The sequence below is a fragment of the Microbacterium esteraromaticum genome (genome assembly GCF_017303215.1).
Lineage (GTDB): Bacteria > Actinomycetota > Actinomycetes > Actinomycetales > Microbacteriaceae > Microbacterium > Microbacterium esteraromaticum_C.
The window spans coordinates 1-56,594 of sequence record NZ_JAEMWU010000002.1; the positions used below are offsets into that span (position 1 = coordinate 1).

Sequence of the window (56,594 nt, forward strand, 5' to 3'; positions counted from 1 at the left end):
TTCGCGGGGTGAAACGGTCGAAGAAGGTCTTCACCACGAAGTCCGACCCGTTGCACGAGAAGCCGAGGGATCTCGTGCAACGCAGGTTCACCGCCGACGCGCCCCGCAGGCTCTGGGTCGCGGACGTGACCTATGTCGCGACGTGGTCCGGGTTCGCTTACGTCGCGTTTGTCACCGATGTGTTCTCCCGCCGCATTGTCGGATGGAACGTCGCCGCGACGCTCAAAGCCGACATCCTGCCGCTCCAAGCGTTGAACATGGCGGCGTGGGCCGCGGACGGGAACCTCCACGGACTTGTCCATCACGCTGACCACGGGTCGAACTACCTCGCCGTGGTCTACACGGATCGCATCGAGGAGCTCGGCGCGACGCCGTCGACCGGAACCGTCGGCGACAGTTGCGACAACGCGATGGCCGAGGCCATCAACGGGCTCTACAAGACCGAGTTGATCCGTCGCCGCGGCCCGTGGCGCACGGTCGAGCAGGTCGAACTCGCGACACTCGAGTACGTGTGGTGGTGGAACAACCAGCGCCTCCACGGAGAACTCGACATGCGTACCCCCGCCGAGGTCGAAGCCGACTACTACGCTGGCCTCGACAGACCCTTGGGAACACCCGTCTCCCAAGCCGCCCGATAGGAACGAAACTCAGGGCGAATCACAACAGCATCTTCGCGGGGGGCACCGGCGTGGTACGACCACAGCTCAACGCCGGGAAGGGCGTGAAGCCCAGAACAATCGTCCGGCGTCATGAGGTAGTAGATCCCCGTCGATTGCTCATCCCGCCATGTCTGGGCGTATAGTCCGCCTTCGATGGGCACCGGCGCCATGCCAAGCATCTCGCCAATGCCATCTGCTGTCAGCACTGGGCTCTCCGTTGAAATCGAATGAACGCTCATTCGTGTGACGTTCCTTCCTGCCGACGCGACTCGTCGACTGTTGATCCTGCCAACGATAGGTTTCGCGCTCCGCGGGATCTGTGCCAGATCGTCCGAACTGGCTCGCGGGACTGTCGCGGGTGACGGGCGACGGAGGCTCTCGCTCTTCTCGGGGCGTGACGATGCCGGCGGATGTCGGCCCGACCCGTCATCCGTTACCCGGGCGTTGCCGAAGTGCAGTACTACTGGACAACGCCATGACTACGATCGAGCAGCCGCGTGACGCACGAGCCCCCGAGACGATGCAGCGCCGACTCTTGCCGTTGCTCGCCGTGACACATGCGACGTGGATGCTCACCGCGGGCGTCTCCGGCGTGCTCGTGCCGGCGATCATCGCCGACATCGATGAGAGCCAGAAGGTCGCTGCGTACGGCCTGATCACAGCGATCGCCGCTGTGGTCGCACTGCTGTCCAACATCGTCTTCGGCGCGGCCTCGGACCGCACCCGGTGGCGGTGGGGGCGCCGGCGCCCGTGGATCATCGGTGGGGCCATCATCGGAGCGCTGGGGCTCGGAATCGCGGCGTCGAGCACAGATCTCCCGTCGATCGCGGCGGGGTATCTGGTGTTCCAAGCGGCACTGAACGCGTTCCTGGCGCCACTGGTCGCGATCGTCCCTGACCGCGTGCCTGCGAAACGCCGGGGAGCGGCATCGTCGGCGGTCGCCTTCGGTGCGCTGGCGGGCCAGGGGTTGGGGGCTGTCGTGGGTGGCCTGCTCATCGAGCATGCGCGCACCGCGCTGGCTGCGGTGCCGTGGATCTGGGTACTGGCAGCGCTGGTCATCGCACTGATGACGCGCGACACCCGTTCCGAATCCTCGCCTCGGGCATCCTCGGGGCTGCGCCGCGCTTGGGCCTTCGCCCGTTCGTTGACGATCCCGCGCGACCGCGACTTCCTGCTCGCGCTGACATCGCGACTGATGATGATGACGGGAATGTACGCCGTCACGATGTACCAGCTGTACATCCTCACCGACTACATCGGCGCCGACCCGGTCACCGCGGGGGCGCTGATCGCGACCTTCGGGCTCATCCAACTGGCGCTCGGCGCGACCAGCGCCGCGCTGGCCGGCCCGATCTCGGATCGCCTGGGAAGGCGGCGGATCATCGTGGCGGGGGCATCGGTGCTGCTGGCGGCGGCCATGATCCCGATGGCGTTCGTCGCCCAGGTGCCCGTGCTGCTGGGATTCGTCGCCGCCGCGAGCATCGCCTACGGGGCGTATCAGGCCGTGGACACCGCGCTGATGACCGAAGTGCTTCCCAACCCCGACAACGCTGCCAAGGACATGGGAATCCTCAACATCTCGAACACCGCCGCGCATGTGCTCGGCCCGGTGATCGCATCGTCACTCATCGCCTCGGGGCTGGGGTACCCGGCACTGTTCCTCGTGGGCGCCGCCCTCATCGGGTCGTCGGCGATCCTGGTGTTGATGATTCGACGCGTCGCCTGAGCGGCACGCGGCATCCGCGGTGGAGCGGGGCGCGGCCCGGCATCACACCGGGATGTCGGCTGACCCGTCGGTATGGTGCCAGTGCACCACACCCTGCTGGTTAGCGAGAGCCACAGCCTGAGCCCGATTGCTGGCCCCGAGCTTGCGATAGATCCGTTTGATGTGAGTCTTGACGGTGTTCTCCGACGTGAAGTCCGCCTTCGCGATCTGGGCGGCATTCAGACCGTCGACCAGGTGCTGCAGCACCGTGCGCTCGCGTTCCGTGAGCGAGGCCACCTCGATCGCGGCGGGCTCGGTGCGCGAGCTGTCGGTCACGTACTCGAGACCCGCGAGGGCGTACAGGTCCTCGACGTCCTGCCTGCGCTGACGGGCGAGAACCGTCGGAAGCGCGGCCGGGCGCCCCGCCAGCACGAGGTGGAGCGATCGCCGAGCGGACTCGGTCTCACCGAGTCGCATCCGGGCGATCGCGTGGACGATCGTCGCCTCCCACACGTCGCGTATCGGCATGAGCACTCGACGCATCGCACGAGCGGCGACGCGCGCCGCGGCGATGTCGTCGCCGGCCATCAGATGCGTACGCGCGAGCGGAACGAGTGACCGGAGCGGATGCCCCAGATCCTTCGCCAGGCGGACGACGAGTCCGCCCTCACCTGCGGCGACCAGTGTGTCGAGATAAGCGCGGAACACGATGTGGTCGGCAATCGGCTCGACGGCGATGTTGATGCCGCGTTCGAACCCGATCTGCCGAAACCGCTGGTAGGCGGTGACGGGATCATGCCGGGCCAGGTCGTACTGCGTGAGCGCGTACAGCTGGTGGGGCCACAGCTCCAGACGGTCCCCGGCCTGTGACAGCCGCGCGGCGTGCGGCTCTGCCGATTCCACGTCCCCGGCATCGGTCGCGAGCAGCGTCGAGCCGATCGTCGCGCCCACGGTGAGCAGATCCCGGCACCATGCGGGCAGGGCGTCGACGTCGCCGACGCGACTCAGCCACTTTCTCGCCGTCTCGTCGTGCCCATCGATCGCCGAGAGCATCGCCGCATTGGCGGCGGCGTTGACCCGCGCGAAGTGCCGGAAAGGGGGCTCCCCGCCATCTCGATAGGCCGCAGTGAACAGCTGCATCGCGGTATCGGTCCGACCGGCCAACAGCATCGTCAGTCCGCGCTGGAGCGCGACGTACCCCGGGCGATCCCCTTCATGTCGAGGGTCGCGAAAGATCGACTGGCGGATACTGCCGTGCCGCTCCACCTGTTCGAGTTCGTCGCACAGGCGGAGTGCTTCGTCGAACCGGCCCTCCCAGCGTGCGCCGATCATCGACATCACCACCCAGTGCGACGACCGCGGGCCATCGTCGGCACCGCCGCGTGCGGTGGCTGCGGACCCGAGGTGACGCAGGTGCTCGAGAATCTCGGCACGATCCCCTCCCGCGGGGTGAGCCCGGCTGCTGACCAGATCGCTGGCGATGACGGCGCCGGTCATCAGATGCGGTCGTTGCCACAGTTCTTCGTCAGACAGGGAGCCCACCCGGGCCAGGATCTCTCGTGCGTGGTGCTTGTCGATGTCGTACCAGCGCTCGAACAGCATCTCTTCGACGGGATCCGTCGCGACGACCGGCCTCGCGGTGCCGTCTGGCTCGCTCGGCGCGGGCGCGAGACGATGCACGGCGCGATGGACCTGGCTCACGAATTCGACTCCCCTTTTCGCCGGGGGGTGGGGCCCGCGGGACTGAATCGAAATGCAGTATATCGGTGGGGTCGGACGCGCAGCGGAGTCAGACCACGCGCAGTTCTCCGGCGGTGACGGCCACGGGCAGACGGTTCTCGGGCGGCGGGAACACGCACACGTAGTGGTCTGAGAACGCGCATGGCGGCAGGTAGGCGCGGTTGAGATCGACGACGACGCGGCCATCGGCGTCGGGACGCTCGAGGCGCAGGAAACGGAACGGGTAGCTTGCGGTGCCGCTGGTGGTGTCGGCGAGCGGAGCGAACAACCCGCCGTCGTCGAGCTGTCTGACCAGGAGCGTCAGCGGGGTGCCGTTGTGCTCGAAGGTGACAGCTCCGTCGTAGACCGTCTCAGCACGATGTCCGTCGACGGCTTCGGTCGAGGCGCCCACCGCGGTCGCGGTGAACAGCCCCGTCACGCTCCATGACGGATCGAACGCGGCCCTCTCGATGGCGGAGATGCCCCGGCGCCTCGGCGCTTCGGGATCCCACACGCGCAGCGCGACAGCACCATCGCGGGCGAAGCCGCCCAGCATCCGCTCGCCCACCCGGACCTTCTCGCCCGGTGCCAGACGCAGGCCGGCGGCTGAGGCGGTGCCGACGGCCGCTTCGCCGTCTGTGCTCCATCGTCCGTCCACATCGTCGAACTCCTGCTCGTGGGGCGTGAGCCAGTGCGTCGCGGCCAGTGAAGCGGTCCCGAACGGGCTCCAGGTGAGGTGATCGCGGTCGGCGATCCACTGTCGGTGTGCTGCGGTCATGGCGGGCAGTCCTTCGCGTCGATGCGGTTCTGTGTCAGATTGTCACATCTTGTTACACAATCGAAACTGAAATATGAATAGCATCCTCCTATGGATAGCGAAGAAGCTCCAGACATCGACGCACTGACGCGAACGCTCGATGTGCATTCCCTGCGCATCCTGGTCGCCATCGACCAGGAGGGGTCGATCAGCGCTGCCGCTCGCTCGCTGGGCTTCACCCAGCCGACCATCACCCAGCACGTGCAGCGGCTTGAGGCGCGCCTCGGCGCCACCCTGATCGCCCGCACCGCCCGCTCGGCCGCCCTCACCCCCGTCGGCGCGATCCTCGCGCAGCACGCTCCCCGCATCGACGCCAGCCTGACGGCCGCGGCCACCGAACTCGCCCGCGCGCTGGGACGCCGCGCGGGCACGGTGCGCCTCACCGGCCCCGTCGAGAGCATCGGCCCGGTGATCGCGCCCACCGCGGCCCGGCTCGCGGCGGACAGCCCCGGCGTCGAGGTATCGGTCACCGAAGCCGCCGATACCGTCGATGCACTCGACCGCGTGCGCAGCGGCCGCGCCGACATCGCCGTCACGGTCGACGTCGCCGCCTCCAGCTCGCGGCGCCAGGCGGCGCCACGGCGTCAGGGCGCGCGCTCGACGTTCCTGTTCGCCGAAGAGATCGTCGCCGTCACGGTCGCCGACGCGGATGCCCCGGGCGGGCGGATCGATCCGCTCGTGCTCGCCGAACTGCCCTGGATCGGCGGGCGCGGCACCAGCAGCGACGTCATCGCGCAGGCCATCGGACGCACGCCGGTTCGCGGCGACATCACCACGAGCCGGCCGGATGCCGCCCTGGCATTGGCCGCCAACGGCCTCGGCGTCGCCTTCCTCGCTGAGTCCGACCTGGCGGGGATCGCCCTCGACCCCGGAGCGCGGGCACTGGGCCTCTCGCCCGCGTTCACCCGACGCACGTGGGCGACGACGCTCGTCGAAGCGTCCGGCATCCCGCCCGTCGCGGCCGCCGTCCGCACCCTCGCCGTCCACCGTCCGACCTTCGCCGATGTCGAGGCCAGCCTCGACGCGCGTCGGCGCAGTGAGAGCCACCGGGCTCGATTCCGTACCACCGCACCACTACCCGAGGAGATACCCGCCATGCCGTTCCCGCTCACAAACCGCCTGGCGAAGGCGGCCACCGTCGCCGCCACAGGCGCGCTGCTGCTGACCGCGTGCTCCACTCCGGCGCCGCAACAGACCACCGGCGCCGACACCGGCGCCGAGATCGACCACATCACGGTCGCGCTGCCCGGCTCGCTGTCGAGCCTGTACGTCGGCCAGGAGGCCGGCATCCTGAACTACTACATCGCCTCCATCGCACAGGAGGGCCTCGTCTCGATCGACGCGCAGGGGCGTGTGCAGCCCGGGCTCGCCGAGTCGTGGGAGCAGACCGACGACGTCACGTACGTGTACACGCTCCGCGACGACGCCGTCTTCCAGGACGGCAGCCCCGTCACGGCGGACGACGTCGTGTTCAGCCTGGAACGCGCACGCGATGAGACGAGCTCGCCGGGTCTGGCTTACTACCTCATGAACGTCGACACCATCGCGAAGACGGGCGACAACGAGGTCACCATCACCCTCACCGAGCCCGACGCGGCGTTCGCGTCGAACATGAGCACTGGTGGCGCCGCGTTCATCACCTCGAAGGCGTTCTGGGAAGAGCACGACGGCAAGGTCGGAACCGCCGACTCGCTGTTGCTGGGATCCGGGCCCTACGAGGTGACCGAGTTCTCGCCGGACTCGCACGTGACCTTCGAACGCGTCGACTCGTGGTGGGGCGAACTGCCCAAGGTCAAGGAGATCACGGTCAACTTCGTCTCGGACGAGTCGACGCGTCTGCTCGCGGCGCAGTCCGGCGATGTCGACGTCGCATTCAATGTGCCGCTCGCGCAGTCCCAGCAGTGGGAGAAGCTCGACACCATGCGCGTCGAGTACGTCAACGACCTGTCGTACGTCGGCTTGTACTTCAACATCGGCGTCGCCCCGTTCGATGACCCGAAGGTGCGTGAGGCCTTCGCGCACGCGGTCGATCGCGACGCGTACGTCGAGAAGCTGCTGCGCGGGCACGGTGAGGCCGCGACGGCGATCATGACACCCGAGTCACTGGGCCAGGTCCACGACGCCGATGATGCCAGGGACGCCCTGGCGGGGATCCCGCAGTGGGAGTTCGATCTGGACGCCGCCAAGGCCGCGCTCGCGGCATCGTCGGTGCCCGAGGGCTTCGAGACCGAGCTGCTCACGCCGAACACCGGGCCGCAGCTCGGCACCGCCGCACAGGCGCTGGCCCAGAACCTCGCCGAGATCGGCGTCACGGTCAACGTGCGCGAGGTTCCGATCGAGGAGTGGCTCGCCAGCCTCGATGCCTCGTCCGACCACGGTGTGAACCTCATGTGGTACTTCTCGACGCTCGGCGACCCGGCCGAGGTGCCCAGCTACCTGCTCGGCGCCGGCAACCCCGCCGGCTATGACAACCCCGCCATCGTCGACCTGCTCGCGCAGGCCGGTGCCGAGTCGGATCCCGCCGCGCGCGCCGACCTGCTGATCGAGGCCGAGGCGCTGCAGGCCGCTGATGCGATCAACGTTCCGCTGTGGTGGGGCCAGTCGGCGACCGCGTTCGCCAAGGATCTCGGGATGAACGACTACAGCGCGTTCGCCTTCATCTCGTCGTGGCCGACTCAGCTGTACCGGGCAGGACAGTGAGCCAGCCGCTTCTCATCCGAGCACGCGCACGGCGGTTCCGATCAGTCGGTCGACTGCTCGCCGTGCGCGTGCTCGGCGTGCTCGCCGTGCTGCTGGTGCTGTCGATGGTCATCTTCGCGCTCATGCACCTGGCGCCCGGCGACATCGTCAAGAACCTGCTCGGCAACCGACCGTCCTCGCCCGAGGCCGTCGCCGCGATCCGCGAGCAGTACAACCTCGATGACCCGATGTGGCTGCAGTACCTCAAGTGGCTCGGTGGCCTGCTCACCGGCGACCTCGGGCAGTCGATCCGGCTGCAGATCCCCGTGGCCGATGCCATCGCTCAGCGCGTCGGCATCACGCTCGCCCTCTGCGCGCTCGCCTTCGTGATCGCCCTGGCAGTGGCCGTGCCGCTCGGGGTGCGCAGCGCCGCCCACGCGGGAAGCTGGCTGGATCGCACCGCGAACACGCTCGCGGTGGTCGGCCTCAGCGCCCCCACCTTCGCCGTCGGCCTGCTGCTGCTGTACCTATTCGCCTATTACGTGCGGCTGTTCCCGGTGTACGGCGCGGGTTCCGGCGGGCTCGACACACTGTGGCACCTGGTGCTCCCGGCGATCACCCTCGCACTCGGGCTGGGGGCGATCATCGTCAAGCTGACGCGCACCGCCATGATCCGCGAGCTCGAGTCCGACTACGTCACCTCCGCCCGCGCCCGCGGCATCCCCGAGGCGCAGGTGATGCGCATCGCCCTGCGCAACGCGGCCATCCCGATCGTCACCGGTGCGAGCCTGGTGCTCACCTTTCTCGTCGGCGGCACGGTTCTGGCCGAGACCACCTACGCGCTACCCGGACTGGGAACCCTGCTGCAGGATTCGGTGCTGTTCAAGGACATCGCCGTCGTGCAGTCGCTCACCCTGCTGGTCGCCGTCGTGATCGCGGTGATCGCGCTGCTCGCCGACCTGATCTACCTGCTGCTCGACCCCCGCATCCGTCGAGGAGGGACGCCCGCATGACAACGACACTCGACCTGAGCGGCATCCGCGCCCGCAAGCGACGGAGGTATCCGTCCGCCACCGTCGCGTTCGCGTTCGCGATCCTCGCCGTCACCGCCTTCGCCGCGGCATTCGGCGGTCTGCTGTACCCGGACGCGATGCGCCAGGACATCCTCTCGGGCCTGCTGCCCGCCGGAACCCCCGGGTATCCGCTCGGCACCGACGAACTCGGACGCGACGTCTGGGCGATGACGGTCGCGGGCGCCGCGTCGGCACTGATCGGCCCGATCTGCGTGGCCGTGGGCTCGATGCTGCTGGGCATCTTTCTCGGCACGATCGCCGGGTTCGAGCGCGGCTGGCTCGACGTCGTCATCAGCCGCTGGACCGACCTGCTGCTCGCCCTGCCGGTGCTGCTCGCCGCGATCGTCGTCTCGGGCGTCTTCGGCGGCGGCTACTGGATCACCGTCGCCCTGCTGATCCTGCTGTTCTCGCCATCGGACATCAGAATCGTGCGCGCCGGCGTGCTCGAGCAGACGGCACGGCCCTACATCGAGGCCGCCCGGATGCTCTCCCTCTCGCGATGGCGCATCATGTTCCGCCACATCCTGCCCAATGTCTCCACTCTGGTCCTCACCAACGCCATGCTCAATGTCGCCTTCGCGCTCGTCGCCTTCTCCTCACTGTCCTTCCTCGGGGTGGGGGTGCCGCCGGGGATCGCCGACTGGGGGCGACAGCTCACCGACAACCGCGCGATCATGTTCGACAACCCCGCCGCCGTCATCGTGCCCGCGCTGCTGATCATCCTCGTCGCGTCTGCCGTCAATCTCGTCGGGGACTGGGCGGGCCAGCGGCTCTCACAGGTCGGAGACGCGCTGTGAGCGGGGTGGAGATCGTCGCACTCACCGTCACCGGCCACAACGGCACGGCCGTGCAGCCGATCGACGCCGTCATCGAACCGGGACGCACGCTCGCGATCATCGGCGAGTCGGGGTCGGGCAAGACCCTCACCGCGAAGTCCCTGGTCGGGCTGCTTCCCCGCGGCTTCCGCGCCGAGGGAACGGTGCGCATCGGCGACCGGCACGTTTCTCTGGACGCGGCACAGCAGCAGTGGCGGTCGGTGAGAGGGGGGACGGTCACGCTACTGCTGCAGGACCCGTTCACGAGCCTCTCGCCGGTACACACCTGCGGGGATCAGATCGGTTGGACCCTGGATGCCGCCGCGGGGCGTCGCCTGCCCCGCGCCGAACGGGAGCGCATCGTCGCCGAGCGCCTCGCCGAAGTGAAGCTGCCCGAGCACGTGGCCCGCGCCTTCCCCCACCAGCTGTCGGGCGGCATGCGCCAGAGAGTGGCGATCGCCGCCGCGCTCGCCGCCGGCCCGCAGCTGATCATCGCCGACGAGCCCACCACGGCGCTGGACGCGTCGAACCAGGCCGAGATCCTCGACCTGCTGCGCGCCGTGCAGAGGTCCCGAAACCTGTGCGTCATCCTCATCTCGCACGATCTGGGGCTGGTGCGCGGCCGAACGGACGATGTGCTGGTGATGCGGCAGGGCGAGGTCGTCGAGCGCGGTGCGACCGCGACCGTGCTGGCCGATCCTCAGCATCCATACACGCGTGCGCTCATCGACGCCGACCCGAGCATGTCCGCCGCGGCATCCGCGCCCGCGCCGACGGCGCGCGCCGACGACGGCGAGCCGTTGCTGCGGGCAACCGACGTGGTCAAGCACTTCGGCGACCGGCGTGTGCTCGACGGTGTCGGAATCGACATCGACCCCGGCCAGATCGTCGGTGTGGTCGGCGAGTCCGGGTCGGGCAAATCGACGTTCGCGCGCTGCATCGCGGGTCTCGAGACCGAGGACTCCGGGTCGATCGTCTTCGACGGCGCACCTCTCGCCCCCGGGCGGCGGTCGCGCACACCCGACCAGATGCAGATCGTGTTCCAGGACCCGTACTCGTCGCTGAACCCGATGATGACGATCGGACAGATCCTGCGAGAGGCGCTGCGTGTGGCCGGGAGAGCACCGACCGAGGTCGGTGCGCTGCTGCAGACCGTGGGACTGCCCGCCGATTTCGCACGGAAACGCCCGGCCGAGCTGTCGGGCGGTCAGCGTCAGCGCATCGCCATCGCCCGCGCTCTGGCGCCGCGGCCGCGTCTTCTCATCTGCGACGAGTCGGTTTCGGCGCTCGACGTGTCGGTGCAGGCGCAGATCCTCGCGCTGCTGCGCTCGCTGCGCGACGATCTGGGCATCGCGATCCTGTTCATCTCGCACGATCTCGCCGTCGTGCGCATGCTCGCCGATACGGCGACGGTGCTCTGGGCGGGACGGGTCGTCGAATCCGGGCCGTGCGCCCAGGTGCTCACCGAACCCCGCCATGAGTACACCCGGCTCCTGGTCGCCGCGGCGACGCAGGAGAACACCGCATCCACCCCCATGAAGAAGGACTGAAATGCCCACAGCACTCCGCGCCTGCGCCGTCGCACCGATCGACGTGGCCGCCGAGCTCGTCGACCTCGTGGATCCCGACCGCCTGGAGCGCTGGCGGCACGCGCCCGCCGCGTACCGGCCGTGCGCCTGGATCGTCCGCGACGAGGCCGGGACGATCCAGGCCGCCGCGCTCACCAGCGGCCGTCCCGCCACTTCGGCGATCAAGATCCGTGATGTGTGGTGGACGGACGACGACGCCGCACGCGCGCTGATCGAGGGCGTCTGCGCGCAGAGTGCGACGGACGGCGACGTCGCCGTCAAATGGGAGGTGCCGGCGGGGGAGGGGCTTCCCGCGTTCGCCGACGAGCTGGGCTTCATCGCAATGCGTCGCCCGTGGGCGGCGGTCGGCACCGAGCAGTTCGACGGGTACGTCCGCTGGCTCGTGCCGACGACGCATCAGGAACGGGGCTACTACGCCCAGACCACGCTGTTCACGTGTGGCGCCGTCGCCGCGCTGATCGCTGCCGAAGGAAGCGCCGCCGGCGGCTTCGCGGACGACCAGTCCCACCGGGACGTCGAGGTCGGCTTCTGGCGCCGCGCGAGCAACTATCCGGCATGCGAGCCGATCGGTCTCGCGGTCGCGCTGCACGAGCACCTGCGGGATGCCCGCATCGAGGTCGCGCTCGACACCGAGGGCCCGGCACTGCTGGAGGGCTTCGAAGGATTCGATCACTCCTTCCGCGCCGAGCTGCAGGCGGACTCGCTGCGGCAAGCGGGGGAGAGCGGCATTCCCGTGCGCCGCGACAGGGTGGCCATCGCCGAGATCGTCGAACGCGTCGAGGGCGGTGAACAGGCGCTGCTGCTGATCGACGAAGAGCCGATGCACGGCGAGACGGGCCCGCACTGGATCGTCGCGCATGCGCGCGTCGGCGACGCGCTGGTCGTGGAGGACCCCTGGATCAACGTCGACACGGGGGAGACCTGGGTGGATACGCATGAGCTCCCCGTGCGCCCCGACGACCTCGACCGTCTGGTGCGCTGGAGCGACGAGGCCTACCGGGGCGTCGTCTTCGCCAAGGCGGTTTAGTCGTCGGAGTGCGCGTGGATCGCCCATCGGGGGAACGGGTCGCCGAATGTGGTCCACGTCCGTGCGTCTGAGAGAAGCTCGTCATCATCGAGCAACGCGGAGTCCAAGCCGGCAGTGAGGCGGGGGAAATCCATGTCGATGCCGATGAAGCCCAGGTCCTGTCCGAGGGCGAGGGGAGGAGTGGGAGAGTCGTTGTCGCGAACCAGCGGCGCGAGCGAGATCATCTGGCCGACCTGATCCCAACTGCCGACGATGCCGGGTCGCGTCGCCAGCCGGCAGAAGCCCGCCGAACGGAGGATCGCTCCGTAGCGTCCTTCGCCGAGATCCTCTTCGAGTAGCCGGTTCAAGCGTTCTGGATGGAACGGGCGCAGCCGTTCGTAGCGAAACGCGCTGACCCTGGCATCCCGCATGTGGGGGTCGTGTTCGTCGTTGAGCAGATGCACCCATCCCGGTTGATGGGTCGACTCGGAGTATGCGGGGAATCCGGCAGGAGCGCCCGCGCGATCGAGTCCGATGCGCGCCGCGGGTGCAAGGTGGCTGAGCACCGCGAGCAGCATCGACAGGTCTCGGGTGGCGATGGCCTCCCAGTCGAAGACCAGTACCGTGCTCGCGTGCTCGATGTGCTGAACGAGACGCAGGGCTCGTGCGACGAAGACGGTGACGTCTGCATCGGATGCCGTGATGTAGTCGTCTGCCATGAGGTCTTGCGTGAACGTCCTGGCGTCGACGACGCATACGAGCTCGACCAGTGTCGTCGTCGCATCACCCGCGAGCGCTCCGATGGCCGCCTCGATGCGAGAGTCGGCGGGGATCTCTGCGACCAGCCGCCCTGCGTCGGGCGCCGCGTGGGCGACGTCGACCACATCCTCGATCGAGGATGTGCGGCCCCGTGCCGTCGCAGAGACGTGCGTGCACCGCTGCTCGCGCGCTCGACGCCTGGCGATGGTGGCTCTGCTCTGATCGCGGTGGCCGGTGATCAGTGTGATCTCGATGGGTGACACAGGATGCTCGCTTCTGGCTCGACTGCGGTAACGTCTATTGAGAATGATAACGGTTCTCAATAGTGAGGTGGATATGAAGGTTCGCGCATCGATCAAGTCGCTCAAGAATCAGCCGGGCGCGCAGGTAGTGCGGCGCAGGGGGCGGGTGTACGTGATCAACAAGCTCAATCCCCGTTTCAAGGGGCGCCAAGGCTGACCGCCTGCCGCCGTCAATACCGCGGCGTTGCTGTGTCTACCGCGCTCCGGCGCGCACAACACCGTTCTCGTACGCCCACACGACGACCTGGGCGCGATCGTGCGCGCCGAGTTTCGCCATGATGCGGTTCACATGCGTCTTGGCGGTGTGCGGCGAGATCACCAGATCGGCGGCGATCTCGGCGTTCGACATTCCGCGAGCGACCAGCCGCAGGATCTCGTGCTCGCGCGGTGTGAGCGGCTCATCGAGCACCTGCTGCTCGCCGGGTTCGTGCGTGACGGGCCCGGCGAGGTAGCGCGAGATCAGGCTGCGGGTGGCGGCTGGTGAGAGCAGCGCCTCGCCCGCATGGACGGTGCGCACCGCGTCGGCGATCTCGTCGGGGTCGGCACCCTTGCCGAGAAAGCCGCTCGCTCCGGCTCGGAGTGCGGCGGCGACGTTCTCCTCGTCCTCGAACGTGGTGAGCATGAGCACCCGCGTCGAGCACAAGTCGGGCTCGGCGCAGATGGCACTGGTCGCGGCGATGCCGTCGACACCGGGCATCCGCACGTCCATCAGCACCACGTCGGGACGCATGCTGTGTGCCATCCTGATCGCGGTGCCGCCCTCGGCGGCCTCACCGACCACATCGAGGTCGGCCGCCGCCCCGAGGATCTGCGCCACCGCGCCGCGGATCAACGACTGGTCGTCCACCACGAGCACCCGGATCATGCGCGCACCTGCGCAGCCAGCGGAACGCGCACACTCAACGCGTGCTCGTCGCCAACCCGACCGGCCTCGAGCACCCCGCCTGCCTCCTCCACGCGCTCGCGCATGCCGAGCAGGCCGTAGCTCGCGCCCACGGAGGTGTGTGTCCGGGCTGCGCGGCCCACCCGGTTCCGCACCTTGACGCGCACCTGCTCAGGAGTGACCGTGATGCCCAGCCGCGCGTCGCCATCGCCGTGCTTCATCGCGTTCGTGAGCCCCTCCTGCACCACCCGGTACGCCAGCACGTCGACCGGTGCGGGCAACGCCGCGACATCACCGTCAACGCGCACGTCGACCTCGAGACCCGCCGTTGCGAAGTCGCCGACGAGCTCATCGAGCGATGCCAGTCCGACGACCGTCTGCTCGCGCAGCGAGCCGAGCAGGGCGCCGATGTCGGTCAGCACGGCCCGCGAAGCGGAACGGATCGTCGACAGCGCCTCCTGTGCGGCCTGAGGATTGCTCTCCAGCGTGCTGCTGGCCACGCCGGCGCTCAGGCTCATCACCGAGATTCGGTGCGCCACCGAATCGTGCAGGTCCCGCGCGATGCGCAGTCGGTCCTCGGCGACGGCACGCGCGGCCTCGGCCTCTCGGGTCTGCTCCGCCCGCAGGGCCCGCAGCCTGAGCTCGTCGGTGTATGCGCGCCTCGTGCGCGCGGCATCCGCCAGCGCCATCGCGATGCCGCACACCAGGCCGGACTGCGCCAGTGCCGCACCGAACGAGACATCCTGGCCCACCGATACGGCAACGGCGAGCACGACTGCGCAGCCGGCCGTCAGCATCCATCCGCGCCATCGCGGCACCACCGACGCCGTCGAGAACAGGGCGAACGCGGGAGCGACGATCGTCCCCGCGCCGGAGGGCGGAAGCAGAGTCGCCACGACGCTGAATACGATCACCGCGGCGAGCACGGTGCGCGGATAGCGTCGGCGCACGAACATCAGTGCCGCGGGCGCACTCGTCGCTACGACCCAGGCGGGGCTGATCTCGCCCGGGCGGAAGGCGACGACCGCTGCGTTGAACGCCACGATCAGCACGGATGCAACGACATCGTGCACCCAGGCGGGCACGCGCAGTCCTGGTTCGCGGGTCACACTCACCATTCCAGCATGCCGGTCCTGGCCGCGGCGCTCATGCCCCCAACGCGGCATTCCCGCCTACTGCGATCGCGGTAGACCGATGCCCGCGTTCGGGCGATGTGCGCTTCGGCGGCCGCGGCGAGGGTGGAATACGTCGGCGAAACCGCCGACGCGATACCGAGGAGCAGCAATGACGACACCCGTCCTGTCCGTGCGAGACGTGCGAAAGACGTACGGCCGCGGACCCACCCGTTTCGAGGCGCTGAAGGGCGTCTCGCTCGACATCGCCGAGGGGGAGAGCGTCGCCCTCGTCGGCAAGAGCGGCTCGGGCAAGTCGACGCTCACGCACATTCTCGCGCTCATGGATGCCCCCACCGAGGGAACCGTGATGCTCGACGGTGCGGATGCCGGACGCATGAGCGCGCGTCAGCTGAACCGGGCACGCAACCGGCTCTTCGGCTTCGTGTTCCAGCAGTTCTTCCTCACGCCCAAGCAGTCCGTGCTCGACAATGTCACGATGCCGCTGAAGATCGCGGGTGTGCCGGCGCGGGAGCGCGCGCAGCGCGGCATGGAGGTGCTGCGGCAGGTGCAGCTGGCCGACAAGGCGCGTAACCGCGCCGTCGACCTTTCGGGTGGGCAGAAGCAGCGGGTGGCGATCGCCAGGGCGCTGGTCAACCGGCCGCGCATCCTGCTGGCAGACGAGCCCACCGGCAACCTCGACTCGCGTACGGGGCAGGTGGTCGAAGACATCCTGTTCGGACTCAACCGCGAGCACGGCATCACCCTCGTCGTCGTCACGCACGACGACGAACTGGCCGCACGGTGCGGCCGACAGATCCAGATCCACGACGGCGCGATCGTCACCCCGGAGGTCATCCGATGAGAATCAACGACACGATCGGCACGGCGATCGGCAATACGTTCCGTTCGAAGACCCGAACCCTGCTCACGGTGCTCGCCATCTTCGTCGGAGCCTTCACCCTCACCCTGACCAGCGCGCTCGGCGCGGGCATCAACGGCTACATCACCGAGACGGTCGATGGGTTCGGCGTGCGCGATGTGATGAGCGCGTACAAGGAACAGAACGCGGCCCCGTCGGACGAGCCGCAGGAGTACGAGCCCGCCGACCGGGCGGGGGCAGACGGACGTGGTGCGCAGGTGGCCGCGAGCTACCTGACGCAGGACGACCTCGACGATATCGCTGACATTGAGGGCGTCGAGTCGGTCGAGCCCACGCTGTCGACCACCGTCGACTCCATCGCGCGCGACGGCGGGACGCCGTACTCGATCATGGCCGTGCAGCTCGTGCCCGGCCAGAACCTGCAGCTCGACGAGGGTGAGACCCCCGCGTACGAGTCCGGCCGCGCCGAGGTCGCCATCCCGGCCGCGTTCGTCGACGCCCTCGGCTTCGACGACGCGTCGAGTGCGGTGGGTGAGATGCTCACGCTCGGAGTGTCGGATGCCGATGGTGACCCGCATGCCTTCGACGCCCGCATCACGGGTGTCATCGGCGACGGGTTCGCGATGGGCATGCCGACCAACGTGCTCTCACTCAACCGCTCGGCGGCGGTGACGATCTCGGCGCTGAACCAGCTGGGTATGGCCGATGAACTCACCGACCTGTACACGAACGCGTTCGTGCACTTCGATGCCGCGGCGACGGATGCCGAGATCGAGGCACTGCAGGATCGCCTGGCAGACGCGGGCTTCGCGTCGTCGACCGTACAGCAGCAGCTGGGCATGATCACCTCAGTGGTCGACGGCATCGTGTTCGTGCTGAACGCCTTCGCCATCATCGCGCTGCTCGCCGCCGCCTTCGGCATCGTCAACACGCTGTACATGTCGGTGCAGGAGCGCACCCGTGAGATCGGCCTGATGAAGGCGATCGGGTTGGGTTCCGGTCACGTGTTCGGCCTGTTCTCGATCGAGGCGGTGTTCATCGGGCTGCTGGGCAGCACGATCGGCGTGCTGCTCGCCGTGCTCGCAGCGCTCGGCGTGAGTGCGGGAATGGCCGGGTCGTTCCTGGCCGACTTCGATGGGCTGCAGCTGTTCCGTTTCGAGCCGGTCGCCATCGCGGCGACCGTGGCGACGATCCTGCTGCTGGCGTTCCTCGCCGGAACGCTTCCCGCGGTGCGCGCCGCGCGGCAGGACCCGGTGACGTCGTTGCGATACGAATGACGACACGCGGATGCTATTAGGTTAGCCTTGCCTAATTAGAGCGTTCATGGGGTGGTGGGTGCGATGCGCCCACCACCCTTTCACCTGAGGAGACAGCTATGCGCGTCGCAGTGATCGGAGCCGGCCCGGCCGGCATCTATGCCGCCAACATCCTGACCGCCGAGTACGACGGCGCCAGCGTCGACGTCTTCGATCGGTTGCCCGCCCCCTACGGGCTCGTGCGCTACGGAGTCGCCCCCGATCACCCGCGCATCAAGGAGATCATCCGCGCGCTGTCGCTCATTCTGGCCAAACCCGGCATCCGTTTCGTCGGCAACGTCGAGTACGGGCGCGACATCACCCTGGATGAGCTGCGGATGTTCTACGACGCCGTCATCTTCGCCACGGGCGCCGCGGCCGACCGTTCGCTCGACATTCCCGGCATCCACCTGCCCGGCAGCTTCGGCGCCGCCGATTTCGTCTCGTGGTACGACGGGCATCCCGACGTGGCGCGGGACTGGCCACTGGATGCCCGGCAGGTCGCCGTCATCGGGGCGGGGAACGTCGCGCTCGACGTGGCGCGGATGCTCGCCAAGACCGCGCATGAGCAGCTCGTCACAGAGATCCCCGACAACGTCTATGCGGGGCTCGCGGCCAACCGCGGCACGGACATCCATGTGTTCGCGCGCCGTGGTCCCGCGCAGTTGAAGTTCACTCCGCTCGAACTGCGCGAGCTCGCGCACTCGCCGACCGTCGACGTCGTCGTGCACCCGGAGGGCTTCGAGATCGACGAGTCCGGCGAGCGTGCCGCCCAGCAGAACCGTCAGACCAAGCAGGTGCTCAACACGCTCATGCAGTGGCTGGGCGAGCCTGCGGGCGACAAGCCGCATCGTATCCACCTTCACTTCTGCGAAGCGCCGGTGGCGGTACTCGGCGACGAGCGGGTCGAGGGGCTGCGCACGGCGCGCACCGAGCTGCGCGCCGACGGCACGGCGCACCTGACCGAACAGCACACCGACTGGCCGGTGCAGGCGGTCTACCGCGCCGTCGGGTACCTGTCATCGGCAGTGCCGGACGTGCCCTTCGACGCCGAGGCCGGGGTGATCCCGAATCGTGCGGGGCGCGTCGTCGGTGACGACGGTGCTGTGGTGCCGGCCACCTATGTCACCGGCTGGATCAAGCGCGGCCCGGTGGGGTTGATCGGTCACACCAAGTCCGATGCGGCCGAGACGATCGCCAACCTGCTCGCCGACCGTGACCGGCTCACCCCCGCGCCCTCGCCCGACCCGGATGCCGTGCTGGCCTTCCTCTCGGGCAAGGGCATCGTGCACACCGACGGCGCCGGGTGGGCCCGACTCGACGCACACGAACGTACGCTCGGTGAGCAGGCGCAGCGCGCGCGGATCAAGGTCGTCGAACGCGACGAGATGGTGCGCATCGCGCGAGCCGAGCACAGAGCCGCTGTGTCACCCCCACTGGTGCTGGCCGAGCCACCGCGACTCCGCTAACGTCCGAAGCATGACCGCCGTGCTCACCGTGCTGCTCGCCCTCGGCGTCTGGAGTGCGCTGTCGGGACGCCTGCAGCGTGCGGGCGTCACCGCGGCGCTGTTCCTCGCCGTCGTCGGCGTGCTCGCCGCCGTCGTGCTGCCCGAGGCGTTCGACTTCGACATCGAGCCCTCCGTCGCCGAGCGCATCGCCGAGGTGGCGCTCGTGCTGCTGCTGTTCAGCGACGCGATGCGCATCGACCTGCGGGCCCTGCGTCGACAGGTGATGTGGCCCAGTCGGCTGCTGCTCATCGGCCTGCCGCTGACGATTGCGGCGGGCATCGGTGTGGGGCTGCTCGTGTTTCCCGATATCGCCGTGATCTCGGTGATCCTGATCGCCGTCATGCTGGCGCCGACCGATGCCGCGCTCGGGCAGCGGGTCGTCGAAGACCAGGCCGTACCCCCGCGCGTGCGCCAGGCCCTCGACGTCGAGAGTGGACTGAACGACGGCATCGTGGTGCCGCTGTTCCTTGTTGCGCTGTCGATCGCGAACGCCGAGCTCGAGGCGAGCATCCCGTCTGCCGTGGCGGCGAACGTCGCCGCTCAGATCGGGTGGGGTCTCGTCGCCGGGGTGGTCGCGGGCGTCGCCGGCGGGATGCTGTTCCGCCTGGCCGAAGCGAAGGGATGGTTCGATGAGCGCTGGCGCCTGATCTTTCCGCTCATCGCCGCTCTGAGCGCGCTCGCGGTCGCCGAGATTCTCGGCGGCAGCGGCTTCATCGCCGCGTTCGTCGGCGGACTCGCGTTCGGCCGTGCGGCTGGCCCATCGCGCACGCACGCCGGCGTGTTCACCGAGAGCGCCGGCGACCTGCTCGCCGCGGTGACGTGGGTGATCTTCGGCGCCGTGGCCGTCACGCTGGCGTTGCCGTTGATCACATGGCAGGTGCTGTTGTACGCCGTGCTGAGCCTGACCCTGGTGCGGATGCTGCCGGTCGCGCTGGCCTTGAGCGGCCGCCGCGTGGGAGCGCCGACGGTCGCCTTCATCGGCTGGTTCGGTCCGCGGGGGCTGGCATCGCTGGTGTTCCTGCTCATCGCGATCGGGGAGGGGGTGCCCGGCGACGACGTCGTCGTCCCCACGATCGTCACGACCGTGGCACTCAGCATCCTGTTGCACGCGCTCACGTCGGTCCCGTTGATCGGCCGCTATCACCGGTGGGCGCAGTCGCGGGCATCCGCCGACCCGCTCGCGGCCGAGGCCGTGCCGACAGACGTACCGCGCCGACGGCACGAGTCCCGTGGTTCGATAGCGGGATGACCGTCGACGCACGCACCCTCGTCCAGCGCCTCTGTGGCCCGCACGCGCGCATCGAGCGCACCTTCGAGGGGTTCTACGCGAAGGTGCACGTCGTTGATGTGGGCGACGGTTCGCGACGGGTCGTGAAGTGCTTCCACCGCCGCGGCATCGCCGAAGGCGAGGCACGAGCGCTCGCGCGGCTCGCGGCGGCGACACCCAGCGGGGTCGCGGTGCCGCGGGTGCTGCAGGTGGAACTGGGCGGTGAGCCCGAGACGATCGTGCAGACGTACGTCGACGGCACCGCGGTCGCCGACGTCGAGATCGAGGCGTCGGATGCCCGTGACGCGCTCGCCGAGCAGATCGTCGTCCTCGTCGAAGCCTGGTCCGCTCACCGGGGAGAGGCGTTCGACGACAGGCAGGGGCGTGCGCATGAGCGGTTCGCCGACAGCTTCCGCGCCGACGTCGCCGTGCTGTCGGCGTGGCTGGGCACCGCCGAGGGGGAGGAGATCGCCACGGACGTGCGAGAGGGGCTGTACGCCACGGTGACGCTGATCGACGACCTCCTCGCCCCGCTCGAGGGCGATCCGCCCGTGTTCATCCACGACGACTGCCACGCGGGCAACTTCCTCGTCGATGACGACGGAGCGCTGTGTGGTGTCATCGACCCCGGCGCGGCGCGGTTCAGCCACCGCGAGATGGACCTGTTCCACCTCGCCGACGCGGCCCCGCAGCTCGAACTGTGGAACCGCGCGGCGGCGCGGCATCCGCTCCCCGCGGGTGGTGAGGCGCGACGACTGCTGTTCAGCCTGTGGGATGACGTCTCGCACGCGCGCCTCGCCGGATGGCGCGACGACGACTGGTTCCGCCGCAAGCTCGACGCCTTCGACGGCGCGCTCAGGACTCCGACTCGTCGCGGCCTGCCCACCAGCCGATGACGTGGCCGATGTGGCGATGCATGACAGCCTCTGCCTGTTCACCGTCACCGGCTTCGAGAAGATCGAGCAGCTCGTGGTGCTCGGCCGCCGAGATCGACAGCTCTTCCGTCGCCAGCATGCCGGCCAGGCCGGGCAGACGCGTCTCTTTGCGCAGCTGCGAGATCAGGCTCGTCAGCCGTGGGTTGTCGCTGTGCGCATTGACCGCTTCGTGGAAGGCGCGATCGGCTTCGAGATAGCTCGTGAGGTCGCCCTGTGCGGCGCCGGCGACGATGGCATCGGCCGTCTCGCGCAGCTCGGCGAACGCCTGAGCCGGGATCTCGCCGGCGAGTTGACGCATCAGCGGCGGCTCGAGCAGGCGGCGCACCGCGACGATGTTGGCGACGTCCTCGTCGCGAACCGTGGTGACACGGAACCCCTTGTTGCGCACGGCCTCGACGAAGCCGAGCTTCTCGAGGTTGAGCATCGCCTCGCGCACCGGGGTCGCCGACACGTTGAACCGTGCGGCCAGCGCCGGGGCCGAGAACAGCTCACCGGCGGGCATCTCTCCCGAGCGGATGGCGGCCTCGAGGGCGACTTCCACGCGCTCTCTGAGATTCTGCACCGGCGGGAGCGGGGTGACGACGGAGAACTGCGACATGTGTTTGGCCGATCAGAGAGACGTAGGCAGTGCCATTTGGTATGGCACTGCCTACGAAACTAGCACCGGTCAGGCGCCGTAGCCCTTTGCGGCGGCCTCTTCGGTGTCGGCGATGATCCGATCGGCGACGTCCTTCGGCAGGGGCAGGCGCGGCGGACGGCTGGGGCCGCCGTACAGGCCCAGAACGTCCATCGACAGCTTGATCGACTCGACGAACTCGGTCTTCGTGTCCCATCGCAGCAGCTTGTGCAGGTCACGGTAGATCACCTTCGCCCTCTCCAGATCGCGGACATCGCCCGAGGTGGAGAGGCGGTACAGCTCGACCGTCGCGCGCGGGATGGCGTTCGGGTACCCCGCGACCCATCCCACGGCGCCGGCGATGCCGACTTCGAGCACGCTGTCGTCGGTGCCGATCAGGATGTCGATGCTGGGTGCGAGCTCCCTGATCTCGTAGATGCGGCGCGGATCACCGGTGAACTCCTTGACACCCACCATGTGGCCCGCCGCGTGAATCTCGGCGATCAGGTCGGGAACGAGGTCGACCTTGGTGTCGATCGGGTTGTTGTACCCGACGATCGGGAGCCCGGCCGCGGCGACCGTCGCGTAGTGGTGCTTGACCTGTTCGCGGTTGGCCCGGTACGTGTTCGGGGGCAGCAGCATGACGCAGTCGGCGCCGGCCTCGGCCGCCTGCTCGGCCCAGTGCGCGGACTGCAGAGCGCCGTAGGCTCCGACTCCCGCCATCACCGAGAAGCCCTCCGGTGCGGCGTCGACCGCCGTGCGGATGACCTGCGCGCGCTCCTGCTCGCTCAGGTTCTGGTACTCGCCGAGAGAGCCGTTGGGAGCGATGCCGTCGCAGCCGTTGTCGGCCAGGAACCGCACGTGCTCTGCGAACCGGTCGTAGTCGACGGAGAGATCCTCGGTGAACGGGAGTGCCGACGCGACGATCACGCCGTGCCAGGGAGCCTTCTGAGACATCCTTGTTCCTTTCCGGCAGGGGCGGCACCTGCGCCGCATATGCCATGTAACATACTACAGGACGGAATCCATCCAGTGCTCCAGTCCCGCCGCATCGATCGGCAAAGCGGCGCTGAGCACCTCATGGCCCTCGGGGGTCACGACGACATCGTCCTCGATACGGACCCCGATGCCGCGAAGCTCGGGCGGTACAGTCTCATCCCAGGCGTGGAAGTACAGCCCCGGTTCGACGGTCAGTGCCATCCCCGGCCGCATCCGCGCTTCGAAGTACTGCGCGTACGACGCGGCGCCGCAATCGTGCACGTCGAGCCCGAGATGATGCCCGACCCCGCACACGATGTACCGCCGATGGTGCTGCCCCTCGGCGTGCAACGCCTCATCGACCGAGACCGGGAGCATGCCCCAGTCATGCAATCCCTGCGCCAGCACTTCCATGCAGGCCGTGTGGAAATCACGCCAGTCCCGACCCGGTGCCACGGCGGCGAGCCCAGCCCGGTGAGAGCGTTCCACGAGGTCGTGCACCTCGCGCTGCGCCGTGCTGAAGCGGCCGCTCGCGGGGATCGTGCGCGTCACATCCGCGGTGTACCCGCTGCGGTTCTCCACTCCCATATCCAGCAGCAGCAGGGCATCCGGATCGACGTGGCCGTCCGCGCGGACCCAGTGCAGGATCGGGGCGTTCGCCCCCGACCCGACGATCGACGCGTACCCCGGCGCCTGACCGACCGTCCGCGCATGCCGGTCGAAGGTGCCCTGCAGCCAGCGCTCGCCGCCGGAGCGCACCGCCTGCGGGATCTCGCGGCGCACAGCGGCGAATCCATCGATCGTGTGGGTCACCGCTGAGCGCAGTTCGGCCAGCTCCCAGGCATCCTTCTCGATGCGCAGTTCAGCCAGCGTGCGTGTCAGCAGCGGTGAGCGGTGGCGGCCGCCCAGACGCGCGCCGGTGCCGGCACCGACGACGGCGTGACCCGCGATCAGTGCGTCGGTGGGGACGCTCAGCTCGTCGAGCGTACGCACCTTCAGATCGAGAGCGGATGCCAGCTCTGCCGCACCCGGAAGTGGGCCGACCCACAGTTCGCCATGCGCAGCATCCGCGTGGAACGCCGCAGCACCCGGACGGGCCGGGGGAGTGATGTACAGCGTCGCATCGTGACCGCCCGCGGCGGGCGTCATCACCAGAACGCCATCCTCGACCGCGAATCCGGTCAGCCAGAGGAAGTCGCTGTGTGCCCGGAACTCGAAGAAGTTGTCGTGCACCCGCGCCTGGGCGCGTCCGGCCAGCACGACCAGCGACTGCCCGGGCATCGCGTGCGACAGCCGCTCGCGGTGCCGGCGGGCGGCGTCGGCCGCGCCGGGCTCGACCCGCGCCGTGCGGTCGGCGTCACCCCAGCCGGTGCGCATCCACTCGGCGAAGCCAGGAGCCTTCGCCAGAGACGGCATCCGAGGGTCGGTCGTGGCCGAGCGCGGATTGGGGATGCTCCCCTCCCAGTCCACGACATGGACGGTATCGTCGTAGCGGGCGCCGTGAGTGTGCGTGCCGGTCAATTCATCACTCCTGATCGTCGGTCGAGCGTGTGCGCGCCGTGCCCCCGAGTCGTCGCTCGAGTGCGGTGAAGAGACGGTCGGCAACGCCGGCGCGCGCGATGCCGTCGTGTTCGTGCTCGTTGGTCACCCAGGCGTGCAGACCGCCCAGGTGTGCTGCCGTGTCGAGCGAGAGTCCGGCATCGACGTACATGTCGTCGAAGTAGACGACTGCTTCGACGGGCACCTCGTTCGCACCCAGACGCGCGTGGTCGTACAGCTCGATGGGCCACTCCCGTGTCGCGAGCTCTTCGACGCCCGCGCGGAACCCGCGCAGCGCTCTGATCTCGTCGAACATCCACGGAAAGACCATCTCCCCCGTGAACAGCAGCGGGCGGGCTGTATCCGAGAACTCTTCGTGCTTCTCGCGCTCGGCCTGAGCCGCCCACGCGGTGGGGCCAGTGCCGTAGATGCTCTCCTGCAGCGCGATGAACAGCGGGTTCGTCGCGAACGCCGTCGCCGAACCGACCGTGGCGAGGAACGTGTCACTCAACCGCGTCTCGGCGCGATCGGCGAACGCTTCGTCGAACAGCCAGTGCACCCGGTCGGGCCCCGGGGCCATGCCGAAGTCGAAGCCCAGCGTCTGCAAGCGTCGCACGGTGAGCCGGTCACCGTCGGGCAGCAGCACCTCGTCGTCGGCCAGCAGGTCGGCCACCCGCCCGATTCGATCGACCAGGTGCGGTGCGCGCTCGCGGAACAGCCGGTTCTTGCCCGCCACGCGCGGGAACGTGCGACGGTAGACCTCGGCGGCGTCCGGATGCAGCGAGGGCAGCCCGCCCGCCACGGCCGAGGCGACGATCGCCTGCGGCGCCGTCGACAGGTAGTGCAGGGTGAGGAAGCCGCCGTAGCTCTGCCCGATCGTCCACCATTGCCGACCCTCGTAGTGGGTGGCGCGCAGCGCCTCGAAGTCGCGCACGATGGCATCCGCCCGATGCAACGAGAGGCGTCGAGCCGCCTCGCCGGCCGGCATGCTCGCGAACTGCGCGCCCGACAGCGGCGTCGAGCGCCCCGTGCCGCGCTGATCGGGCATGATCAGCCGGAATCGCGAGAGCGCAGCATCCATCCAGGCATCGCGGCCCAGCGGGCGCGTGCCTTTGCCGCCCGGCCCGCCCTGCAAATGCAGCAGCAACGGCAGGTCGTCGTTCCGACGCTCGGCCGCGACGAACTCGCGGGCGAAGATCTCGATCGTCTCGCCGTCGGGATCGTTCCAGTCGAGCGGGACGGTCGTCCACACGTCGCGGGCGACGATGTTGTCGCCGATGAAGTACCAGGCGTCAGTGTGCACGAGTTCTCACCCGGGAATCGAGCAGCGCGTAGAACAGGTCGACCACGAGGTTCGACACCGCCACGAAGACGCCGCCCAGCAGCACGATGGCGATCACCACCGGACGGTCCTGCATCGAGACGCTCGAGATCGCGAGCGCTCCCACGCCCTGCAGACCGAAGACCTGCTCGATGACGATCACGCCACCGAGCATGAGGCCGATGTCGATCCCCAGCTGCGTCACCAGCGGCGGCATCGCGCTGCGGAACGCGTGCACATAGATCACGCGGCGTTCCGTGAGGCCCTTCGCGCGCGCGGTGCGCACGTAGTCCTCGCCGAGCACATCGAGCATCTGCCCGCGGGTCAGCCGCGCGTAGACGGCCGCCGTCACGAGCGCGAGCGTCAGCCACGGGAGCATCAGATGCCAGGCCCACTGCAGCGGATCGGTCGTGAAGGGAACGTAGCCGGACGGGGGGAACAGTGTGATCCCGAAGCGAGTGGGCAGGAAGTACAGCGTGTATAGCGCGAGCATGCCGAGCACGAATGTCGGAAAGCTGATGCCGACCAGCGCGAACGCCTGTCCGAGCCGGTCTCGCACGCTGCCGGGGCGCTTGGCCGAGGCGAGACCGATCGGAATGCCGATCGCGAGCCAGACCACGACACCGCCGAACACCAGCGACATCGTCACCGGAATGCGGGACATCACCAGCTCGGCCACCGGCAGGCTCGAGCGGTACGAGTACCCGAGATCGCCCTGCAGCAGGCTGCCGAGAAAGATCAGGTACTGCTCCCAGATCGGCTTGTCGAGCCCGAGGTTCACCCGGATCTGCGCCATCAGCTCTTCGGTGGCCTTATCGCCGGCGATGATGCGGGCCGGGTCGGACGGCGTGACGTAGAAGAGCACGAAGACGAAGATGCTCAGCAGGAACAGCACCAGCAGGCCGAAGCCGATGCGCGAGAGGATGTAGCGGATCATGCCCGGGCTCCCTTCGTCGACGACGGGTCGAGCGCGTCGCGCAGACCGTCGCCCAGCAGGTTGAACGTGAGGGTGAGAGTCAGCAGGGCCAGTCCGGGGACGAGCACCATCCAGGGAGCGACCATGTACATGGACCCGTTCGCGGCATCCGCGAGCATGTTGCCCCAGCTGGGGGTCGGCGGCACGATGCCCAGACCCAGGAACGACAGCGTCGCCTCGAACACGATCGCCGCGGGGATCATCAGGGTCGTGTACACGACGATCGGGACCACCAGGTTCGGCAGCACGTCGCGGAACATCGTCGCCACGCCGGACTGACCCATCGAGCGGGCCGTCTCGATGAACTCCCGCTCACGCAGCGCGAGCACCTGACCCCGGATGACGCGGGCGAGTCCTGCCCAGCTGAAGAACACGATTACGGCGATCGAGAGTTGAAGACTCGGGCCGAGCACCGAGACCGTCGCGATCGCGACCAGCAGGAACGGCACGCTCATCACGAGGTCGATCAGGCGGCTGAGCACGGTGTCGACGACACCGCCGGCGAAGCCCGCCGTCATGCCGACGAGGATGCCGATGGCCGATGCGGCGAGTGAGGCGGCCACGCCGACGAGAAGTGACACCTGCGCGCCGTAGGCGAGCCGCACCAGCACGTCGCGACCGAGCTGGTCGGTGCCCAGGAGGAACTCGCCATTCGGGGCCACCGGCATACCGGAGGGAGACAACCCGGTCTCGCGGAACTGCTCGGTCGGTCCGTGTCCGGTCCACTGCGCGATCACCGGCGCGAGGAGGGCGAAGAGCACGATCAGCACGATCACAACCGCCGAGGCGATGCTCGCGGGGTCGCGACGCAGGCGCCTCATGGTCAGCTGCCACGAGTTCTTGGCCTCATTGGCGGCCTGCTCGGCGCCGCGGGACGGCACGAGCAGAGTCAGTGTCTCTTTGGAGAAGACGCTCATGCGCTGACCTCCTGCAACGTCGTACCCTGTCCGCTCGTACCCACGGCTTCGAGGAACGATGCGGCGAGCAGCTTCTTGGTGAAGGGTTCGCGCGGTGTGCGGTAGATGGTCTCGGCGTCGTCGAGCTCGATGATCCGCCCGTTCTCCATCACGGCGATGCGGTCGCACATGTGTCGGACGACGGCGAGGTCGTGCGAGATGAACAGGTAGGTCAGCCCCAGGTCGCGCTGCAGGTCGTCGAGCAGTTGCAGGACCTGAGCCTGAACCGTCACGTCGAGTGCTGAGACGGGCTCGTCGAGGATCACGAGGTCGGGGTTCAGGGCGATGGCCCGCGCGATGCCGATGCGCTGTCGTTGGCCGCCGGAGAACTGTGCGGGAAAACGGTTGTAGTGGGCCGGGTCGAGACCGACCTGCTCGAGCAGTTCGAGCACGCGCTCCCGGCGCTGACGGGCATTGCCGACTCGGTGGATCCGCAGAGGGTCCTCGACGATCGAACCGATACGGCGTTTGGGGTTCAGAGATGAGAACGGGTCCTGGAACACCACCTGCACGCGCTGGCGCAGCCTGCGCCAGTCGGCTCCGCGTACCTCGGCGAGATCCCTGCCGTCGAAGCGCACCGTCCCCTCCGAGGGGCGCACAAGACCGGCGATCGTGCGGGCGAGTGTGGTCTTGCCGCATCCGCTCTCACCGACCAGCCCGAGGGTCTCGCCACGGCGCACGTCGAGGCTGATGCGGTCCAGGACCGTCCGCTCCGCGCCCCGTCGTTGCGCGAACGACAGGCTCACCTCGGAGACCTGCGCGATCGGTGCCGGGTCATCGGCCGGCGCATCGGTCGCCGCGGCCGTGCGACCGAGCGGTGCCTGTCGCTCGCTCTGCGTGAACGACGACGACTCGATGAGCGAGATCGTGTACTGCTCGCGGGGTGTGCGCAGCACCTGCGCGCTGCGGCCGAGCTCGACCTGCTCGCCGTGGTACATGACCATCACGCGGTTGGCGACGCTCGCCATCACGCCCAGATCGTGGCTGATCATGAGCACCGTCGCCCCGAAGTCGTCCTTCATCTCGCCCAGCAGCTGCAGGATCTGCGCCTGCACCGTCGAGTCGAGCGCCGTGGTCGGCTCATCGGCGATGATGAGCTTCGGATCCAGCGACAGGCTCATTGCGATCATGACGCGCTGGCGCATACCGCCCGAGAACTGGTGGGGATACGCGTCGAAGCGCGAGGCGGCGTCGGCGATGTGCACTTTCCGGAGCAGCTCGATCGCCCGCGCCTTCGCGGCCTGCCTCGAGACCTTCTCGTGGGCGCGGATCTGCTCGACGATCTGCCAGCCGACCGTGTACTGCGGATGCAGGCTGGAGAGCGGGTCCTGGAAGATCATGCTGATCTCCTTGCCCCGCAGGCGGCGCAACCGCTCGGAGGGCAGCGTCAGCAGATCGTCGCCTTGAAATCGGACGCTCCCCGTGGTGACGGCTTTCGGGATAAGCCCCATCACTGACTGCACCAGCACCGACTTGCCCGACCCGGACTCGCCGACGATGCCGAAGAACTCGCCCTCGGCGACGTCGAACGACACGTCTTTGACGGCGTGCACGGTGCCGTTCTCGGTCGGGATGTCGACGTGCAGCCCGGACACTTCCAGAATCGACATGCGATCCTCCTCAGAATGCGGCCGCTGCGGCGCCGGGAGTGGCGCCGCAGCGGCATCCGTCAGGTGCGACTACTTGTTCAGCCAGACGTTGGTCCAGTCGCCGTTCTGCGACAGGGCGTAGATGGCGAAGTTCTGCACCCGCTCGGAGTGGTAGTTCGCCTTCTTCTTGGCGGCGATGCTCACGATCGGTGAGTCGTTCATGACGGTCTGGTCGACCTCGTGCCACAGCCCTGCGGCCTCTTCCGGTGAGCCCGCGGCCAGCGCCTGGGCGGCCAGGTCGTTGGCCTCGTCGTTGTTGTAGTCGACGTAGTTGTAGGCCTGCGGGGTGCCGTCGAAGCTGAACTGCGGCTGGAAGACGCTGCGCGCGGCGCCGCCGACCCAGTCCGGCGACCAGCCGACCAGCGCGATGTCCCAGGCGCCTCCGCTGGCGTTCTCGCGGTTGGTCATGAAGTTCGCGTAGTAGTCGGTGGGTGGCACCGGGAACAGCTCGACGGTGATACCGGCCGCTTCCAGGCTCGCCTGCACGGTCTGCGCGATGTCGGGCTGCGAGCCGAGGTTTCGGTAGGGGAACTTCAGCGTGAGGTTCTCGACGCCCGCCTCGGCCAGCAGCTCCTTCGCCTTCTCGGGGTCGGCCTTTCCATCGCCGTCACCGTAGAGCGAGTACGCCTTGTGGCCGTTGATGCCGGGGCCGAAGATGCCGTTGGTCACGGTGGCGATCTCCTCACCGCCCATCACCTGCACGACCGCCGACTTGTCGATCGCGTACTGCAGGGCCTGGCGCACCTCGACCTTCTGCAGGGCGCTGTCGTTGTTGTCGGTCTTGGTGTTGAACCACAAGAACTGGTCGATGCCGCCGTTCTCGAGCGTCGAGAACTTCTCGTCGCCCATCGCCGTCAGCTGCTGGATGTTCGCCGGGCTCGGCTGCAGGTCGAACAGCATGTCGGCCGATCCGGCCTGCAGCTGCTGCATTGCGGCATCCACCTCGCTGCCCATCGTCATCTCGATCGCGTCGACGTAGGCCTTGCGCAGTGGGTCGCTGTCGGCATTCCACGACGGGTTGCGCTCCAGGGTGAGCTTGACGTCGGGCTTGTGCTCGGCCACGCGGTACGGGCCCGAGGACACGAAGCTGTTGCGGAACTCGGGGGAGTCGGGCAGGTGGTCGAGCGCCTCGATCGGGGCTGGGTTCGCGGTGGCGAGGCTGAGCATCGAGGTGAAGTCGGATGCCGGCTCGACGAGGCGGAAGATGACGGTCTTGTCGTCGGGCGTCTCGATGCCGCTGATGTCGTTCGACTCGATGTACTCCTTCATCGGCTCGACCTCGGGGGCGACGGCCGAGAAGCCGTCGCAGTACTCGGCCATGCCCTTGATCAGTGAGGTGAAGTAGCCGCCGAGTGCGGCGCCGATGTACGGGTTGCAGATGCGTTCGATTCCGCGCGCGACATCGCCCGAGACCATCTCGCGGGCGCCGTCGGGTGCATCCCAACTGGCGCCGTCGCGCAGGGTGATCGTGTAGGTGAGGCCGTCGTCCTCGGGCTCGGGCACGGCGGTTGCGAGGTCGCCCACGAGCTGCGAGCGCTCGGTCTCGTCATTGGAAGCCTCGTACCCGAGGATCGAGCGCGAGATCGATCGGATCAGACTGTTCGTGGGGACGTACGCGATCAGCTGCGGGTCGAGGTGGTCGATGTCTCCGTTGGAGAGCACCTTGAGCGTGCCGCCGGTCTGGGGCTCGCCCGAGCCGGTGGACGGCGAGCCGTCTGCGGCGGAGCATCCGCTGAGAACGAGCGCGGCCGCCGAAGCCATGAGCAGAGGCGTCAGCAGGGTCTTCTTACGAGTCATAGATCGTCCTTGAATCCTTGAATCGGGTGGCGCCCGCGGCATCGACGGGCATGAGCTCTTCGGCCCGTCTGTAACATAGCACATGTCAGATACGGCACGGCACTGCGAGGTTGCGCCAAAACGCACGAAGGCGGCCCCGTCATCGGGACCGCCTTCGTGTGAGAACCGGGATCAGGCCGGATCGTTCCACGACCAGATGTCATCGCCGCGCAGCGAGGCATCGGCTCCGCCATCGTCGTAGATGATCTGCCCCGCCATGTGGGAGTTCTCGACGCTGGTCAACCAGATGAGCAGGTGCGCGATCGACTCTGGCGGCTGGTGGTGGTTCAGCGGCATCGGCACGGCGGCGTCGACCATCGCCCGACCCTCGGGCGTCGACAGCAGCTTCTCGGTCATCGGGGTCAGCACTGTGCCGGGGGCGACACCGTTGACCGGGATGCCGTGGCCTGCCCACTCGGGTGTGATCGAGCTGCGGCGCACCCAGCGAGCGAGGGCGCGCTTGGACGACGGGTACACGAGGTACCCGACCTCGGGCCCTTGCGCGGCCAGGTCTGCTGCGATCTGCATCGCCTTCGCCTCGTCACCGGCCAGTGCAGCCTCGACCATCTCGCGCGAGTTGGGCTGCAGCGAGGCCATCGACGACACCACGGCGACGCGCGGGGCATCCGAAGCGACCAAGCCCGGTCGCAGGTGCTCGAGCAACTCGGTCACGCCGAAGTAGTTGATCGAGATCGTGGCCGGGATCGGCGCCGAGATCCCCGCGCACGCGATCACGGCATCGATCGTGTCGCCCGCCAGCTCGAGGGCTTTCGCGGCCGCTTCCACCCGCCCCGTGGCGCCCGACAGATCGGCTTCGACCTCGGCGTCGCGCAGGTCGATCCCGATCACGCGCTCGCCGCGCTCTCGCAGGATTCTCGTGGTCGTGGCCCCGATGCCCGAGGCGGACCCGGTGACGACGTAGGTGCGTGGCATGACTTCTCCTCCATCCGGGCGGCCATGCGCCGCCCCTTCCATCCTTTCCCGGCCGGTCATCGTTCGGCAGTCGCGATCCGCACAAGACCGCCGACACGACCGCGTGCCCGCCGCGGTGGCGGGAGTCGCACTGACCAGCTACACCGTTTCGACGACGCGCGTGCACGCGGCGACGCAGGAATGCGCTACGGTATCTGCATGACCAACCGTTGGTATGCGTATTTTGAGTCGGCTCTGGAGGGGCCGGCGCCGAAGTAGCGCGCACCGACAACCTTCAGAGCCGACAAGCCAGAGCATTTTGCTCTGGCTTTCGCCGTTTCGGCGGGCTCTGCGCGGGTCCGTCGTGAACCATCACGAACAGGACAGGACCCATGCACAGCATCCGCACCGCCCCCGACCAGACCGCAGATCTGCACGTCACCGGCTTCACCGCACTTCCCTCACCGGAGTCCGTCGCCGCGACGTTGCCGCTCGGCGCGGAACGCGGCGCCCTCGTCGCGCGCACCCGCGACGAGGTGCGCGCGATCATGGACGGTCGCGATGATCGGATGCTGGTGGTCGTCGGCCCCTGCTCGATCCATGACCCCGAGGCGGGGCTCGAGTACGCCGGCCGGCTGGTGCGCGAGGCGGACCGCCACCGCGACGAACTGCTCATCGTGATGCGCGCGTACTTCGAGAAGCCCCGCACGACGGTCGGGTGGAAGGGCCTCATCAACGACCCGCACCTCGACGGCAGCCACGACATCGAGACCGGACTTCGCCTGGCGCGCGGCTTCCTGCGCGACGTCACGGCGCTGGGGATGCCGTGCGGAACGGAGTTCCTCGAGCCGATCAGCCCGCAGTACACGGCCGACCTCGTCACCTGGGGTGCGATCGGGGCGCGCACCACCGAGAGTCAGATCCACCGGCAGCTCGCGTCGGGGCTGTCGATGCCGATCGGGTTCAAGAACGGCACCGACGGCGGACTGCAGGTCGCACTGGACGCGGCATCCGCGGCATCCGCTCCGCAGGCCTTCCTCGGCATCGGAGCCGATGGGCGCGCGAGCCTCGTCTCGACCACGGGCAACCCTGACACCTCGGTGATCCTGCGCGGCGGCGCCGATGGCCCCAACTACGGGGCCGACCACGTGCGCCGCGCTTCCGAGCGGCTCTCGGCGGCGGGGCTGACCTCGCGCGTCATCGTGGATGCCAGTCACGCCAACAGCGGCAAGGACCACGTGCGTCAGGCAGAGGTGGTCGCCGAGATCGCCGAGCAGATCGTGGCGGGAGGCGACGCGATCGCCGGTGTGATGCTGGAGAGCAACCTCGTTGCCGGGGCGCAGAAGCTCGATGTGGCGCAGGGGCCCGCCGGGCTCGTGCGCGGACAGAGCGTCACCGATGCCTGCATGGGGTGGGGCGCCACGGCCGAGGCACTCGATCTGCTGGCGGGGGCTGTGCGTCGGCGCGGCTGAGTGACTCTCAGTGGTCGGCGGTGGTGGTGTGTGCGACGTCGGCGGCATCCGCAGGGTTCCGGCGGATGCCGATCCACGACACCACCCCGCCGAGGGCGAACAGCGCCGCGGTGACGAGCGCCGCACTGTGGAAGCCGTCGAGATCGAGCGCGCCGCCCACGATCGTCGACAGCATGGCCACGACGATCAGACCCGCGACGCGCGAGATCGCGTTGTTGACCGCCGAGGCGATCCCCGAGTGCTCGGCGTCGATCGCCCCGAGGATCGCCGACGTCAGCGGAGCGACCGTCAGCGACAACCCGACGCCGAGCAGCAGCATCGCCGGCAGCACCTGCCACCAGTAACTGAACTGCTCTGTGACCGAGAGCAGCAGCAGGGCGCCCGCGGCCATCGTCAGCGGCCCCACCGTCATGAACAGGCGAGGACCCAGCCGGCCCGCCCACGTGCCGACGCGCGAGCTGAGCACGATCATCAGCAGCGTGATCGGCAGGCTCGCGAGCCCGGCCGCGGTGGCTGTCAGGCCCGCGCCCTGCTGCAGGTAGACGCTGACGACGAAGCCGTTGAGCGCGAGGGCGGCGTAGACGAACAACGTCGCGAGGTTGCCCCAGCCGAAGTTGCGCACCTGGAACAGCGACAGCGGCATCATCGGGGCCTCCGACCGCTGCTGCCGTAACAGGAACCAGCCGAACAGCGCCGCGCCACCGACAGCCGGCATCCAGATCGCGGGTGAGTCCCAGCCCAGCGACGGCTGCTCGATCAGCGCGAAGACGACGGCGCCGAGACCGACGGCGCACAGTGCTCCGCTGAGCCAGTCCACGCGTGCGCCGCGCGGGTGCTCGGGCAGGTGCAGTCGGCCCAGCAGCACCAGGGTCACCGCGATCGGCACGACGTTGATGAGAAAGACGAGCCGCCACGACAGCAGATCGACGAACAATCCGCCCATCAGCGGACCCACGACCATCGCCCCCGTGGTGAACGCCGTCCAGACACCGATCGCGCGTGCCTGCAGTTCGCCGCGCATCGTCGCCGTGATCAGTGCCAGTGAACTGGGCACCAGCAGTGCGCCCGCTGCACCCTGCGCGGCACGAGATACGACGAGCATGAGCGGGTCGACCGACGCGGCGACAGCGACCGATGAGATCCCGAAGGCGATCAGCCCGATGCGCATGATCAGCACGCGGCCGTAGGCGTCCGAGAGCGAGCCCGCGAGCAGGATCAACGCGCTCAGGGTGACGAGATACGCGTCGACGGTCCACTGCTGCGTGGTGATGCCTCCGCCCAACTCGGAGCTGATCGCCGGAAGCGCGACGGTGACCACCGTGCCGTCGAGGAACGTGACGAACGAGGCGATGATCGCGACGGTGAGGACCAGCCGTTGCAGCGGGGCGAACGATGACACGCTCTGAGGCTATCGAGCCGGGGGAGTCGCCGGGCGGTCATCTGCGGCTACCGCGCGCACGTGGTCGGCGGCGCGTGCGGCGAGCTCGGCGTGGAGACGCTGGAACGTCTCGACGCTGCGCGCACCCGGCCAGTCCGCCGGAAGCAGCGCGGTCGGCAACCCCGGATCGATGTACGGCAGCACGCGCCAGCTGTCGATCAGACCCAAGTGCGCGGCGAAGGGGCGCGTCAGGTCGAGCGCGTCGACGGATGCCAGGAATCGGTCGTGCTCGGCGCGCAGCGCCACGAGGTCCCACCAGTCGGCGACGGCCTCGGGCAGAGGGCGCGACGGTTGCGGATCTGTCGCGAGGAACAGCGTGGCGTACTCGCGCGCTCCGATCTCGTGCAGCAGCTCGTGCGCTTCGTCGAACAGATGCCCGGGCAGGATCCACAGACTCGGCGCGACCGACCCCGCACCGAGGTACAGCAGGCGGCGCCGCAGCTGGTGGCGCAGGTCACGGCGCGACTCGGGGACGGTCGCCGACACCAGCATCCACCCATCGTCCTCGCTCATGGTGCGCACGTCGAAGATGCGGCGGTCGCCGCGCCGCAGCATCGGCAGGGCGGCAGGGTCGATCGCGTAGCCCCCTGATGTGCTGAGCAGAAGACCGCGCTGCTTGAGCCGCGTGATCGCCGTGCGTGCGCGCGCCGGCGGTATGCCGAGGTCACCCGCAAGGCGCACCAGCGCGGCCGATGAGATCACGCCGCCCAGCGGACGCAGATGCACGCCGATCAGCGTCCGCAGCAGCGACGTCGTGCTGCCGGGCCGCGCATCGATGTCGTCGAGCACGGCTACCCCCACCGCAGAAGTGGTCATGCCAGGGCGTCGCGCACGGCGAGCACGCCGCGCAGTGTCTCCTCATGAGACGTGCTCAGCGGTGACAGTCCCAGGCGGATGCCATCGGGGAAGCGGAAGTCGGGGATCACTCCGTCGGCCCAGAGCTTCTGGGTGACCTCGCGGAAGCTCTCGTGTCCGACCGTGATGTGACCACCGCGGTGCGCGGCCTCGCGCGGCGACTGCAGTGTCACGCCCAGCGGGGCGAGCAGCGCGTCGTATGCGCGCACGGCGAAGTCGGTCAACGTGATCGACTTCGCCCGCACCGCGGCCATGCCCTCGGCCTCGATGAGGTCGAGCATGCCCTGCATGGCCAGCATCGACAGCACCGGCGGAGTGCCGCTGAGCAGTTGACGGATGCCGCCCTCGGGGCGGTACTCGGGTCCCATGGCGAAGATGTCGGCGGCACCCCACCAGCCGTGGATCGGCTGGAGTACCGAGCCGTGCAGCTCGGCGCGCAGGTAACCGAAGGCCGGCGACCCCGGTCCGCCGTTGAGGTACTTGTAGGTGCAGCCGACCGCCATGTCGACACCCCACTCATCGAGCTTCATCGGCACCGCGCCCACCGAGTGGCACAGGTCCCAGAGCATCAGTGCTCCGGCATCCTTGACGACGCGGGTGATGGACGGCATGTCGGCCAGGGCCCCCGACCGGTAGTCGACGTGGCTGAGCACGACGAGCGCGGTGCGCTCACCGACGACGGATGCCACATCATCGGCCGTCACACCGCGGACGGCGTCGGGCTCCACCCAGCGCAGCGTCGACCCGGTCTCCTGGGCGATGCCAGCGGCGATGAAGCGATCGGTGGGGAAGTTGCCGGCCTCGATGACGATCTCATCGCGACCGGGCCGTGCGGCGACAGCGGCGCGCATAAGCTTGTACAGCATCACACTCGTCGAGTCGGCGACGACGGTCTGGCCTGCGGCGGCGCCGAGGGTCACACGGGCGATGCGATCGCCGAGCTGCATCGGCAGTTCCATCCACTGCTCATCCCACGAGCGGATGAGTCGCGTGCCCCAGTCGTCGCGGATGAACGCCGCCGCCTTGTCGGCGGTGTCGCGCAGTGGGCGGCCGAGCGAGTTGCCGTCCAGGTAGGCCTGCACGCCCGGTGCGTCGGCGAACGCCTGCAGGTGGTGGGCCAGCGGGTCGGCGGCGTCGAGGCGACGGGCTTCGGCGAGCAGGGCGTCGGCGGGGTCGACGGGGGCGACGGCGTTGTCGGTCGTGTCGGTACTGGTCATGTCAGTGCTCCAGATCAGTGGTGGTGAGGTGGTGCGCCCGGTTCGGGTCGTCATCGGGAAGAAGCAGCAGGGGAGCGCCCACGATCAGCGGATCGGCGGGTGCCAGCGCCGTGAGCAGGGCGATGCCGTCGACCCCGGCGTCGCGCAGTGCGTTGATCTCGGCCTCGCGCAGGTCGACCGGCATCGGGCCGTTGCCCATGTCGCTGCCGTAGACGACCACGCCGCCGGCGGCGGCGAAGCGGCTCATGTTGTCGGTGACGATCACGCGCGCCTCGTCATCATGGATCGCCATGGTCGAGATCCACGTGGCGGATGCCGCCTGCGCGGCGATCTCGTCGTCGGTCAGACGCTCCGAGAACGGTGCGTGGGCCAGCACGGTGACGCCGAGGCGCACGACGCGCTGGGCCTGCCCGCGGCCTTCGGCGTGCGCGACGACGGGAAGCCGGTGCTCCGCCGCCCGGTGCACGATCGCCCGGATCGCGTCATCGTCGAGCACGGCGCCCGCCTCGCTGTGTGCGACGACTTTGATGATCGAGGCGCCGGCCGCTGCGGCCTCTTCGACCGCGCGCGCGGCGTCGTCAGCATCCGCGATCTCGCGCACAGACCCGGCCGGGGCCCACGCGCGGTCGGACGGGTATCCGCCGACGGCGGTGAGGAAGGGGCCGGCGTAGCGGATGCGCGGACGCAACTCCGGAGAAACTGCCCGGCTCGGGGCTGCCAGGGCCCTATCGGGCCGTGCAGAGCCAGAATCTCCGGAGTTGTGTGCAGTGCGGTTGTCTGCCAGGGCCCGGATCCAGCCGGGGTCGGCCCCCAGATCGACGACCGTGCCGAGCCGTGAGCCCGCCAGGAGCGTGTGATCCACCAGCTGCAGGTGCACGTGATGATCGGTGAACCGTCCCGTGACCAGGCCATCGAGTCGCGGCGTGCCGGCCGGCGCTGCGCCCGCGACGAGCGTCATCCCGCCGCCGGTCGACGTCAGCATCCCGTCGCGCACGGACACGCCGTCGAAGAAGCGCGCGGCGTGTACCACCGCGTCCGAGGGGGTCATCTGCCGATCTCGGTGCGCACGCTGTACAGCTCGGGGAAGAAGGTCAGATCGAGCGCGCGCTGCAGGAAGCCGACGCCGCTGGATCCGCCGGTGCCGACCTTGTGGCCGATCGTGCGTGAGACCGTGCGCAGGTGGCGGAAGCGCCAGAACTGGAAGTTGTCCTCGACGTCGACGAGCTCCTCGCACGCCTCGTACAGGTCCCAATGCTCGTTCGGGTGCTCGTAGATCTCACGGATCGCGGCGACCAGCTCGGTGTTCTCGCGGTACGGCTGGCGCACATCGCGGTCGAGGGTCTCGTGTGGCACGGCGAGCCCGCGGCGTGCGACGTAGCGCAGGAACTCGTCGTACAGTGTGGGGCGCTCCCACTCGGCGGTCAGCAGCGCGAGGTTGGCCGGGTGGTCGGCGAACACGCTCAGCATCCGCTCGTTCTTGTTGCCGAGCGCGAACTCGACGCACCGGTACTGCACCGACTGGAACCCGGACGAGTTGCCGAGGTCGCCGCGGAACTGCGCATACTCGGTGGGGGTCAGGGTCGCCAGCACCGACCACTGCTGTGTCAGGACCTCTTGGATGTGCTTGACGCGGGCGATGTGCTTGAGGGCCGCGCGCAGGTCGTCTTCGGCGAGACGGTCGCGCGCGGTGCCGAGCTCGTGCAGCACCAGCTTGAGCCAGAGCTCGGTCGTCTGGTGCTGGATGATGAACAGCATCTCGTCGTGGTGCTCGGGTTGCGACACCGGATGCTGTGCGCCGAGCAGTCGGTCGAGGTCGAGGTACGACCCGTAGGTCATCCGATCCTTCAGGTCGGTGACGATTCCGTCTTCGAGGGAGCGCTCATTGTCGGCCATGCCCCGAATGTATCACTTTCGTGGCGGCCGTCACAGGTGTGAGATGTGTGGTGTCAGCCCTGCGGCGGGTAGTTCCCCGGTGAGGGCGGGTACGTTCCCGGCGCGGGCGGTGTCTGCGATCCGGCCGCCTGCGCGCTCATCGGAGGCGCGCTGGTGGCCGCGTAGCCGCGCCGCGCTCGCTCTTCATCGGCCTTCAAGATGCCGTTCTTCACCGCCGTGCGCATGATCAGGTAGCCCACCCAGATCGTCAGCGCCAGGACCCCGAGGTACACCACGGCACCCAGGATGAACATGCCGATCCCGAGCCCCGCGGCCCAGCCGTAGTCGTCGTATCCCATCGTTCTGCGTCCCTTCGTCGGGGCCCGCACCCGCCGTCGCGAGAAGAGGTCGCCGCCCCGGTTGCTGGTCAGTGTAGTGCGGCCGGACCGTGCGCGGGGGAGGAGATCCGGCGGCGGATCAGGCCTGTTCCTGGCGGCGGATGCGTCCCGCTCGGGCGAACCAGGTGATGGCGAACGACAGCACGAGGGCGACGAATACGCCCAGGTTCGCGTACGCCCATTCGCCATCGCGGCCGCCGATGAGGAACAGCAGGTAGCCCTGCCAGTTGTTCCAGGCGGCCTCGGCGGCGAAGAGGTTGATGACCAGCCCCCACCCGATCGCGCTCGCGCCGACCATGGTGCCCACTGAGGTCCAGTCCCACGCGCCGTACCGGCCGCGGGCGTCGAACAGGGCATCCTCGTCGTAGTCCTTGCGGCGGCGCAGGATGTCGGCGATGAGGATGCCGGCCCACGACGCCAGGGGCACGCCGAGCGTGATGAGGAACGACTGGAAGGGGCCCAGGAAGTCGGTCGCGAAGAACACCACCCAGACCGTGCCGAGGGTGAGGATGATGCCGTCGACCGCTGCCGCCGTGGGGCGCGGGATGCGGATGCCGAGGCTGATCAGCGTCAGGCCCGACGAGTAGATGCCGAGCACCGCACCCGAGACCAGGGCGAGCACCGCGGTGAGCAGGAACGGCACGAGCACCCAGATCGGGAGGATGGTCGCGAGTGCGCCGATCGGGTCGGTGGCCACGGCGTCCATGAGTGCCGGGTCGGAGCCGGCGAGCAGCAGACCGAAGACCACCAGGACCACGGGGGCGATGGCGCCGCCGACGGTGTTCCACAGCACGATGGCGCCGTCGGATGCCGTGCGCTTCTGATACCGCGACCAGTCGGCCGCGATGTTGATCCATCCCAGACCGAAGCCGGTCATGACCATCACGAGTGCGCCGATCACGGCGCCGGTGCTGCCGTCGGGGATCGACATCACGGCGGCCAGATCGATGCTGCTGCTGGCGAGGATGATGTAGAGGATCGTGACGATGCCGGTCAGCCAGGTGAGCACCGACTGCAGCTTCATGATCGTGTGGTAGCCGAGCACCGAGGCGGCGACGATGAGTGCGGCGACCACGATCGTCGCGGCGATCTTCAGGGCGACACTGTCGCCGTCACCGCCGAGCTGGGTGATCACCGTCGCCGTTGCGAGGACGGCCATGATCGCCAGGAACGTCTCCCAGCCGATCGAGGTCAGCCACGAGACGATGCCGGGAACCTTCTGACCGTGCACGCCGAACGCGGCGCGCGAGAGCACCATGGTCGGTGCCGAGCCGCGCTTGCCGGCGATCGCGATCAGTCCGCACAGGAAGAACGACACGACGACGCCGATGACCGACACCAGCGTCGCCTGCCAGAACGAGATGCCGAACTGAAGAACAAAGGCTCCGTAGCTCAGGCCGAACACCGACACGTTCGCGGCGAACCACGGCCAGAACAGGTCGCGCGGCTTCGCCGTCCGCTCGGATTCGGGGATGATCTCGATGCCGGCGCGCTCGATGAGCGCCGGGCGCGCGGAGGGCGAAGCGGATGCCGGAGGTGTGGCGGTCATGGTCTCATCCTGGCACTGCCGCTGGTCCGGTGCGAGTACTCGCCTCTCGGGGCGGGATCAGACGGCGAAGAACGCCCGCGCCACGCGGGAGAGGTCGTACAGGTCGCTGACGCCGGCCAGTTCGCGCGCCGAGTGCATCGACAGGATCGGGATGCCGACGTCGACCGTGCGGATGCCCAGGCGGGTCGCGGTGATCGGTCCGATCGTCGAACCGCATGGCACGGCGTTGTTCGACACGAACTCCTGCGAGCCCACGCCGGCCGACTCACACCACGATGCCCAGGCGGCCGCTCCGACGGCGTCGGTGGCGTAGCGCTGGTTGGCGTTGATCTTGAGGATGGGTCCCGAGCCGAGCACCGGCTGCACGACCGGGTCGTGGCGCTGCACGAAGTTCGGGTGCACCGAGTGGCCGACATCGCTCGACAGGCACCACGACGACGTGTACGCGCGGCGCAGGTCTTCGGCATCCGACCCGAGAGAGGCGTAGATGCGCTCGAGGACGTCCTCGAGGATCGGCCCCGCTGCGCCCGAGCGCGATGCCGAGCCGAGTTCTTCGTGGTCGAACGCGGCGAGCATGGGGATGACGGTGCCAGATGCCCCGGAGCCGACGGCCTCGATGAGTGCGACGACACCGGCGTGCACCGAGGCGAGGTCGTCCAGGCGCCCCGAGGCGAAGAACGCGTCGTCCTTGCCGAAGATCGTGCCGTGGGCGGCATCCGCCACGACCGCGTCGAAGCCGCGGATCTCGGCGGGGTCGACGTTCGCGGCCGCCGCGAGTTCGGCGAGGATGTCGGCCGACTCCGGCTCGCCGAGGCCCCACACCGGCTGGGTGCCGGTCTGCTTGTCGAGCGCGAGGCCGTCGTTCACACCGCGGTCGAGGTGGATGGCCAGCTGCGGAAGGCGCAGCAGGGGCCCCGTGGCGGCGAGCACGACGCGGCCGTCGGCGAGTGCCAGGCGGCCGGCGAGGCGCAGCTCGCGGTCAAGCCAGGAGTTCAGCAGGGGGCCGCCGTACACCTCGACGGCGGCCTGCAGCCAGCCCTTGGCGCCCGTGGTGGGCTTGGGCTTGAGCTTGAACCCGGGGGAGTCGGTGTGGGCACCCAGCACGTGGACGGGGGTGGTCGCGGTGGCGTCCGCGGGAACGGCCCAGGCGATGGCAGCGCCGTCGCGCACGATCACGTAGCGGCCGCCGGCCTGGGTGGGCCAGGCGTCGGCCTCGTCGAGACGGGTGAAACCGGCGTCTTCGAGCCTGCGGGCGACCTCTTCGGCGGCGTGGTAGCTCGACGGCGAGGCGGCGACGAAGTCGGCGAGGTCGGCGGCGTGCGAGTGGGCGGCAGAGGCAGCAGGCATGACACCGAGCCTAGCCGCCGTGGGACGGGGCGCCGGAAGAGCCCGCCCGACGCGGCGGGATAGTGTGAGGCGACGGTGTCTTCAGTCCGTCGCGCCCTCGGGCAGAAGGGATCGGATGCCGGTCGTCGCCATCGCGCTCGCGCTCAGCGCCGCCGTCGCTCATGCCGCCTGGAACGTCATCGCCCACAACGTCAGCCGCGCCGGGGTGCCGTTCCTGTGGTGGGGAGCCGTGGCGAGTTCGATCATCTGGGTGGGCGTCATCCCGTTCACCGGCGGTCTCGGAACCGACGACGTGCACGGTTTCCTGTTGGGCATCGGAGTCTCGGCGGTGCTGCACGTGCTCTACATGGCGGTGCTGCAACGCGGCTACCAGCTCGGCGATCTCTCGACCGTGTACGCGACCGCGCGGGGGAGCGGCCCGTTCCTGGCCGTGATCATCGCCGTAGCGCTTCTCGGCGAGCGCCCCTCGGCGATCGCCCTGGGCGGTGTCGCCCTGGTGCTCGTCGGCGTCATCGCCGTCGGCCTCATCGACCGCAGCGCGTCGGCTCCCCGCCGCGGGCTCGACCCCGCGGTGCTGTTCGGTGTGCTCACCGGGGTGATGATCGCGACGTACACGATCTGGGATGCCCACGCCGTGCGCGAATGGAGCCTGTCGCCAGTGGCCTTCATGGTCGGTGCGACGCTGTTGCAGGTGCCGGTCTACAGTGCCGCGGTGGGACGCCGTTGGAGGGCGGTGTGGCAGCTGGGGCGGCTCCAGTGGCGCAGGATCATCGCCTTCGGCATCCTCTCGCCGCTGTCGTACATCCTCGTGCTGCAGGCGATCACGATCGCGCCCGTGGCACTGATCGCGCCGCTGCGCGAGGTCAGCGTCGTGCTGATCAGTCTGTTCGGCGCATTCGTGCTGAAGGAGTCCCGACCGGGGCTCAGGATCGCGGCGTCGCTGGTGGTCGTCGCCGGGGTCGTGCTGCTCGCGTTCTGAGCGGTGTCGGCGCGGAGTCGGATGCCGGTGGCTCAGCCGCCCACGGCGCGTAGGTACTGCCCGTGATCCGAGATGCCGGACGCGGCGACGGTGAACCGCACCACCTCGCTGAGGTAGCGATCCTCCGAGGCCTCGAAGACACGGCCGTCGGCGTCTCGAGAGATGCGGCTCAGGCGGAGGATCGGGGATCCCGGGGCGACGCGCAGCAGCGCAGCATCCTGCGCATCGGCAGCCACCGCGTCGATCTCGTGCTGCAGCCCGACGATTCCGTGGCCCTGCGACGCGAGGTACTCGGTGATCGAGATGGCATCGGTGTCGACGTCCAGAAGCAGCCTGCCCACGTCTTCGCGGTAGCGCAGCCGCTCGAGCATGGTGGGGCGACCATCGAGCAGCCTTAGGCGCACGACACTCATGATCGTCTCGCCCGGGGCGACCTGCAGTGCGGCGGCCGTCTCGGCATCGGCGCGGCGAAGGCTCAGCTCTTGCGTGACGGCACCGGGAGTCACTCCGAGATCGCGCGCCCAGCGGGTGAACGGCACAGACGTGTCGACCGGTTGATTCGCCTTGCGTGAGACCACGCGTGCGGGGCGTCCGCGGTGCGTCTCGATCAGCCCTTCGGCGCGCAGTACACCGAGGGCGTTGCGGATCGGGCCGCGCGAGGTGTTCCAGCGCTCGGCGAGTTCGGCCTCGGTGGGCACGTCGTCGCCGGGGCGCAGGTCGCCGTCGGCGATCCGAGCCCGGAGGTCGTCGGCAATACGCGTGTAGACAAGTTCGGCCACATCGGCATACTACTTGGCGCAGTCCGCTCGGGTTGTGCTGTTTCCCAACTCGTCATCTGCTGGAATCACGGGTGAACGACCGCTGAACTTTCCCGAGTTAGGTACCTTTCTCGCGCTGTGGCCTGCAAGAGTCTCTGACGGACGCCTTCCCCCTCGATCTCCGAAAGGTCCTCATGAAGCTTCGTGCTCTTCCCGTCCTGGCCGGTGCAGCAGCTCTCGCCCTCGGCCTGTCCGCCTGCTCTGGCACCGCCGACGCGGCGCCCGCCGATGGCGCCGCATCCTCGGCGGGCTTCGCCGTCGATGAGAACACGCTCGTCTTCGGTGTGGTCCCGGACTCGGTCGACACCGAGACCAACTACAGCCCCCTCATGGAGTACATCGCCCAGGAGACCGGCAAGAAGGTCGAGTACCACGAGTCGACCGACTACGCCGCGCTGATCGAGGCCGCCATCGCCGGCAAGGTCGACGTCGCCTCCTTCTCGGGATTCACATACATCACGGCCACCAACAACGGCGCCAAGCTCACCCCGATCTCGTCGATCGTCACCAAGGAGGGGCAGGAGCCCGGCTACTACTCGATGGCGATCGCGCCCGTCGACAGTGACGTCGAGACCATCGACGACTTCGCCGGCAAGAAGGTCTGCTTCGTCGACCCGTCGTCGACCTCGGGCTACCTGTTCCCGAGCTACAACCTGCTCGACGCCGGCATCGACCCGCAGAACGACGTGACCCCCGTCTTCGCCGGAAAGCACGACGTCAGCGTCACCAAGACCGGTGAGGGCAAGGAGTGCGAGGTCGGCTTCGCCGAGGACTCCGAGGTCGCCAAGTCCGACAAGGTCAAGGTCATCGCCGAGACGATGGTTCCGGGCGCGCCCCTGGTCTACTCCGACAACCTGCCCGAGGAGCTCAAGAGCGAACTGGTCGACCTGCTCGCCGAGGTCAGCATCGACGAGATCGTCGGCGCCGGAATCACCAGCGCCGACTCCGAGGGCTTCCGCTCGGTGTTCTTCGAGACCAAGCCCGTCGACGACGCCTACTACGACCTGATCCGCGACATCTGCAAGAAGACCAACGCCAGCCAGTGCCAGGCGTGATCCGCCGGTGAACCGACGATCCCGAGAGAGACGAGCATGAACACGAACACAGAGCCGGTCATCCGCATCGAGGCGCTCACGAAGCACTTCGGCGCGACCCGGGCGCTCACCGATGTCGACCTCACTGTCGCGCGCGGCGAGATCGTCGTCCTGCTCGGCCTCTCGGGATCGGGCAAGTCCACCCTGCTGCGGCACATCGATGCACTGGAACTGCCCACCGCCGGCACGGTCGGCGTGCTCGGTGAGAACGTACCCGCGCTGCGCGGCCGCCGGCTGCGCCAACTGCGCAGCCGGGTCGGTTTCATCTTTCAGCAGTTCGAGCTGGTCGGATCGCTCACCGTGCTCGAGAACGTGCTGACCGGGGCGCTGTCGGCGCTGCGCGGTCCCCGGTTGGGGCTGTGGTCGTACTCGCGCGCCGACCGGCTGCGTGCGCTCGGGCACCTCGACCGCGTCGGACTGCTCGACCGCGCCTACCAGCGTGCCGATACCCTGTCGGGCGGTCAGCAGCAGCGCGTCGCCATCGCCCGCGCCCTCATGCAGAACCCCGAGGTGCTGCTCGCCGATGAACCGGTCGCCTCGCTCGACCCTGAGTCGAGCTCGCAGGTGATGTCGCTGATCCGACAGATCGCCGCCGACGAGGGACTCACCGTGGTCTGCAGCCTGCATCAGGTGGACCTCGCCATCGACTGGGCCGATCGTATCGTCGGGCTCAGGCACGGCGAGGTGGTGCTCGATACCGCGACCTCGGGCCTCGACAAGGCCCAGGTGATGGAGATCTACGGCCGCGTGGCCACCACCACCGCCGAGATGCGGATGCTGGAGGACGAGCTGCGCGTCGCGGAGCCGGTGGCATGACCCTGCTCGCACCGTCGACCGCCGCCCCCGGTTCTGCGGCAGATGAGCTGACCGCTCGCGCCCCGCGCCGACGGCTCAGCCCGGAACGGATCAGCGCGGGGCTGACCCTCGTGGTCATCGCGGGACTCGCGGTGGGTGCGCTGATCGACCTGAACATCACCTTCGCGGGCGTCGCCGACAGCATGACGAACGCGCAGAACTTCTTCGCCCGCGTCGGGGGCCTGCGCTTTCCCGAGCCGGCCGAGCTGCTGCACCTGACTGTACTGACGGTGGGTCTCGTGCTCACCGGCACTCTGCTCGCCGCAGCGTTGTCCGTGCCGATCGCCTACTTGGCTGCGGCGAACACGAGCCCCAATGCCGGCGCGCGCGCCATCGCCCGGTTCATCGGTGTGTTCACCCGGGCGCTGCCCGACGTCGTGCTCGCGATGGTGTTCGTGCTGATGTTCTCGCTGGGCACGCTCCCGGGCATCCTCGCCATCGGCATCCACTCGATCGGCATGATCTCGAAGATGTTCGCCGATGCGATCGAGCAGATCGACGAAGGACCCCGCCTGGCGATCCGCGCCGGCGGCGGCACCCGCCTGCAGGAGTTCACCGCGGGCATCCTGCCTCAGGTGCTGCCGAGCTGGGTCGCCACCGTGCTGCATCGAAACGACATCAACCTCCGAGGCTCGGTGGTGCTCGGCTACGTCGGTGTGGCCGGACTCGGGCTGGAGATGTCGTACGCCTTCAAATCGCTGAACTACGGCCTGGGTCTTGGCATCGCCCTCGTGATCTTCCTCCTGTGCGTCGTGATGGAGATCATCTCCAGCGCGGTGCGCGTCGCCATGCTCGGCGAGAAGGACGCCGGCCGAGGCGTGTTCATCCGTCTGTTCCGACGCAGGGCAGCTGCGCGCCCTGCCGCGGCTCACAACCGGGGATTCGCGAGCATCGATGACGCCGCGCGCCGCCCGTGGACGGCCATCCGCGTGCGCAACACCATCGCCGCATGGATCGCCGTGGCGATCGTCGTGGGATCGATCATCGTCAGCGACATCGTCTGGAGCGACTTCGCCACCTTCTGGAGCAAGGTGCCGACGGTGCTCGCGTCGTTCTGGCCCCCGAACTTCGGCAGCTACGGATTCGAGACCATCGCCGCGGCCATGCTCGACACGATCCGCATCGCGTTGGCGGCGACTCTCATCACCTTCGTGCTCTCGCTCATCGTCGGCTCGCTGGCCGCACGCAACGTCGCACCCGGGCCCACCACGCGGGGCGGATTCCGACTGCTGCTGGTGATCATCCGCGGGGTTCCCGAACTGATCCTCGCGATCGTGCTGATCATCATCACCGGACTCGGACCGCAGGCGGGAACCATCGCGCTCGCGATCGGGGGCATCGGGCTGCTCGGCAAGCTCATCGCGGACTCCTTCGAAGAGGTCGATCGCGGTCCGGAACGCGCGCTCATGGCCGCCGGAGCCACCCGACTCCAGGTGTATGCCGGGGCGACCGTGCCCCAGGGGGCGCGGGCGCTGATCGGCCACACGTTCTACATGCTCGACACGAACGTGCGCGCGGCCACCCTGCTCGGCATCGTCGGCGGCGGCGGTGTGGGCTACTACCTGCTCAATGCCGGGCAGGGGTCGAACTACCAGCTCGTCGGCAGCATCGTGATCATGATCCTGGTCACCGTGCTCGCCGTGGAGGGGCTGGCGATGTGGATGAGAAAGGTGTTCCGATGAACGCGACACAGGCCGACGTGGTGATCGTCGGATCGGGAATCGTCGGTCTCGGTGCCGCGTACGCCGCCGTGCGACGCGGCCACCGCGTGATCGTGATCGACCGCACAGAAGGGCCGGTCGGAGCCACCGTGCGCAACTTCGGGCACATCTGCATCGGAGCGCAGATCGGCCAGGCGCGGCAGTACGGTGAAGTCAGCCGCGACATCTGGCTGCGTCTCGGGCACGACGCAGGGTTCCGAGTGCGTGAGTCGGGCACCCTCATCGCCGCCCGACACGACGACGAGCAGGCGCTGCTGGCAGCGGCGGCACGTGAGGGCGGCATGCGCCTGCTGACGGCGGACGAGCTCCGTGAGCAGGCACCTGTGCGGCACGAGGGTGTGATCGGCGGCGCGATCGTCGACGGCGACCTGCAGGTGAACCCGCGCGAAGCGCCCGCCGCGATCATCCGTCATCTCGCAGCCGCCGGTGTCGAGTTCCTCTTCCGCACCGCGGTGACGTCCATCGCTGCCGGTCGGGTGCAGACCTCGCGCGGTGCGATCGATGCCGATCGCATTGTGGTGGCGGTCAACCACGACCTCGATCAGTTGCTGCCCGAGCTCGCCGAGCGCGCGGGCGTGCAGCGGTGCGCCCTCGACATGATGCGCGTGGCGGTCGATCTGCCCACGCCACTGGCGGCGCCGCTGCTGACCGGCTGGTCGCTCGTGCGGTACGGACGCTTCGCAGCACTGCCCGAGGCCGACGTGCTGCGCGCGCGGCTGCACACCGAGCGGCCCGACCTGGCCGCGCTCGATCTGAACCAGATGTACACCCAGCTCCCGGACGGTTCGCTCATCGTCGGAGACACCCATGCCAAGGCGGTGCAACCCGCGCCGTTCCAGCCCGAGGCCGCCTTCTCGGCACTGCTCGAGGAGGCACGGGGGCTCTTGGCCGTCGACGACATCCGCGTGTTGGAGCGCTGGCAGGGCGTGTACGCATCGGGGCCGGATGAGTTCCTCATCGAGACCCCCGCCGATGGTGTTCTCGTGCTCGCCGCGACCACCGGCATCGGTATGACCTGCGGGCTCGGCCTCGCCGAGACCGCCCTCTTCCCCCATCTTCAGGAGGCCCACCAATGACCGCTATCGAACTCGTCGTGCTCGACATGGCCGGAACCACGGTGCGCGATGACGGCGTGGTGGAGCGCGCCTTCCAGCGCGCCGCCGAACGCACCGGCGTCGCCGACCGCATGCCGTGGGAACAGTCACTGCAGTACGTGCGCGACACGATGGGGCAGTCCAAGATCGAGGTGTTCACGCACCTGGCCGGGGGCGACCGCGTGGCGGCCGAGCGTGCCACGGCGGCGTTCGAGGCCGCATACGACGAGATCATCGCCGAACACGGCGCAGAGGAGATCCCGGGAGCGCGCGCAGCGATCGAACAGTTGCGGAACGACGGCGTGCAGGTCGCGTTGACCACCGGGTTCGCGCCGGTCACGCGCGATGCACTGCTCGAGGCGCTGGGGTGGCGCGACCTGGTCGATGTCGCCCTGTCACCGGTGGATGCCGGTCGCGGGCGTCCGCATCCGGATCTGGTGTTGGCCGCGCTGCTGCGCACCGGGGCGTCATCGGTGCAGGCGGTCGCGGTCGTGGGTGACACGGCCAGCGACGTCCTGACCGGACGTCGGGCGGGGGCCGGCTTCGTCGCCGGTGTGCTCACCGGTGCCCACGATGAGGCAGCGCTCCTCGGGGCGCAGCCCGATGCGGTGCTGCGCAGCGTGGCGGACCTGCGCTCGGTGCTCGCCGCGCGGGGCTTGCTGGCGGCAGCGCCGCTGGCGTCGGAATCCGCCTCTGCGGCGCGCTGACGTGCGCGCAGGACTGCGGGCGGCGTCGAGGCCGCCGCGCACGAGAGACGCCGACGCCGACGGCAGATCCGGCGATGTCGTACTGCGTCCGGCGGCCGCGACGATGGCGTTCGTCGGAGTCGACCACCCCCACGAACCGGTCGCCGTTCCCGGTGTGACCCTCGCCCCCGAAGACGTCCTTGTCGCGATCGAGCTGTCGACCGTGTGCGGTTCGGATGTGCACACCGTGCAGGGACGGCGCCCCGCTCCGACTCCGCTCGTGCTCGGGCACGAGAGCGTCGGGCGCGTGATCGCCATCGGCGCCGCCGGCGCCCAGGCCGTCGGCGGCGCCCCGCTGCGGGTCGGTGACCGCGTGGTCTGGTCGGTGACGGTGTCGTGCGGTGCGTGCGATCGCTGTGAGGCCGGCATGACGCAGAAGTGCCGCGACCTCGGCAAGTACGGCCACGAGCGCATCGCACCGAGACGCGAACTCACCGGTGGTTTCGCCAGTCACGCCCAGCTGCGTCGCGGGACGGCCCTCGTGCGCGTTCCCGAGGCGCTGCCGGCGGGCGTGCTGGCGCCGGCCTCGTGTGCGACGGCGACCGCGATGGCGGCGATCGACCGCGCGGCCCAGGGGCGCGCGCTTCACGGCGTGCGGGTGCGCATCCACGGCGCCGGCCTGGTCGGCCTCTCGGCCGCGGCGATCGCCGCCTCGCGCGGTGCGCAGGTCGAGGTGCGCGACCCGAACCCGAAGCGCGCTGCGCTCGCCGAGAGATTCGGAGCGCGGGCATCCGATCCGACCGCAGAACCCGACATCGTGGTCGAGGCCTCCGGCCATGCCGTCTCGACCGCCCTCGCCGATGTGGCGGTCGGCGGAACCGTCGTGCTGGTCGGCAGCGTCTTCCCCGCCGATCCGGTGCCTATGGATGCCGAGTCGATCGTGCGGCGGATGCTGACGGTGACCGGCGTGCACAACTACGCGGCGGGTCACCTCGCCGACGCGGTGACGTTCCTCGAACGCCACGGTGCGGCCTACCCGTTCGACGAGGTGGTCGGTGCGGTGCATCCGCTCACCCATCTCGACGCCGCACTGGCTGCCGCCGCGGCCCCCGATGCGCCGTTGCGCATCGGCATCGCACCCCGCTGATGCCGATGCGCCGGCCGCCGGCTACTGCGACGGCAACGGGTAGCGGCGGCGCAGCACCGCGCGCTGCGCCAGAGTCCACAAGACCGTGACGACCAGGTACAGCGCCGCGGCGAGCGGCACGAACACCGCGAACACCGCCGTCAGATAGTGCAGGGCGTTGAGCACACCCAGCATCCCGGGAGCCGCCAGCGGACCCTCATCGGGAACCTGCGGGCGGAACACCCGCCGCGTGATCTCAGCCACGATCAGGATCACGACCAGCACGACCGCCCAGACGATGCCGGTCGACACGGTCAGCCCGCCGCCGACCGCCGTCAGCAGCGAGTCACCAAGCGGAGCGCCGAACAGATCCTGGGCGAGGAGCTCGTTCGGGTGCCCGGCGATCTCGGGCCGCAAGAACAGGGTGTACAGCACACCCACGACCGCGGCCTGCACGATCAGCGGCAGGCAACCAGCCAGCGGTGAGGCGTTCTCGTCCTTGTACAGCGCGAGCGTCTCGCGCTGCAGCCGCTCCCGGTCTTTGGCGTGCCGCTTCTGCAGGTCGCGCAGTTTCGGGGCCAACCGTGCGCGCATCTGCTCGGCCTTGGCCTGAGAGATACCGACCGGGATCAGCAGGATGCGCACGACAACGGTCACGGCGACGACGGCGAGCGCGGCCGCATTCGTGCTCGCCACCGGTTCGAACAGATACGAGAGGGCGAGCAGGGCGCGATACGCGCCGTCGAGCAGAAGAGTCAGAGGGGGCAGGGCGAAGATGTCCAAGATGCGTCCGATCGCGAGTGCGGGAAGGGTCGGCGAAAGCCGCGTATCCCACGTTCTGCGTCGGGCGCCGGACGGCGCTTCCTCAGCCGGGGGTCACGCGGCGAACGTCGCCCCCGGCGCTCGCGGACGCGGATGCCCGTCGGCATCGGGGTGACTCTGCGCGAGCCGCGTCGACAGATCGATCCAGCGGAGCGCACGTGTCGTGGTGCGGATGCCCGTCTGCGGCGCCAACACGGCGAGCGTCACCGCGACGACGGCCAGGGCGACGAGCACAGCGGCCATGCCCAGCATCCCGGGGCCGGGAACGGGCACGGCACCGAGCGCCGACAGCAACAGCTGCAGCAGGGTGCTCATCGCCTCGATCATTCGCGCCTCCGGTCAGGAGGTCTGAGCGTAGCATCCGCCGTTTCGGTCGCGGCGCCGCTCAACCGTCCCGCACCTCGTGCCCTCGCGGGCGCTCGTCGTCCCCGCGATAGTCGGGGCGCGCCGGCTGCGAGTCCTGATCCGACAGTTCACCGCCCTCGCGTCCGCCGAAGGGGCGGCCGTGGTCGGCGAACTCCTCCCGGGCGAAGACGAGCAACCACTCGCCGATGGTGAAGTGGGCGCCCGTGCGCAGGATCTCGGAGTGCGGTTCGGCATCCTCCTCGCGGTTGGCGTTCATCGCGCCCGCACCGTGCATGGTCAACACGTACTCGTCACGATCGTCGTGGACGATGGTGGCGTGCAACGCGTCGGCACCCGGCAGCAGCAGCGTGCTTCCGGCACCCGAACCGATCGTCACCTGGTCGACGGTGATGTCGAAGGTGCTGCGCTCATCGTCCGCTCCGGTGATGCGCAGATGCGGCCGTCCTGCTCCCCAGCCCGCGTGCGTCGTCGTCGGATGGTATCCGGGCTGTCGCTCGTCCATGTCGTCTCCTCCTGTTCTCAGCGCGAGATCGCTTCCACGGTGCGGCCGGTGGTGACCGCCGCCAGGTGGCGGGCGATATCGGCCTGACTGATGATGCCGACCAGACGGCGGTGGGAGATCACCGGAAGTCGGCGCACCCGGTTCTCCTGCATCAGGGTCAGAGCGTGTTCGACCTCGCTGTCGGCGTCGACCACGACGGGGCGACCGCCGGCCAACCGGCCGGCGTTCGTCGTCTCGGGGTCCAGGCCGATCGCGACCGCCTTCACGACGATGTCCCGATCGGTCAGCATGCCCTTGAGGCGGCCGTCCTCACCGCAGATCGGCAGGGCCCCGATGTCATGCGCGCTCATCCGTTCGGCGGCGATCGACAGCGCGTCGTTCTCGCCGATGCACTGGGCGTTCGGTGTCATGATCTCTCGCGTCAGGGTCATGGCCCTGTCCTCCCTGTCCGTGCGATTCCCCGTGGGCGGTGCTCGTGTGCCACGACCGTAACGACCACCCGGTCGTGAGCAGAAAGGGGTTGACAGAGAGGGCGCCTCACGTCAGGGCGTGACGCGCCGCAGGTCAGTTGCCGTCGAGGTGCTCGGGCAGCAGAGTGATGCCACCGTTCGCATTGGCCGAGTTGGCCAGAGCATTCATCCACTCGGGGCTCAGCGGCGGGGTCTCCGGCTCGCTGAACACGAACCGCAGCGGGATCGACGGGTGCAACCAGATCGTCGACCGCCCCGTCGGGCCGTCGGCCGGATGCTGCCACGACAGGGTGAAGCTCTCATTGCGACGCAGCTTCGTCGAGATGACCACCTTGAGGTGCGCCAGCGCCCGATCTTCGATCTCGATCGGCTCAGTGTTGCCGCCGTAGAAGAGCAATCCCATGGGGCTAAGCTTGCCCCACTGACGCGGAGGGTTCCAGGTGGCGCACCGCTCTCGATCAGGACACACCGCTCAGCAGAAAGGCGCACGAAGATGGGCAAGTTCGTCTACGAGAGCAGCGTCAAGACCGAGATCGAGGACCGGGCTCTCACCCACGTGCAGATGGTCATGACGGCCAAACTGCGGCGCGGGGAGCCGTTCCCGTTCAGCTGGCGTGAAGACGCCAGCGTCGGCGGAGGACGCACGACCGTGTGGGTGCAGCCGAGCAGCTCGCTGGTGTTCAAGTACTACGGCAGCAGGCAGCCCGAGATCAACCGCGCGTGGATCGAGGCCCTGGCGTTCACCGCCAACTCGCCCACCGGCCTGCGCGTCGTGCCCGAACCGCCCGAGGAGCCGACCGTACACGTCGAGGAGTGAGCGCGACGAGTGCCCGGGCGGGCGTAGCCTCGAAGGGTGACTGATCTGCGCGACCTGCTCGGCATCCGGCATCCGATCGTCCTGGCGCCGTTCGGCGGGCTCTCCTCGGTGCCGCTCACAGCCGCCGTCAGCGCGGCCGGTGGTCTCGGCTCGTACGGTCTCTACGGTTATGACGGCAAGCGCATCCGTGAGACGGCCGCGGCGCTGCGCGCGGCGACCGACGCACCCTTCGCGCTGAACATCTGGTTGCCGACCGGCGACGAGGTCGCGCCCACCACGGCGCACGATGCGTACGCGATGGCCCTGCGGCCGTACTTCGACGAGGTGGGGCTGGAGCTGCCGCCGCGCCCCGAGAGGTATCTGCCCTCGCTCGACGAGCAGCTCGACGCCATCTGGGATGCCGCGCCGGCCGCCTTGAGCGTCGTCTTCGGTGTTCCCCCGCGCGCGCTCGTCGATGAGGCGCATCGCCGTGGCATCCGCGTGATCGGAACGGCGACGACGGTCGCCGAGGCCCGCGCGCTCGAAGCGGGCGGGGCGGATGCCATCGTCGCGACCGGCGCCGAGGCCGCAGGGCACCGGGTGTCGTTCCTGCGTCCCGCGGAGGAATCGTTGGTGGGGCTGTTCGCGTTGCTGCCGCAAGTGGCGGATGCTGTCAGCGTGCCGGTCATCGCGGCCGGCGGCGTCGCCGACCGGCGCGGCGTTGCCGCGGCATTCGCGCTCGGCGCGGCGGGCGTGCAGGTGGGGACGTCGTTCCTCGCGACCGCCGAGTCGGCGGCGAACGACGCGCACCGCGCGGCGATCCGCACGACGAGTGCGGATGCCAGTGTGCTCACCCGTGCCATGAGCGGGCGGCTCGCCCGCGGGGCGCGAAACCGCGTGGTCGCCGAGATCGAGGCATCCGATGCCATCGCGCCCTTCCCCGCGCAGAACTGGCTCACGGGGCGCTTCCGTGCTGTCGCCGGCGAGAGAGGCATCGGAGAGCTGCAGTCGCTGTGGCTGGGGCAGTCGGCGCCGCTCGCGCGCGGCGAGACTGCCCGTGAGGTGTTCGCCGAGCTGGCGGCCGGCCTGCCCGCCTGACCCGGCGCTTCGGCGAACGCACCCTTCAGGAGGAAACGCCCCTCTCATCGGTGAGGGGCAAGGGCTCAGAGGATGACCGTGGAACGGCCGTGCACGATCACGCGATCCTCGGCGTGCCACTTCACGGCGCGGGCGAGCACGTACCGTTCGACATCGGCGCCGCGGCGCTGCAACTCGGCCGACGACTCGGCGTGCGTGACGCGAGTGACATCCTGCTCGATGATCGGCCCCTCGTCGAGGTCGGCCGTGGCATAGTGCGCCGTCGCGCCGATCAGCTTCACGCCCCGCTCCTTTGCCCGCGCATAGGGGTTCGCCCCGATGAACGCCGGCAGGAACGAGTGGTGGATGTTGATCACCGGCGCACCGACGCGCTCGATGAAGTCGTCGCTGAGGATCTGCATGTACCGCGCCAAGACCACCAGGTCGACGTTGCCCTGCAGCAGCTCTAGCTGGCGAGCCTCCATCGCGGCCTTCGCCTCAGCATCCGACCCGGAGGGGATGTGCACGAACGGCACCCCGAACGAGCGCACCGACGCCGCCAGGTCGGGGTGGTTCGAGACCACCATCGTCACGTCGATGTCGAGCTCGCCGCGCTGCGTGCGCCACAGCAGCTCCAGCAAGCAGTGGTCGTACTTCGACACGAAGATCGCCACGCGCTTGCGCTTTGCCGTGTCGTGCAACGACCAGTCCATGCCGAAGCGCTCGGCGACACCGGCGAGTGAGGCCTCCAGAGCAGGGCGCTTCGCGGCAAGGCCGTCGAGGTGGATCACCGTGCGCTGGAAGAAGCGCCCGCCCTCATCATCGGTCGAATGCTGATCGAGCGAGATGATGTTCGCACCGTGCTCGGCCAGCGTTCCCGCGACGGCGGCGACGATGCCCGGCTGGTCGTCGCAGGCGATAAGAAGGCGTGCGGTGTCGGTGTGCGGCATGGATGCTCCTGAACTGGGGTATCTGTCGATTCTGCCCGCATGCGCACGCGGGTGCGAACCAGGTGACGACAGGGCCGCCGCATCGGCGCGGGGGATAGCACCGGCATCCGATGTCGTCAACCCCCGCGACCGGCCGCGCCGAACCGGGCAAAGTCTGACGTGATGTGCGGAGCATCCGCGCATCACGTCAACGCAGAGGAGCTCATCATGAACAGCCTGCTCGTGATCATCATCATCATCGCGATCATCGTCGCGATCTTCTCGGGGCTCAACGCCGCTCTGAACTGGTTGCTGTGGGTGGCGCTGATCGTCGGCGTCATCGCGTTGATCGCATTCCTGATCAGGGTGATCGGCGGACGCAAGAGCGGCGTCTGAAGCGCTATACGCTGAGCGGGTGGAAGAGAGCGCACTCGGTCTGGTCCTGATCCCGCTGCTCGCGGTGCTGGCACCGCTTCTCGGGCGGGCGATCGGGCCGATCATGCGCGTGCCCGTCGTCGTCTTCGAGCTGTTGCTCGGGATTCTGGTCGGCCCCGCGGTGTTCGGATGGGTGCATCCGAACGAGTTCATCGGCATGTTCTCGGAGTTCGGGCTCGCGATGCTCTTCTTCCTTGCCGGATCCGAGATCGACTTCGCCACGATCGGCCGCCGACCGCTCGCCCGTGCATCGCTCGGGTGGGCGCTGAGCATCGTGCTCGGACTCGGTGTCGGATTCCTGCTCGTCCCCGGCGAGGGCATGATCGTCATCGCGATCGCCCTCAGCTCGACGGCGCTGGGAACCCTGATGCCGATCCTGCGCGACGCCGGCGAGCTGACGACGCCCTTCGGCCGGGCCGTCACAGTGATCGGTACCGTGGGCGAGTTCCTGCCGCTGATCGCGATCTCGATCTTTCTCGGCGTGCGCTCGGCGTCGGTCGCCACGGTCGTGCTGCTGCTGTTCGTCGTGCTGGCGCTGCTGGCCGTCTTCGCCGCGCGCCGCATTCCGCACGGCAGGCTGCACGCCTTCGTGAGTGCGACCCTGCACACGTCGGCGCAGTTCGGTGTGCGCTTCCTGCTGCTGTTGATCGCCGCGCTGGTCGCGCTCAGCCTGTGGCTCGACCTAGACATCCTGCTCGGGGCGTTCGTCGCCGGAACCGTATGGCGCATCGTCATCTCCAGCGCCGATGAAGAGGATGCCGCCCAGGTCGACAGCAAGATCGAGGGGATCGCGTTCGGGTTCCTGGTGCCGATCTTCTTCATCTACACCGGAGTGACGTTCGACCTGGACGCACTTCTGGAGTCTCCGCTGGCGACCGCGCTCGTGC

At 68.9% G+C, this 56,594-nt stretch carries 55 protein-coding genes (1 of these 55 running past the window's edge); 25 read left to right on the forward strand and 30 right to left on the reverse strand.

Annotated elements, in window-relative coordinates; genetic code table 11:
- On the forward strand, positions 1–638 hold a 638-nt coding region (locus JF543_RS11180), incomplete at its 5' end, for an IS3 family transposase (protein ID WP_206824366.1).
- Here the strand turns inward: JF543_RS11180 and JF543_RS14665 are convergent.
- Positions 584–898 carry a cupin domain-containing protein gene (locus JF543_RS14665; protein ID WP_206833854.1) on the reverse strand — a complete coding sequence of 105 codons (315 nt, stop codon included), beginning with the start codon at positions 896–898 and terminating at the stop codon, positions 584–586. The two genes, JF543_RS11180 and JF543_RS14665, sit on opposite strands and share 55 nt — an antisense overlap.
- Before the next feature lie 236 nt (positions 899–1,134).
- Here JF543_RS14665 and JF543_RS11190 point away from each other — a divergent pair, with 236 nt between their 5' ends.
- Entirely contained in the window at positions 1,135–2,385 is a 1,251-nt protein-coding gene (locus JF543_RS11190) for an MFS transporter (RefSeq protein ID WP_206824372.1), read from the forward strand.
- A 42-nt stretch (positions 2,386–2,427) separates the two neighbouring features.
- Here JF543_RS11190 and JF543_RS14635 read toward each other — a convergent pair whose 3' ends face one another.
- Positions 2,428–4,065: a LuxR C-terminal-related transcriptional regulator gene (locus JF543_RS14635; protein WP_206824373.1), complete on the reverse strand. Its 1,638-nt coding sequence runs from the start codon at positions 4,063–4,065 to the stop codon at positions 2,428–2,430.
- Positions 4,066–4,153: 88 nt separating this feature from the next.
- On the reverse strand, positions 4,154–4,861 hold the full coding sequence (locus JF543_RS11200; RefSeq protein ID WP_206824375.1) for a DUF1684 domain-containing protein: 708 nt from the start codon (positions 4,859–4,861) through the stop codon (positions 4,154–4,156).
- A gap of 90 nt (positions 4,862–4,951) precedes the next feature.
- Between JF543_RS11200 and JF543_RS11205 the strand changes: the two genes are divergently transcribed.
- Genes JF543_RS11205 through JF543_RS11225 form a run of 5 tightly spaced genes read left to right on the forward strand, consistent with a single transcriptional unit; the run spans position 4,952 to position 12,083 of the window.
- Positions 4,952–7,600, forward strand: a complete 2,649-nt coding sequence (locus JF543_RS11205) for an ABC transporter substrate-binding protein (protein WP_206821805.1) — start codon at positions 4,952–4,954, stop codon at positions 7,598–7,600.
- Positions 7,597–8,592, forward strand: a complete 996-nt coding sequence (locus JF543_RS11210; protein WP_274367648.1) for an ABC transporter permease — start codon at positions 7,597–7,599, stop codon at positions 8,590–8,592. The genes JF543_RS11205 and JF543_RS11210 overlap by 4 nt, the downstream gene beginning before the upstream one ends.
- Positions 8,589–9,449: an ABC transporter permease gene (locus JF543_RS11215; RefSeq protein WP_206824377.1), complete on the forward strand. Its 861-nt coding sequence runs from the start codon at positions 8,589–8,591 to the stop codon at positions 9,447–9,449. The genes JF543_RS11210 and JF543_RS11215 overlap by 4 nt, the downstream gene beginning before the upstream one ends.
- Entirely contained in the window at positions 9,446–11,017 is a 1,572-nt protein-coding gene (locus JF543_RS11220; protein WP_206551393.1) for an ATP-binding cassette domain-containing protein, read from the forward strand. The genes JF543_RS11215 and JF543_RS11220 overlap by 4 nt, the downstream gene beginning before the upstream one ends.
- Position 11,018: 1 nt before the next feature.
- On the forward strand, positions 11,019–12,083 hold the full coding sequence (locus tag JF543_RS11225) for a peptidase C39 family protein (RefSeq protein WP_206824379.1): 1,065 nt from the start codon (positions 11,019–11,021) through the stop codon (positions 12,081–12,083).
- Here the strand turns inward: JF543_RS11225 and JF543_RS14640 are convergent.
- The gene (locus tag JF543_RS14640; protein WP_206824388.1) at positions 12,080–13,084 is read right to left on the reverse strand and encodes a GTP-binding protein; all 1,005 of its coding nucleotides are present in this window, start codon (positions 13,082–13,084) and stop codon (positions 12,080–12,082) included. The two genes, JF543_RS11225 and JF543_RS14640, sit on opposite strands and share 4 nt — an antisense overlap.
- 73 nt (positions 13,085–13,157) lie before the next feature.
- On the opposite strand from JF543_RS14640, the gene ykgO reads away from it, so the two are divergent.
- Positions 13,158–13,280 (forward strand): type B 50S ribosomal protein L36, encoded by a 123-nt coding sequence (gene ykgO, locus JF543_RS11235; protein WP_023951906.1) that lies wholly within the window; start codon positions 13,158–13,160, stop codon positions 13,278–13,280.
- A 36-nt stretch (positions 13,281–13,316) separates the two neighbouring features.
- Here the strand turns inward: ykgO and JF543_RS11240 are convergent, their stop codons facing one another.
- Entirely contained in the window at positions 13,317–13,988 is a 672-nt protein-coding gene (locus tag JF543_RS11240) for a response regulator (RefSeq protein ID WP_206824389.1), read from the reverse strand.
- Positions 13,985–15,121, reverse strand: coding sequence for a histidine kinase (locus tag JF543_RS14645; RefSeq protein ID WP_206824390.1), 1,137 nt, complete (start codon positions 15,119–15,121; stop codon positions 13,985–13,987). The genes JF543_RS11240 and JF543_RS14645 overlap by 4 nt, the downstream gene beginning before the upstream one ends.
- A gap of 169 nt (positions 15,122–15,290) precedes the next feature.
- Between JF543_RS14645 and JF543_RS11250 the strand changes: the two genes are divergently transcribed.
- The 5 genes from JF543_RS11250 to JF543_RS11270 all read left to right on the forward strand — a co-directional run bounded on the left by JF543_RS11250 (position 15,291) and on the right by JF543_RS11270 (position 20,967).
- Positions 15,291–15,983 carry an ABC transporter ATP-binding protein gene (locus JF543_RS11250; RefSeq protein WP_179409965.1) on the forward strand — a complete coding sequence of 231 codons (693 nt, stop codon included), beginning with the start codon at positions 15,291–15,293 and terminating at the stop codon, positions 15,981–15,983.
- A complete protein-coding gene (locus JF543_RS11255; protein WP_179409966.1) occupies positions 15,980–17,278 on the forward strand; it encodes an ABC transporter permease in 1,299 nt (432 codons plus the stop codon). Before JF543_RS11250 ends, JF543_RS11255 begins: the two co-directional genes overlap by 4 nt.
- Before the next feature lie 98 nt (positions 17,279–17,376).
- Positions 17,377–18,765: an FAD-dependent oxidoreductase gene (locus JF543_RS11260; protein ID WP_206824391.1), complete on the forward strand. Its 1,389-nt coding sequence runs from the start codon at positions 17,377–17,379 to the stop codon at positions 18,763–18,765.
- A gap of 10 nt (positions 18,766–18,775) precedes the next feature.
- Positions 18,776–20,053 (forward strand): cation:proton antiporter, encoded by a 1,278-nt coding sequence (locus JF543_RS11265; RefSeq protein ID WP_206824393.1) that lies wholly within the window; start codon positions 18,776–18,778, stop codon positions 20,051–20,053.
- Complete coding sequence (locus JF543_RS11270; protein WP_206824396.1) at positions 20,050–20,967, forward strand: phosphotransferase; 918 nt, start codon at positions 20,050–20,052, stop codon at positions 20,965–20,967. The genes JF543_RS11265 and JF543_RS11270 overlap by 4 nt, the downstream gene beginning before the upstream one ends.
- On the opposite strand, the gene JF543_RS11275 is transcribed toward JF543_RS11270, so the two are convergent.
- The 9 genes from JF543_RS11275 to JF543_RS11315 form a co-directional block, all read right to left on the reverse strand.
- Entirely contained in the window at positions 20,927–21,604 is a 678-nt protein-coding gene (locus JF543_RS11275; protein WP_206551403.1) for a GntR family transcriptional regulator, read from the reverse strand. The two genes, JF543_RS11270 and JF543_RS11275, sit on opposite strands and share 41 nt — an antisense overlap.
- 69 nt (positions 21,605–21,673) lie before the next feature.
- The gene (locus tag JF543_RS11280; RefSeq protein ID WP_206824399.1) at positions 21,674–22,579 is read right to left on the reverse strand and encodes a dihydrodipicolinate synthase family protein; all 906 of its coding nucleotides are present in this window, start codon (positions 22,577–22,579) and stop codon (positions 21,674–21,676) included.
- Between the two features lie 54 nt (positions 22,580–22,633).
- The gene (locus JF543_RS11285) at positions 22,634–24,121 is read right to left on the reverse strand and encodes an aminopeptidase P family protein (protein WP_242519709.1); all 1,488 of its coding nucleotides are present in this window, start codon (positions 24,119–24,121) and stop codon (positions 22,634–22,636) included.
- A gap of 4 nt (positions 24,122–24,125) precedes the next feature.
- Positions 24,126–25,442 (reverse strand): alpha/beta fold hydrolase, encoded by a 1,317-nt coding sequence (locus JF543_RS11290; RefSeq protein ID WP_206824401.1) that lies wholly within the window; start codon positions 25,440–25,442, stop codon positions 24,126–24,128.
- On the reverse strand, positions 25,432–26,397 hold the full coding sequence (locus JF543_RS11295) for an ABC transporter permease (protein WP_179409978.1): 966 nt from the start codon (positions 26,395–26,397) through the stop codon (positions 25,432–25,434). Before JF543_RS11295 ends, JF543_RS11290 begins: the two co-directional genes overlap by 11 nt.
- Positions 26,394–27,353 (reverse strand): ABC transporter permease, encoded by a 960-nt coding sequence (locus JF543_RS11300; protein ID WP_179409979.1) that lies wholly within the window; start codon positions 27,351–27,353, stop codon positions 26,394–26,396. The genes JF543_RS11295 and JF543_RS11300 overlap by 4 nt, the downstream gene beginning before the upstream one ends.
- The gene (locus JF543_RS11305) at positions 27,350–29,002 is read right to left on the reverse strand and encodes an ABC transporter ATP-binding protein (protein ID WP_206824402.1); all 1,653 of its coding nucleotides are present in this window, start codon (positions 29,000–29,002) and stop codon (positions 27,350–27,352) included. Before JF543_RS11305 ends, JF543_RS11300 begins: the two co-directional genes overlap by 4 nt.
- Before the next feature lie 69 nt (positions 29,003–29,071).
- Entirely contained in the window at positions 29,072–30,838 is a 1,767-nt protein-coding gene (locus JF543_RS11310; RefSeq protein ID WP_179409981.1) for an ABC transporter substrate-binding protein, read from the reverse strand.
- Positions 30,839–31,009: 171 nt separating this feature from the next.
- Positions 31,010–31,810 carry an SDR family oxidoreductase gene (locus JF543_RS11315; protein WP_206824403.1) on the reverse strand — a complete coding sequence of 267 codons (801 nt, stop codon included), beginning with the start codon at positions 31,808–31,810 and terminating at the stop codon, positions 31,010–31,012.
- Positions 31,811–32,181: 371 nt separating this feature from the next.
- Here JF543_RS11315 and JF543_RS11320 point away from each other — a divergent pair, with 371 nt between their 5' ends.
- Entirely contained in the window at positions 32,182–33,261 is a 1,080-nt protein-coding gene (locus JF543_RS11320) for a 3-deoxy-7-phosphoheptulonate synthase (protein WP_206551410.1), read from the forward strand.
- 7 nt (positions 33,262–33,268) lie between these two features.
- Here the strand turns inward: JF543_RS11320 and JF543_RS11325 are convergent, their stop codons facing one another.
- The 8 genes from JF543_RS11325 to JF543_RS11360 all read right to left on the reverse strand — a co-directional run bounded on the left by JF543_RS11325 (position 33,269) and on the right by JF543_RS11360 (position 41,937).
- Positions 33,269–34,660 carry an MFS transporter gene (locus JF543_RS11325; protein ID WP_206824404.1) on the reverse strand — a complete coding sequence of 464 codons (1,392 nt, stop codon included), beginning with the start codon at positions 34,658–34,660 and terminating at the stop codon, positions 33,269–33,271.
- A 9-nt stretch (positions 34,661–34,669) separates the two neighbouring features.
- Positions 34,670–35,515: a PaaX family transcriptional regulator gene (locus JF543_RS11330; protein ID WP_206824405.1), complete on the reverse strand. Its 846-nt coding sequence runs from the start codon at positions 35,513–35,515 to the stop codon at positions 34,670–34,672.
- The gene (locus JF543_RS11335) at positions 35,512–36,771 is read right to left on the reverse strand and encodes a kynureninase (protein WP_206824406.1); all 1,260 of its coding nucleotides are present in this window, start codon (positions 36,769–36,771) and stop codon (positions 35,512–35,514) included. The genes JF543_RS11330 and JF543_RS11335 overlap by 4 nt, the downstream gene beginning before the upstream one ends.
- 1 nt (position 36,772) lies before the next feature.
- On the reverse strand, positions 36,773–37,819 hold the full coding sequence (locus JF543_RS11340) for a hydrolase (protein ID WP_206824407.1): 1,047 nt from the start codon (positions 37,817–37,819) through the stop codon (positions 36,773–36,775).
- Positions 37,816–38,664, reverse strand: coding sequence for a tryptophan 2,3-dioxygenase (locus JF543_RS11345; RefSeq protein WP_206824409.1), 849 nt, complete (start codon positions 38,662–38,664; stop codon positions 37,816–37,818). Before JF543_RS11345 ends, JF543_RS11340 begins: the two co-directional genes overlap by 4 nt.
- Before the next feature lie 53 nt (positions 38,665–38,717).
- On the reverse strand, positions 38,718–39,002 hold the full coding sequence (locus JF543_RS11350; RefSeq protein WP_206824411.1) for a hypothetical protein: 285 nt from the start codon (positions 39,000–39,002) through the stop codon (positions 38,718–38,720).
- Between the two features lie 118 nt (positions 39,003–39,120).
- Positions 39,121–40,590 (reverse strand): purine-cytosine permease family protein, encoded by a 1,470-nt coding sequence (locus JF543_RS11355; protein ID WP_206824415.1) that lies wholly within the window; start codon positions 40,588–40,590, stop codon positions 39,121–39,123.
- Positions 40,591–40,647: 57 nt separating this feature from the next.
- Positions 40,648–41,937 (reverse strand): M18 family aminopeptidase, encoded by a 1,290-nt coding sequence (locus tag JF543_RS11360; RefSeq protein WP_179409990.1) that lies wholly within the window; start codon positions 41,935–41,937, stop codon positions 40,648–40,650.
- Between the two features lie 115 nt (positions 41,938–42,052).
- On the opposite strand from JF543_RS11360, the gene JF543_RS11365 reads away from it, so the two are divergent.
- Positions 42,053–42,916 (forward strand): EamA family transporter, encoded by an 864-nt coding sequence (locus tag JF543_RS11365; protein WP_179409991.1) that lies wholly within the window; start codon positions 42,053–42,055, stop codon positions 42,914–42,916.
- A gap of 32 nt (positions 42,917–42,948) precedes the next feature.
- On the opposite strand, the gene JF543_RS11370 is transcribed toward JF543_RS11365, so the two are convergent.
- Positions 42,949–43,695, reverse strand: coding sequence for a GntR family transcriptional regulator (locus JF543_RS11370; protein WP_179409992.1), 747 nt, complete (start codon positions 43,693–43,695; stop codon positions 42,949–42,951).
- Positions 43,696–43,868: 173 nt separating this feature from the next.
- Here JF543_RS11370 and JF543_RS11375 point away from each other — a divergent pair, with 173 nt between their 5' ends.
- From JF543_RS11375 to JF543_RS11400, 6 genes are read left to right on the forward strand one after another with little or no spacing between them, the layout of a single operon-like run.
- On the forward strand, positions 43,869–44,789 hold the full coding sequence (locus JF543_RS11375; RefSeq protein ID WP_179409993.1) for a phosphate/phosphite/phosphonate ABC transporter substrate-binding protein: 921 nt from the start codon (positions 43,869–43,871) through the stop codon (positions 44,787–44,789).
- A 36-nt stretch (positions 44,790–44,825) separates the two neighbouring features.
- Complete coding sequence (gene phnC, locus JF543_RS11380; protein WP_179409994.1) at positions 44,826–45,644, forward strand: phosphonate ABC transporter ATP-binding protein; 819 nt, start codon at positions 44,826–44,828, stop codon at positions 45,642–45,644.
- Complete coding sequence (locus JF543_RS11385; RefSeq protein WP_206824421.1) at positions 45,641–47,365, forward strand: PhnE/PtxC family ABC transporter permease; 1,725 nt, start codon at positions 45,641–45,643, stop codon at positions 47,363–47,365. The genes phnC and JF543_RS11385 overlap by 4 nt, the downstream gene beginning before the upstream one ends.
- Positions 47,362–48,480 carry a TIGR03364 family FAD-dependent oxidoreductase gene (locus JF543_RS11390; protein ID WP_206824422.1) on the forward strand — a complete coding sequence of 373 codons (1,119 nt, stop codon included), beginning with the start codon at positions 47,362–47,364 and terminating at the stop codon, positions 48,478–48,480. Before JF543_RS11385 ends, JF543_RS11390 begins: the two co-directional genes overlap by 4 nt.
- Positions 48,477–49,205, forward strand: a complete 729-nt coding sequence (locus JF543_RS11395; RefSeq protein ID WP_206824428.1) for a phosphonatase-like hydrolase — start codon at positions 48,477–48,479, stop codon at positions 49,203–49,205. Before JF543_RS11390 ends, JF543_RS11395 begins: the two co-directional genes overlap by 4 nt.
- Before the next feature lies 1 nt (position 49,206).
- The gene (locus JF543_RS11400) at positions 49,207–50,331 is read left to right on the forward strand and encodes an alcohol dehydrogenase catalytic domain-containing protein (RefSeq protein ID WP_347401150.1); all 1,125 of its coding nucleotides are present in this window, start codon (positions 49,207–49,209) and stop codon (positions 50,329–50,331) included.
- 21 nt (positions 50,332–50,352) lie between these two features.
- Here the strand turns inward: JF543_RS11400 and JF543_RS11405 are convergent, their stop codons facing one another.
- The 5 genes from JF543_RS11405 to JF543_RS11425 all read right to left on the reverse strand — a co-directional run bounded on the left by JF543_RS11405 (position 50,353) and on the right by JF543_RS11425 (position 52,873).
- Entirely contained in the window at positions 50,353–51,093 is a 741-nt protein-coding gene (locus JF543_RS11405) for a YidC/Oxa1 family membrane protein insertase (protein ID WP_206824430.1), read from the reverse strand.
- Positions 51,094–51,186: 93 nt separating this feature from the next.
- Positions 51,187–51,447: a DUF6412 domain-containing protein gene (locus JF543_RS11410; RefSeq protein WP_179409999.1), complete on the reverse strand. Its 261-nt coding sequence runs from the start codon at positions 51,445–51,447 to the stop codon at positions 51,187–51,189.
- A gap of 70 nt (positions 51,448–51,517) precedes the next feature.
- On the reverse strand, positions 51,518–52,000 hold the full coding sequence (locus tag JF543_RS11415; protein WP_179410000.1) for an FHA domain-containing protein: 483 nt from the start codon (positions 51,998–52,000) through the stop codon (positions 51,518–51,520).
- 17 nt (positions 52,001–52,017) lie between these two features.
- On the reverse strand, positions 52,018–52,431 hold the full coding sequence (locus tag JF543_RS11420) for a CBS domain-containing protein (protein WP_179410001.1): 414 nt from the start codon (positions 52,429–52,431) through the stop codon (positions 52,018–52,020).
- Positions 52,432–52,564: 133 nt separating this feature from the next.
- A complete protein-coding gene (locus JF543_RS11425; protein WP_179410002.1) occupies positions 52,565–52,873 on the reverse strand; it encodes a hypothetical protein in 309 nt (102 codons plus the stop codon).
- 90 nt (positions 52,874–52,963) lie between these two features.
- On the opposite strand from JF543_RS11425, the gene JF543_RS11430 reads away from it, so the two are divergent.
- Both JF543_RS11430 and JF543_RS11435 read left to right on the forward strand, forming a co-directional pair.
- Positions 52,964–53,287 carry an ATP-dependent DNA ligase gene (locus tag JF543_RS11430; protein ID WP_179410003.1) on the forward strand — a complete coding sequence of 108 codons (324 nt, stop codon included), beginning with the start codon at positions 52,964–52,966 and terminating at the stop codon, positions 53,285–53,287.
- Positions 53,288–53,323: 36 nt separating this feature from the next.
- Entirely contained in the window at positions 53,324–54,364 is a 1,041-nt protein-coding gene (locus JF543_RS11435; RefSeq protein WP_206824435.1) for a nitronate monooxygenase, read from the forward strand.
- Between the two features lie 65 nt (positions 54,365–54,429).
- Here JF543_RS11435 and purU read toward each other — a convergent pair whose 3' ends face one another.
- Complete coding sequence (purU, locus tag JF543_RS11440; RefSeq protein WP_179410005.1) at positions 54,430–55,293, reverse strand: formyltetrahydrofolate deformylase; 864 nt, start codon at positions 55,291–55,293, stop codon at positions 54,430–54,432.
- Positions 55,294–55,500: 207 nt separating this feature from the next.
- Between purU and JF543_RS11445 the strand changes: the two genes are divergently transcribed.
- Together JF543_RS11445 and JF543_RS11450 are read left to right on the forward strand one after the other, a co-directional pair.
- Complete coding sequence (locus JF543_RS11445; RefSeq protein WP_179410006.1) at positions 55,501–55,668, forward strand: hypothetical protein; 168 nt, start codon at positions 55,501–55,503, stop codon at positions 55,666–55,668.
- A gap of 19 nt (positions 55,669–55,687) precedes the next feature.
- On the forward strand, positions 55,688–56,594 hold the 5' portion of the coding sequence (locus JF543_RS11450; protein ID WP_179410007.1) for a cation:proton antiporter. 302 nt of this gene lie beyond the right edge of the window; the window shows 907 of its 1,209 coding nt (coding positions 1–907); its start codon is at positions 55,688–55,690; the stop codon falls past the right edge of the window.

Bases quoted from the DNA above. Each gene is read 5' to 3' on its own strand.
- JF543_RS14665 (WP_206833854.1), bottom strand. From the start codon at position 898: ATGAGCGTTCATTCGATTTCAACGGAGAGCCCAGTGCTGACAGCAGAT.
- JF543_RS11190 (WP_206824372.1), top strand. From the start codon at position 1,135: ATGACTACGATCGAGCAGCCGCGTGACGCACGAGCCCCCGAGACGATG.
- JF543_RS11200 (WP_206824375.1), bottom strand. From the start codon at position 4,861: ATGACCGCAGCACACCGACAGTGGATCGCCGACCGCGATCACCTCACC.
- JF543_RS11205 (WP_206821805.1), top strand. From the start codon at position 4,952: ATGGATAGCGAAGAAGCTCCAGACATCGACGCACTGACGCGAACGCTC.
- JF543_RS11215 (WP_206824377.1), top strand. From the start codon at position 8,589: ATGACAACGACACTCGACCTGAGCGGCATCCGCGCCCGCAAGCGACGG.
- JF543_RS11225 (WP_206824379.1), top strand. From the start codon at position 11,019: ATGCCCACAGCACTCCGCGCCTGCGCCGTCGCACCGATCGACGTGGCC.
- ykgO (WP_023951906.1), top strand. From the start codon at position 13,158: ATGAAGGTTCGCGCATCGATCAAGTCGCTCAAGAATCAGCCGGGCGCG.
- JF543_RS11240 (WP_206824389.1), bottom strand. From the start codon at position 13,988: ATGATCCGGGTGCTCGTGGTGGACGACCAGTCGTTGATCCGCGGCGCG.
- JF543_RS11250 (WP_179409965.1), top strand. From the start codon at position 15,291: ATGACGACACCCGTCCTGTCCGTGCGAGACGTGCGAAAGACGTACGGC.
- JF543_RS11255 (WP_179409966.1), top strand. From the start codon at position 15,980: ATGAGAATCAACGACACGATCGGCACGGCGATCGGCAATACGTTCCGT.
- JF543_RS11260 (WP_206824391.1), top strand. From the start codon at position 17,377: ATGCGCGTCGCAGTGATCGGAGCCGGCCCGGCCGGCATCTATGCCGCC.
- JF543_RS11265 (WP_206824393.1), top strand. From the start codon at position 18,776: ATGACCGCCGTGCTCACCGTGCTGCTCGCCCTCGGCGTCTGGAGTGCG.
- JF543_RS11270 (WP_206824396.1), top strand. From the start codon at position 20,050: ATGACCGTCGACGCACGCACCCTCGTCCAGCGCCTCTGTGGCCCGCAC.
- JF543_RS11275 (WP_206551403.1), bottom strand. From the start codon at position 21,604: ATGTCGCAGTTCTCCGTCGTCACCCCGCTCCCGCCGGTGCAGAATCTC.
- JF543_RS11280 (WP_206824399.1), bottom strand. From the start codon at position 22,579: ATGTCTCAGAAGGCTCCCTGGCACGGCGTGATCGTCGCGTCGGCACTC.
- JF543_RS11295 (WP_179409978.1), bottom strand. From the start codon at position 26,397: ATGATCCGCTACATCCTCTCGCGCATCGGCTTCGGCCTGCTGGTGCTG.
- JF543_RS11300 (WP_179409979.1), bottom strand. From the start codon at position 27,353: ATGAGCGTCTTCTCCAAAGAGACACTGACTCTGCTCGTGCCGTCCCGC.
- JF543_RS11305 (WP_206824402.1), bottom strand. From the start codon at position 29,002: ATGTCGATTCTGGAAGTGTCCGGGCTGCACGTCGACATCCCGACCGAG.
- JF543_RS11310 (WP_179409981.1), bottom strand. From the start codon at position 30,838: ATGACTCGTAAGAAGACCCTGCTGACGCCTCTGCTCATGGCTTCGGCG.
- JF543_RS11315 (WP_206824403.1), bottom strand. From the start codon at position 31,810: ATGCCACGCACCTACGTCGTCACCGGGTCCGCCTCGGGCATCGGGGCC.
- JF543_RS11320 (WP_206551410.1), top strand. From the start codon at position 32,182: ATGCACAGCATCCGCACCGCCCCCGACCAGACCGCAGATCTGCACGTC.
- JF543_RS11330 (WP_206824405.1), bottom strand. From the start codon at position 35,515: ATGACCACTTCTGCGGTGGGGGTAGCCGTGCTCGACGACATCGATGCG.
- JF543_RS11335 (WP_206824406.1), bottom strand. From the start codon at position 36,771: ATGACCAGTACCGACACGACCGACAACGCCGTCGCCCCCGTCGACCCC.
- JF543_RS11340 (WP_206824407.1), bottom strand. From the start codon at position 37,819: ATGACCCCCTCGGACGCGGTGGTACACGCCGCGCGCTTCTTCGACGGC.
- JF543_RS11345 (WP_206824409.1), bottom strand. From the start codon at position 38,664: ATGGCCGACAATGAGCGCTCCCTCGAAGACGGAATCGTCACCGACCTG.
- JF543_RS11350 (WP_206824411.1), bottom strand. From the start codon at position 39,002: ATGGGATACGACGACTACGGCTGGGCCGCGGGGCTCGGGATCGGCATG.
- JF543_RS11355 (WP_206824415.1), bottom strand. From the start codon at position 40,590: ATGACCGCCACACCTCCGGCATCCGCTTCGCCCTCCGCGCGCCCGGCG.
- JF543_RS11360 (WP_179409990.1), bottom strand. From the start codon at position 41,937: ATGCCTGCTGCCTCTGCCGCCCACTCGCACGCCGCCGACCTCGCCGAC.
- JF543_RS11365 (WP_179409991.1), top strand. From the start codon at position 42,053: ATGCCGGTCGTCGCCATCGCGCTCGCGCTCAGCGCCGCCGTCGCTCAT.
- JF543_RS11375 (WP_179409993.1), top strand. From the start codon at position 43,869: ATGAAGCTTCGTGCTCTTCCCGTCCTGGCCGGTGCAGCAGCTCTCGCC.
- phnC (WP_179409994.1), top strand. From the start codon at position 44,826: ATGAACACGAACACAGAGCCGGTCATCCGCATCGAGGCGCTCACGAAG.
- JF543_RS11385 (WP_206824421.1), top strand. From the start codon at position 45,641: ATGACCCTGCTCGCACCGTCGACCGCCGCCCCCGGTTCTGCGGCAGAT.
- JF543_RS11390 (WP_206824422.1), top strand. From the start codon at position 47,362: ATGAACGCGACACAGGCCGACGTGGTGATCGTCGGATCGGGAATCGTC.
- JF543_RS11395 (WP_206824428.1), top strand. From the start codon at position 48,477: ATGACCGCTATCGAACTCGTCGTGCTCGACATGGCCGGAACCACGGTG.
- JF543_RS11410 (WP_179409999.1), bottom strand. From the start codon at position 51,447: ATGAGCACCCTGCTGCAGCTGTTGCTGTCGGCGCTCGGTGCCGTGCCC.
- JF543_RS11415 (WP_179410000.1), bottom strand. From the start codon at position 52,000: ATGGACGAGCGACAGCCCGGATACCATCCGACGACGACGCACGCGGGC.
- JF543_RS11420 (WP_179410001.1), bottom strand. From the start codon at position 52,431: ATGACCCTGACGCGAGAGATCATGACACCGAACGCCCAGTGCATCGGC.
- JF543_RS11425 (WP_179410002.1), bottom strand. From the start codon at position 52,873: ATGGGATTGCTCTTCTACGGCGGCAACACTGAGCCGATCGAGATCGAA.
- JF543_RS11430 (WP_179410003.1), top strand. From the start codon at position 52,964: ATGGGCAAGTTCGTCTACGAGAGCAGCGTCAAGACCGAGATCGAGGAC.
- purU (WP_179410005.1), bottom strand. From the start codon at position 55,293: ATGCCGCACACCGACACCGCACGCCTTCTTATCGCCTGCGACGACCAG.
- JF543_RS11445 (WP_179410006.1), top strand. From the start codon at position 55,501: ATGAACAGCCTGCTCGTGATCATCATCATCATCGCGATCATCGTCGCG.